At 68.2% G+C, this 56,430-nt stretch carries 52 protein-coding genes and 2 tRNA genes (2 of these 54 running past the window's edge); 41 read left to right on the top strand and 13 right to left on the bottom strand.

What is annotated here, in order from left to right:
* The 5 genes in view from folC to PO78_RS20895 are tightly spaced (at most 33 nt apart) and all read left to right on the top strand, a layout consistent with a single transcriptional unit that may run on beyond the window.
* Window positions 1–1,302: the 3' portion of a bifunctional tetrahydrofolate synthase/dihydrofolate synthase gene (gene folC / locus PO78_RS20915; protein WP_004323345.1), read on the top strand. Its footprint begins 12 nt before the window's first position; only the last 1,302 of its 1,314 coding nucleotides appear in the window; the start codon falls outside the window, past its left edge; its stop codon occupies window positions 1,300–1,302.
* A 9-nt stretch (window positions 1,303–1,311) separates the two neighbouring features.
* Window positions 1,312–2,004 (top strand): SPOR domain-containing protein, encoded by a 693-nt coding sequence (locus PO78_RS20910; RefSeq protein WP_043746976.1) that lies wholly within the window; start codon window positions 1,312–1,314, stop codon window positions 2,002–2,004.
* A gap of 11 nt (window positions 2,005–2,015) precedes the next feature.
* A complete protein-coding gene (locus tag PO78_RS20905) occupies window positions 2,016–2,507 on the top strand; it encodes a CvpA family protein (protein WP_004322207.1) in 492 nt (163 codons plus the stop codon).
* Window positions 2,508–2,517: 10 nt separating this feature from the next.
* A complete protein-coding gene (gene purF / locus PO78_RS20900) occupies window positions 2,518–4,053 on the top strand; it encodes an amidophosphoribosyltransferase (protein ID WP_004322209.1) in 1,536 nt (511 codons plus the stop codon).
* Between the two features lie 33 nt (window positions 4,054–4,086).
* On the top strand, window positions 4,087–5,271 hold the full coding sequence (locus PO78_RS20895; RefSeq protein WP_043746636.1) for an O-succinylhomoserine sulfhydrylase: 1,185 nt from the start codon (window positions 4,087–4,089) through the stop codon (window positions 5,269–5,271).
* A 312-nt stretch (window positions 5,272–5,583) separates the two neighbouring features.
* On the opposite strand, the gene PO78_RS20890 is transcribed toward PO78_RS20895, so the two are convergent.
* Complete coding sequence (locus tag PO78_RS20890) at window positions 5,584–6,153, bottom strand: Uma2 family endonuclease (RefSeq protein ID WP_043746633.1); 570 nt, start codon at window positions 6,151–6,153, stop codon at window positions 5,584–5,586.
* A gap of 151 nt (window positions 6,154–6,304) precedes the next feature.
* Here PO78_RS20890 and PO78_RS20885 point away from each other — a divergent pair, with 151 nt between their 5' ends.
* Together PO78_RS20885 and PO78_RS20880 are read left to right on the top strand one after the other, a co-directional pair.
* Window positions 6,305–7,024 (top strand): aspartate/glutamate racemase family protein, encoded by a 720-nt coding sequence (locus PO78_RS20885; RefSeq protein WP_043746630.1) that lies wholly within the window; start codon window positions 6,305–6,307, stop codon window positions 7,022–7,024.
* A gap of 276 nt (window positions 7,025–7,300) precedes the next feature.
* Complete coding sequence (locus tag PO78_RS20880) at window positions 7,301–10,300, top strand: KAP family NTPase (RefSeq protein ID WP_043746627.1); 3,000 nt, start codon at window positions 7,301–7,303, stop codon at window positions 10,298–10,300.
* Between the two features lie 368 nt (window positions 10,301–10,668).
* Here PO78_RS20880 and PO78_RS20875 read toward each other — a convergent pair whose 3' ends face one another.
* From PO78_RS20875 to PO78_RS20860, 4 genes are all read right to left on the bottom strand, one after another.
* A complete protein-coding gene (locus PO78_RS20875; protein WP_043746624.1) occupies window positions 10,669–11,079 on the bottom strand; it encodes a DUF4332 domain-containing protein in 411 nt (136 codons plus the stop codon).
* Between the two features lie 119 nt (window positions 11,080–11,198).
* Window positions 11,199–11,984 (bottom strand): UDP-2,3-diacylglucosamine diphosphatase, encoded by a 786-nt coding sequence (locus tag PO78_RS20870; protein ID WP_043746974.1) that lies wholly within the window; start codon window positions 11,982–11,984, stop codon window positions 11,199–11,201.
* 68 nt (window positions 11,985–12,052) lie between these two features.
* Complete coding sequence (locus PO78_RS20865) at window positions 12,053–12,547, bottom strand: peptidylprolyl isomerase (protein ID WP_043746621.1); 495 nt, start codon at window positions 12,545–12,547, stop codon at window positions 12,053–12,055.
* Between the two features lie 81 nt (window positions 12,548–12,628).
* The gene (locus PO78_RS20860; RefSeq protein ID WP_004322221.1) at window positions 12,629–13,216 is read right to left on the bottom strand and encodes a peptidylprolyl isomerase; all 588 of its coding nucleotides are present in this window, start codon (window positions 13,214–13,216) and stop codon (window positions 12,629–12,631) included.
* 291 nt (window positions 13,217–13,507) lie between these two features.
* Between PO78_RS20860 and cysS the strand changes: the two genes are divergently transcribed.
* Together cysS and PO78_RS20850 are read left to right on the top strand one after the other, a co-directional pair.
* Entirely contained in the window at window positions 13,508–14,893 is a 1,386-nt protein-coding gene (gene cysS / locus PO78_RS20855) for a cysteine--tRNA ligase (RefSeq protein ID WP_012585797.1), read from the top strand.
* Between the two features lie 141 nt (window positions 14,894–15,034).
* Window positions 15,035–15,460, top strand: coding sequence for a hypothetical protein (locus PO78_RS20850; RefSeq protein ID WP_004328313.1), 426 nt, complete (start codon window positions 15,035–15,037; stop codon window positions 15,458–15,460).
* A gap of 402 nt (window positions 15,461–15,862) precedes the next feature.
* Here the strand turns inward: PO78_RS20850 and dnaJ are convergent, their stop codons facing one another.
* From dnaJ to grpE, 3 genes are all read right to left on the bottom strand, one after another.
* Complete coding sequence (gene dnaJ / locus PO78_RS20845; protein WP_004298989.1) at window positions 15,863–16,987, bottom strand: molecular chaperone DnaJ; 1,125 nt, start codon at window positions 16,985–16,987, stop codon at window positions 15,863–15,865.
* 96 nt (window positions 16,988–17,083) lie between these two features.
* Window positions 17,084–19,030: a molecular chaperone DnaK gene (gene dnaK / locus PO78_RS20840; protein WP_043746618.1), complete on the bottom strand. Its 1,947-nt coding sequence runs from the start codon at window positions 19,028–19,030 to the stop codon at window positions 17,084–17,086.
* 116 nt (window positions 19,031–19,146) lie between these two features.
* Complete coding sequence (grpE, locus tag PO78_RS20835) at window positions 19,147–19,770, bottom strand: nucleotide exchange factor GrpE (RefSeq protein WP_004298995.1); 624 nt, start codon at window positions 19,768–19,770, stop codon at window positions 19,147–19,149.
* A 191-nt stretch (window positions 19,771–19,961) separates the two neighbouring features.
* Here grpE and gyrA point away from each other — a divergent pair, with 191 nt between their 5' ends.
* From gyrA to rpoS, 30 genes are all read left to right on the top strand, one after another.
* Complete coding sequence (gene gyrA, locus PO78_RS20830; protein ID WP_004299030.1) at window positions 19,962–22,613, top strand: DNA gyrase subunit A; 2,652 nt, start codon at window positions 19,962–19,964, stop codon at window positions 22,611–22,613.
* Complete coding sequence (gene serC, locus PO78_RS20825; RefSeq protein ID WP_043746612.1) at window positions 22,613–23,710, top strand: 3-phosphoserine/phosphohydroxythreonine transaminase; 1,098 nt, start codon at window positions 22,613–22,615, stop codon at window positions 23,708–23,710. The genes gyrA and serC overlap by 1 nt, the downstream gene beginning before the upstream one ends.
* Before the next feature lie 79 nt (window positions 23,711–23,789).
* Window positions 23,790–24,857, top strand: a complete 1,068-nt coding sequence (pheA, locus tag PO78_RS20820; RefSeq protein ID WP_012585794.1) for a prephenate dehydratase — start codon at window positions 23,790–23,792, stop codon at window positions 24,855–24,857.
* A 62-nt stretch (window positions 24,858–24,919) separates the two neighbouring features.
* Window positions 24,920–26,017 carry a histidinol-phosphate transaminase gene (gene hisC / locus PO78_RS20815; RefSeq protein WP_004299041.1) on the top strand — a complete coding sequence of 366 codons (1,098 nt, stop codon included), beginning with the start codon at window positions 24,920–24,922 and terminating at the stop codon, window positions 26,015–26,017.
* A 14-nt stretch (window positions 26,018–26,031) separates the two neighbouring features.
* Window positions 26,032–26,919: a prephenate dehydrogenase gene (locus tag PO78_RS20810; RefSeq protein ID WP_043746609.1), complete on the top strand. Its 888-nt coding sequence runs from the start codon at window positions 26,032–26,034 to the stop codon at window positions 26,917–26,919.
* 51 nt (window positions 26,920–26,970) lie between these two features.
* The gene (locus PO78_RS20805) at window positions 26,971–28,932 is read left to right on the top strand and encodes a bifunctional 3-phosphoshikimate 1-carboxyvinyltransferase/cytidylate kinase (protein ID WP_043746606.1); all 1,962 of its coding nucleotides are present in this window, start codon (window positions 26,971–26,973) and stop codon (window positions 28,930–28,932) included.
* A gap of 90 nt (window positions 28,933–29,022) precedes the next feature.
* On the top strand, window positions 29,023–30,726 hold the full coding sequence (gene rpsA, locus PO78_RS20800; RefSeq protein WP_004299050.1) for a 30S ribosomal protein S1: 1,704 nt from the start codon (window positions 29,023–29,025) through the stop codon (window positions 30,724–30,726).
* An 11-nt stretch (window positions 30,727–30,737) separates the two neighbouring features.
* Window positions 30,738–31,025: an integration host factor subunit beta gene (locus PO78_RS20795; protein ID WP_004299053.1), complete on the top strand. Its 288-nt coding sequence runs from the start codon at window positions 30,738–30,740 to the stop codon at window positions 31,023–31,025.
* Between the two features lie 76 nt (window positions 31,026–31,101).
* The gene (locus tag PO78_RS20790) at window positions 31,102–31,419 is read left to right on the top strand and encodes a LapA family protein (protein WP_004299057.1); all 318 of its coding nucleotides are present in this window, start codon (window positions 31,102–31,104) and stop codon (window positions 31,417–31,419) included.
* A gap of 6 nt (window positions 31,420–31,425) precedes the next feature.
* Window positions 31,426–32,601, top strand: coding sequence for a lipopolysaccharide assembly protein LapB (lapB, locus tag PO78_RS20785; RefSeq protein ID WP_004299059.1), 1,176 nt, complete (start codon window positions 31,426–31,428; stop codon window positions 32,599–32,601).
* A gap of 80 nt (window positions 32,602–32,681) precedes the next feature.
* Window positions 32,682–33,572 (top strand): cysteine synthase CysM, encoded by an 891-nt coding sequence (cysM, locus tag PO78_RS20780; protein ID WP_004299063.1) that lies wholly within the window; start codon window positions 32,682–32,684, stop codon window positions 33,570–33,572.
* Between the two features lie 100 nt (window positions 33,573–33,672).
* The gene (locus PO78_RS20775; RefSeq protein WP_231570780.1) at window positions 33,673–35,754 is read left to right on the top strand and encodes a hypothetical protein; all 2,082 of its coding nucleotides are present in this window, start codon (window positions 33,673–33,675) and stop codon (window positions 35,752–35,754) included.
* A 24-nt stretch (window positions 35,755–35,778) separates the two neighbouring features.
* A complete protein-coding gene (locus PO78_RS20770; RefSeq protein ID WP_043746603.1) occupies window positions 35,779–35,973 on the top strand; it encodes a hypothetical protein in 195 nt (64 codons plus the stop codon).
* Window positions 35,970–36,410 (top strand): DUF1318 domain-containing protein, encoded by a 441-nt coding sequence (locus PO78_RS20765; protein WP_004299072.1) that lies wholly within the window; start codon window positions 35,970–35,972, stop codon window positions 36,408–36,410. The genes PO78_RS20770 and PO78_RS20765 overlap by 4 nt, the downstream gene beginning before the upstream one ends.
* The gene (locus PO78_RS20760) at window positions 36,407–37,198 is read left to right on the top strand and encodes a 3'-5' exonuclease (protein WP_041589681.1); all 792 of its coding nucleotides are present in this window, start codon (window positions 36,407–36,409) and stop codon (window positions 37,196–37,198) included. Before PO78_RS20765 ends, PO78_RS20760 begins: the two co-directional genes overlap by 4 nt.
* Window positions 37,199–37,244: 46 nt before the next feature.
* Window positions 37,245–37,487 (top strand): GlsB/YeaQ/YmgE family stress response membrane protein, encoded by a 243-nt coding sequence (locus tag PO78_RS20755; RefSeq protein WP_012585789.1) that lies wholly within the window; start codon window positions 37,245–37,247, stop codon window positions 37,485–37,487.
* A 69-nt stretch (window positions 37,488–37,556) separates the two neighbouring features.
* Window positions 37,557–37,633: transfer RNA gene (locus PO78_RS20750), tRNA-Val, on the top strand.
* A 186-nt stretch (window positions 37,634–37,819) separates the two neighbouring features.
* A complete protein-coding gene (gene thrS, locus PO78_RS20745) occupies window positions 37,820–39,736 on the top strand; it encodes a threonine--tRNA ligase (RefSeq protein ID WP_043746600.1) in 1,917 nt (638 codons plus the stop codon).
* A 26-nt stretch (window positions 39,737–39,762) separates the two neighbouring features.
* A complete protein-coding gene (gene infC, locus PO78_RS20740; RefSeq protein ID WP_082047932.1) occupies window positions 39,763–40,284 on the top strand; it encodes a translation initiation factor IF-3 in 522 nt (173 codons plus the stop codon).
* A 145-nt stretch (window positions 40,285–40,429) separates the two neighbouring features.
* On the top strand, window positions 40,430–40,627 hold the full coding sequence (gene rpmI, locus PO78_RS20735) for a 50S ribosomal protein L35 (protein WP_004299086.1): 198 nt from the start codon (window positions 40,430–40,432) through the stop codon (window positions 40,625–40,627).
* A 12-nt stretch (window positions 40,628–40,639) separates the two neighbouring features.
* The gene (gene rplT, locus PO78_RS20730; RefSeq protein ID WP_004299089.1) at window positions 40,640–40,999 is read left to right on the top strand and encodes a 50S ribosomal protein L20; all 360 of its coding nucleotides are present in this window, start codon (window positions 40,640–40,642) and stop codon (window positions 40,997–40,999) included.
* Between the two features lie 155 nt (window positions 41,000–41,154).
* Window positions 41,155–42,186: a phenylalanine--tRNA ligase subunit alpha gene (gene pheS / locus PO78_RS20725; protein ID WP_004299092.1), complete on the top strand. Its 1,032-nt coding sequence runs from the start codon at window positions 41,155–41,157 to the stop codon at window positions 42,184–42,186.
* 49 nt (window positions 42,187–42,235) lie between these two features.
* A complete protein-coding gene (gene pheT, locus PO78_RS20720) occupies window positions 42,236–44,626 on the top strand; it encodes a phenylalanine--tRNA ligase subunit beta (RefSeq protein ID WP_043746596.1) in 2,391 nt (796 codons plus the stop codon).
* A 1-nt stretch (window position 44,627) separates the two neighbouring features.
* Window positions 44,628–44,933 carry an integration host factor subunit alpha gene (locus PO78_RS20715; RefSeq protein ID WP_004299096.1) on the top strand — a complete coding sequence of 102 codons (306 nt, stop codon included), beginning with the start codon at window positions 44,628–44,630 and terminating at the stop codon, window positions 44,931–44,933.
* Entirely contained in the window at window positions 44,914–45,294 is a 381-nt protein-coding gene (locus PO78_RS20710) for a MerR family transcriptional regulator (RefSeq protein ID WP_004299098.1), read from the top strand. The genes PO78_RS20715 and PO78_RS20710 overlap by 20 nt, the downstream gene beginning before the upstream one ends.
* An 84-nt stretch (window positions 45,295–45,378) precedes the next feature.
* Window positions 45,379–45,455, top strand: a tRNA-Pro gene (locus tag PO78_RS20705).
* A 151-nt stretch (window positions 45,456–45,606) separates the two neighbouring features.
* Window positions 45,607–46,350, top strand: coding sequence for a 5'/3'-nucleotidase SurE (gene surE / locus PO78_RS20700; protein WP_004299100.1), 744 nt, complete (start codon window positions 45,607–45,609; stop codon window positions 46,348–46,350).
* Entirely contained in the window at window positions 46,347–47,000 is a 654-nt protein-coding gene (locus tag PO78_RS20695) for a protein-L-isoaspartate(D-aspartate) O-methyltransferase (RefSeq protein ID WP_004299102.1), read from the top strand. The genes surE and PO78_RS20695 overlap by 4 nt, the downstream gene beginning before the upstream one ends.
* Window positions 47,001–47,016: 16 nt before the next feature.
* Window positions 47,017–47,841: a peptidoglycan DD-metalloendopeptidase family protein gene (locus PO78_RS20690; RefSeq protein ID WP_043746593.1), complete on the top strand. Its 825-nt coding sequence runs from the start codon at window positions 47,017–47,019 to the stop codon at window positions 47,839–47,841.
* A gap of 11 nt (window positions 47,842–47,852) precedes the next feature.
* A complete protein-coding gene (gene rpoS, locus PO78_RS20685) occupies window positions 47,853–48,791 on the top strand; it encodes an RNA polymerase sigma factor RpoS (RefSeq protein WP_043746590.1) in 939 nt (312 codons plus the stop codon).
* A gap of 34 nt (window positions 48,792–48,825) precedes the next feature.
* Here the strand turns inward: rpoS and PO78_RS20680 are convergent, their stop codons facing one another.
* The 5 genes from PO78_RS20680 to PO78_RS20660 are packed head-to-tail and all read right to left on the bottom strand — an operon-like array spanning window position 48,826 to window position 54,635.
* On the bottom strand, window positions 48,826–49,611 hold the full coding sequence (locus tag PO78_RS20680) for a DUF2189 domain-containing protein (RefSeq protein ID WP_004299109.1): 786 nt from the start codon (window positions 49,609–49,611) through the stop codon (window positions 48,826–48,828).
* A gap of 11 nt (window positions 49,612–49,622) precedes the next feature.
* Window positions 49,623–50,705 (bottom strand): lytic murein transglycosylase B, encoded by a 1,083-nt coding sequence (gene mltB, locus PO78_RS20675; RefSeq protein ID WP_082047930.1) that lies wholly within the window; start codon window positions 50,703–50,705, stop codon window positions 49,623–49,625.
* On the bottom strand, window positions 50,702–52,720 hold the full coding sequence (locus PO78_RS20670; protein ID WP_082047928.1) for a transglutaminase family protein: 2,019 nt from the start codon (window positions 52,718–52,720) through the stop codon (window positions 50,702–50,704). The genes mltB and PO78_RS20670 overlap by 4 nt, the downstream gene beginning before the upstream one ends.
* Window positions 52,717–53,718 (bottom strand): DUF58 domain-containing protein, encoded by a 1,002-nt coding sequence (locus PO78_RS20665; protein ID WP_043746587.1) that lies wholly within the window; start codon window positions 53,716–53,718, stop codon window positions 52,717–52,719. Before PO78_RS20665 ends, PO78_RS20670 begins: the two co-directional genes overlap by 4 nt.
* Window positions 53,718–54,635, bottom strand: coding sequence for an AAA family ATPase (locus PO78_RS20660; RefSeq protein WP_043746961.1), 918 nt, complete (start codon window positions 54,633–54,635; stop codon window positions 53,718–53,720). Before PO78_RS20660 ends, PO78_RS20665 begins: the two co-directional genes overlap by 1 nt.
* 153 nt (window positions 54,636–54,788) lie before the next feature.
* Here PO78_RS20660 and PO78_RS20655 point away from each other — a divergent pair, with 153 nt between their 5' ends.
* Both PO78_RS20655 and dapA read left to right on the top strand, forming a co-directional pair.
* Window positions 54,789–55,715 carry a histone deacetylase family protein gene (locus PO78_RS20655; RefSeq protein WP_043746584.1) on the top strand — a complete coding sequence of 309 codons (927 nt, stop codon included), beginning with the start codon at window positions 54,789–54,791 and terminating at the stop codon, window positions 55,713–55,715.
* Between the two features lie 142 nt (window positions 55,716–55,857).
* Window positions 55,858–56,430 carry the 5' portion of a 4-hydroxy-tetrahydrodipicolinate synthase gene (gene dapA / locus PO78_RS20650; protein WP_043746581.1) on the top strand. It continues 306 nt past the right edge of the window, so 573 of the gene's 879 nt are visible here — the first part of the coding sequence; its start codon is at window positions 55,858–55,860; the stop codon falls past the right edge of the window.

Below are 56,430 nucleotides of genomic sequence, written 5' to 3'. Positions count from 1 at the left end.
GCCGCATCGCCCGCCAGCCTGGACGGCTGGCTCGCCCTGCTGGAGCAGCGCCACGGCCAGCGCGTCGAGCTCGGGCTCGAGCGCGTCGCCGCGGTGCGTGCGCGCATGCAGGCCGAGTCGGACGCCGTGGTGATCACCGTCGGCGGCACCAACGGCAAGGGCTCGTGCTGCGCCATGCTCGAAGGCATCCTGCTCGCCTCGGGCTACCGCGTGGGCTGCTACACCTCGCCCCACCTGCTGCGCTACAACGAGCGCGTGCGCATCGACGGCAGGGACGCCGACGACGCGGCCCTGGTGGCCGGATTCGCCGCCGTCGAGGCCGCCCGCGGCGACACCGCGCTGACCTATTTCGAGCACGGCACCCTGGCGGCCTGGCAGGTCTTCGCCGCGGCAGGGCTGGACGTGATCATCCTCGAGGTCGGCCTCGGCGGCCGGCTCGACGCGGTCAACGTGTTCGAGCCCGACTGCGCGCTGGTGACCAGCGTGGCCATGGACCACATGGACTACCTCGGCGACACGCGCGAGGCGATCGGCTTCGAGAAGGCGGGCATTTTCCGCGCCGGCCGTCCGGCCGTGTGCGGCGATCCGCAGCCGCCCGCGACCCTGGTCGAGCACGCCGCGGCGATCGGCGCGCAGCTGTGGATCAGCGGGCGCGACTTCGGCTTTGGCGGCGACCGTCAGCAGTGGGGCTACTGGCGCTACGCCCAGCCTGCGCGCGAGGGTGCGCTGGTGCGCCGTGGCGGGCTCGCCTATCCGGCGCTGCGCGGCGCCAACCAGCTGCTCAACGCCGCGGCGGTGATCACCGTGCTCGAGTGCCTGCGCGAGCGCATCCCGGTGTCGATGCAGCACGTGCGCCAGGGCCTCATGCTGGTCGAGCTGCCTGGCCGCTTCCAGGTGCAGCCGGGGCGCCCCTCGGTGGTGCTCGACGTCGCGCACAACCCGCAGGCCGCCGGCGTGCTCGCCGACAACCTCGGCAACATGGGCTTCTACCCCGAGACCTGGGCGGTGCTGGGCATGCTCGCCGACAAGGACGTGGCGGGCGTGGTGGGGCTCATGGCCGGCCGCGTCGACCACTGGCTGCTCGCCGACCTCCCCGGGCCGCGTGGCCTTTCCGCCGAAGCGCTCGCCGCGCAGGTGCGTGCGGTGAAGGAGGGCGCCGACATCCGCTGCTTCGCCACGCCGGCCGAGGCCTATGCTGCGGCGCAAAAGTTGGTCGCCGAGGATGATAGAATCGTCGTTTTCGGTTCTTTCCTGACGGTTTCGGATGTGCTCGCCGCGATCAAGGCGGCACGGCGCGGATGAGGTTTGGCGGTGACTGAGGCAGATTCCCTCGAGATCAAGAAGCGCGCGCGCCGTCGGCTGGTCGGCGCGATCGCGCTTGCCCTGCTGGCCGCGATCGTGCTGCCGATGATGATGGAAGAGGAGCCGAACCCCTCGATCGAGGACATCCGGGTCTCGATCCCCGATCGCGACAAGGCGGCCAGTCCGCGCCGCGGCGGCGCGCCCGAGAATGCGAGCGCGCCGGTCGCCGTCGCGGTGCCGGAGGACGACGAGGTGGTCGCGGCCGAGAAGCCTGCGACCGAGAAGGCACCGGCGGCGGGGGACAAGCCCGCTCCTGCCGCTTCCTCCGCGCCCGCAAAGCCCGCCACGCCACCCACGCAGCCCGCCGCGGCGATGCCGCAGCGCCCGCCTGCGCCGGTGGCGACCCCCGAGCCGCGCCGCCCCTCCGCCGACGAAGAGGCCCGCCTGCGCGCGCTCATCGAGGGCAAGGCCTCGCCCGCGCGTGGAGACAGCTACGTGCTGCAGATCGGTGCCTTCAGCGACGCCGTCAAGGCCGCCAGGCTGGTCGATGATCTGCGCGCGCGCGGCTTCCCGGCCTACACCGAGCGCGCCGGCAACGTGATGCGGGTGCGTGTCGGTCCGGTGGCCGGTCGCGCCGAGGCGGACGCCACCGCGGCCCGCCTCAAGGCCGCCGGACACCCGGCGGTCCTGCAGCCGCGCTGACTTCCCGGATCATGACCGTCTTCGACTACGTCTTTCTCGGCCTGCTCGCCTTCTCCGCGCTCATCGGCATGTGGCGCGGCCTGGTCAGCGAGGTCATGGCGGTGCTCGCGTGGGCGGCAGCGCTCTTCGCCGCGTGGCGCTATAACGAAGAAGCGGCCGGGGTCTTCACCGGCATGATCGTCGAGCCGATGTGGCGCCAGGTCGCGGGTGGTGCGCTGGTCGTGGTCGGGGTGCTGATCCTCGCCGCGTTGCTGCGTTACCTGTTGCGCGAGTTGCTGCGCGCCGCCGGGCTGGGCGCCACCGACCGCTTCTTCGGCGCGCTCTTCGGCATCGCGCGCGGGCTGGCGGTCGCCTTCGTGGTGGTGCTGATCGGCGGGCTCGCCGGCGTTTCCAAGGAGCCGTGGTGGCGCGACGCGCTGTTCGCGGCGCCGCTGGAGTCGGCGGTGATCGCCGCCAAACCCTGGCTGCCTGCAGAGGTAGCCGACAAGATTCGATTCAGATAGGCCTCAATCCATGTGCGGAATTCTCGGTGTCGTCGCCACCTCCCCGGTCAACCAACTGCTCTATGACGGCCTCCAGGTGTTGCAGCACCGCGGCCAGGACGCGGCGGGCATCGCCACCTCGGAGGGCGGGCGTTTCCACATGCACAAGGGCTCCGGCCTCGTGCGCGACGTGTTCCGCACGCGCAACATGCGCAATCTCCAGGGCAACTGGGGTATCGGCCATGTGCGCTACCCGACCGCGGGCTCGGCCTACAACGCCGCCGAGGCGCAGCCCTTCTACGTCAACTCGCCCTTCGGCCTGTTGCTGGCGCACAACGGCAACCTGACCAACTCGGAAGCGCTCAAGCGCGAGATGTTCCTGTCCGACCTGCGCCACATCAACACCAGCAGCGACTCCGAGGTGCTGCTCAACGTCTTCGCACACGAGCTGCAGGCTGCCTGCAAGGGGCTCAAGATCGACGAGGAGGCCATCTTCACCGCGGTCGCCGGCGTGCATCGGCGCTGCCGCGGCGCCTACGCGGTGGTGGTGATGATCGCCGGCTACGGTCTGCTCGCCTTCCGCGACCCTTACGGCATCCGCCCCCTGGTGATCGGCCGCAACGACTGCGAGGCCGGCACCGAGTGGCTGGTGGCCTCGGAGTCGGTGGCGGTGGACGTGCTCGGCTTCCGCCTGCTGCGCGACGTCGCGCCGGGCGAGGCGGTGCTGGTCGATACCGCCGGCCGCTTCCACAGCCGCCAGTGCGCCGCGCGCACGGTGCATGCGCCGTGCATGTTCGAGTTCGTCTACCTGGCACGGCCGGATTCGATCATCGATGGCGTGTCGGTGTACGAGTCGCGCATGAAGATGGGCGAGTTCCTCGCCGACAAGATGCGCCGCACCATGCCCAACGTGCACATCGACGTGGTGATCCCGATCCCCGACTCCAGCCGCCCCTCGGCGATGCAGATGGCCGACCGGCTCGACTTGCCCTTCCGCGAGGGCTTCGTCAAGAACCGCTACATCGGCCGCACCTTCATCATGCCCGGCCAGGCCACGCGCCGGAAGTCGGTACGCCAGAAGCTCAACACCATCCACCAGGAGTTCAAGGGCAAGAGCGTGCTGCTGGTCGACGACTCCATCGTGCGCGGCACGACCAGCAAGGAGATCGTCAACATGGCGCGCGAGGCGGGGGCCACCAAGGTCTATCTCGCCTCGGCCGCGCCGCCGGTGCGCTACGCCAACGTCTACGGCATCGACATGCCCACGCGCGGCGAGCTGATCGCCTCCGACCGCAGTGAAGAGGAGATCTGCCGCGAGATCGGCGCCGACGGCCTCATCTACCAGGACCTCGACGACCTCAAGGCCTCGGTGCGTGCGCTCAATCCCTCGCTGCAGTTCTTCGAGACCTCGTGTTTCGACGGCCACTACATCACCGGCGACATCACCGTCGAGTACCTCAACGGCGTCGAGAACCAGCGCAGCGAAGCCAAGCCGGGCAAGAACGACCAGGATGACGGGGACGATGGCCAGCTCGACCTGAACCTCGCCTCCGACGCCGAGCACTGAGCCGCCCCCAAGACGAAACCAAGCACGACCACGATGAACCGCCCCCTTCCGCCCGAGCTTCACCCCGACACCCTGGCCGTGCGCGCCGGCACCGAGCGCACGCAGTTCCGCGAGCACGGCGAGGCGATGTACCTCACCTCGAGCTTCGTCTTCGACAGCGCCGCGCAGGCCGCCGCCTGCTTCTCGGGCGAGGAGGAGGGCTACGTCTACGCGCGCTTCTCCAATCCCACCGTGACCGCGATGCAGAACCGGCTCGCCGCGCTCGAAGGCGGCGAGGCCTGCATCGCCACCGCGTCCGGCATGTCCGCGATCCTGTCGCTGGCGATGGCGACCATGCAGGCGGGCGACCACGTGGTGGCCTCCAACGGGCTGTTCGGCGCCACCCAGCAGCTCTTCGGCGGCATCCTGTCGAAGTTCGGCATCACCACCAGCTTCGTGCCGGCCACCGAGCTCGACGCCTGGCGCGCCGCGATCACGCCGCGCACCAGGCTCTTCTTCACCGAGACGCCCTCCAACCCGCTCACCGAGGTGATCGACATTGCCGGCGTGGCGGCGATCGCGCGCGCGGCGGGGGTGATCTTCGCGGTCGACAACTGCTTCTGCACGCCGGCGCTGCAGCGCCCGCTGGAGCTCGGCGCCGACGTCGTCGTGCATTCGGCCACCAAGTATCTCGACGGCCAGGGCAGGGTGCTCGGCGGCGCGGTGGTCGGCAGCAAGGCGATCACCGACGAAGTGTTCAAGTTCCTGCGCACCGCCGGGCCGACCCTGTCGCCGTTCAACGCCTGGGTGATCCTCAAGGGCCTGGAGACGCTGCGCATCCGCATGGAGGCGCAGTCGGCGAGTGCGCTCGAGCTGGCGCGCTGGCTCGAGGCCCAGCCGGGCGTGGCGCGGGTGTACTACCCCGGGCTGGAATCCCACCCCCAGCACGCGCTGGCCATGCGCCAGCAAAAGAGCGGCGGCGCCATCGTCAGCTTCGACGTGAAGGGCGGCCGCGAGGCGGCGTGGAAGGTGGTCGACGCCACCCGCCTGATCTCGATCACCGCCAATCTTGGCGACACCAAGAGCACCATCACCCACCCCGCGACCACCACCCACGGCCGCATCAGCGCCGAGGCGCGCGCCACCGCCGGCATCGGCGACGGCCTGCTGCGCATCGCCGTCGGTCTGGAAGACGTCGACGACCTCAAGGCCGACCTCGCCCGCGGCCTGGCGGGCTGACGCGCGTCCGTCGCAGATATCACACCGGCCTCTGCCCGAAGCGTTCGAGCCTCCTGCAGGCGCGACGCAAGTCGTATGGGTTCCTGTAGGAGCGACGCAAGTCGCGATGCGCGGCGCCGATGCGGATCGCCGTCATTTCAGCGCCCGATCGCGACTTGCGTCGCTCCCACGGAAAACCCGCCACAGCCCGGGCCTGTATGTAGGAGCGACGCAAGTCGCGATCCAGCGCGCATCCAAGCAAGACATCGCGCCGGAAAACGCCACCGGAACCATCCCTGGCCTGCCGCACTCGCGACCAAGCCTGCGTCGCCTTCAGGCCTCGCCGTCCAGATCCTCGAACGCCTCCGCCGGCGACAGCGTCATGTCCACGCTCTCCAGGCGCAGGGCGGGCCCGTCGCCTTCGCTCTCGAGCAGGATCCAGTGCCCGGCGTCGCGGCGGTACAGCTCCAGGCGGCGCGGCTCGACGTCGACCAGCAGATATTCCTGCAGATCCGCCAGCTTTCGATAAGCGGCGAACTTGATCCCGCGGTCGTAGGCGGCGGTGGAGTCCGACAACACCTCGACCACCAGCCGCGGATGCTCGATCGCGAGCTCGGCACGGCGGTCGCGCTCATCGCAGGTGACCATCACGTCCGGGTAGAAACAGGCGTCGGCATCGGCGACGAAGAGCTTCATGTCGGAAACGAAGGTGTCGCAGCGCGAGCCCTTGAGGTGCGCGCGCAGCTTGGCGTAGATGGCGCCCGCGGCCAGCGCATGCCCTCGCCTCACCCCCACCATCGCGAACACTTCGCCGGCCAGATACTCGTGCTTGTCCGGCTGCGCGGCCTCCCAGTCGAGGTAGGCCTGCCGATTCAGTGTCGCGGCTTCCTGTGCGGGTCCCATTGCGAAGCTCCCGTCGATGTCCCGCCATTGTGGGCGCGGAGGGCGGCGGCTTCAACGCCGCACGCGTGCAAGGCCGCGGATCTCCGGCCGCCGGTCGCCCCCGATCCCCATGGCATCATGTCTGCCCCACATCGTCCCGGACCCGCACCCCATGAAGACCATCGGCCTCCTCGGCGGCATGAGCTGGGAATCCACCGTGCCCTACTACCGCCAGATCAACGAAGCGGTGAAGGCCCGCCTTGGCGGCCTGCACTCGGCCAGGATCGTGCTGTACAGCGTCGACTTCGCCGAGATCGAGCGCCTGCAGCACGCCGGCGACTGGGACGCCGCCGGCGCCGTGCTCGCCGCGGCCGCGCAGGCGCTGGAGCGCGCCGGTGCCGACTTCATCGTGCTGTGCACCAACACCATGCACAAGGTGGCCCCCGCCATCGAGGCCGCGACGAACATCCCGCTGCTCCACATCGCCGACCCGACCGCCGCGGCCATCCGCCACGCCGGCCTGTCCCGCGTCGGCCTGCTCGGCACGCGCTTCACCATGGAGCAGGCCTTCTACCGCGGCCGGCTGGAGGAGCGCCACGGCATCGCGGTGCTCGTCCCCGCAGCGGACGACCGCGAGCGCGTGCATCGCGTGATCTACGAGGAGCTCTGTCTCGGCCGCGTCGAAGACGCCTCGCGCGCCGCCTACCGCACGGTGATGCGCCGCCTGGTCGAACGCGGCGCGCAAGGCATCATCCTCGGCTGCACCGAGATCTCGATGCTGGTGTCCGCGCAGGACGCGAACGTGCCGCTGTTCGACACCACCGCGATCCATGCGGCGGCGGCGGTGGAACTGGCGCTCGGGGAGCGGCAGGAGGGGGGCGCCGTGTCTTAGAGCTGGCGAACCCTGGGCGGTAGGGCGTGCGAGCAATGCGCACCGTGGCAATGGCGCGGGATTCGGCAGAACCGGAAACCTGTGGCTGGGTTCGGTTCGGCGTAGGGCTACTTATCGGCCAATCCTGCCTCTGGCGCCGACTCAGAGGAGCGGCCGGAGCCGCGCAGGTAGCCGACGTTAAGACGGTATGCCAGTTGCCTCGTGTAGAGTGTTGCCGTCGGCTGCAATGTCGTCGAATGCGCGAGGAAATCGCGCCGCACCACGGAGAAGAAATCGATGACCGCGACCAATCCAGCCATGAAAATGCCCGAGTTACTTGTTTTCGCCAGGTTGCTCGCCAGTGGCTTCGTAGGAGCCGAAGTTTGGCGGGTCGCCTTTTACCTAGGTGCGAATTTCGCACCGACATTGTCTGAAGTAGCCCCCTGGGCGCAGATTGTCGGGATACTGCTCGGGGTACTGTTATGTCTGACCTATGCAGTCAAGCGGAGCGCACACGTCGCCGCTGTGCAAATAGGTCGCAGTCTCCGCATCGATCTGCTGATTGCGGTCGGTATCGGCATCTGGACGAACGAGTTGGCCTCGCCCTGGCTAGCACGAGCACACGCGGCACTCAAGAATGCGGATCCTCATTGGGCGCCAGCGGTCTTCCTTCTTCTCTGCGCCGTGCTGTTGTCGCCACTGGTTCAACAATACTGGCCGAGGCCCAAAAGAACGCCTCCCCAGCTGTACTTCATTGCAGATGAGGAAATCGGAGACGAGAAAGAAGATTTGCTTGCGAGCAAGGCGCAAGCCAAGTCGTTCGCGGAGACTGTTCTCGCAAGCGGCGCCCATCCGGGGCTTGTTTTTGGGGTCGATGGACCGTGGGGGGTCGGCAAGACAAGCTTTATCAACCTCGCGGAGCGTTACTGGGCATGCGCAGAAGACAGGGCTATTGTTTGTCGATTCGAACCCCTTCGGTATGTATCAGAACCTGACCTTGCGGACCGCTTGATTCGCGACTTGTCCGCCGCAATTCAACGAAAGGTCTTCGCACCAGAGTTTCGGCCAGCGGCATCGCGGTACTCCCGACTGATAAAGGGAAAGGCCGACGTGTCGTTCCTTGGCTTCAAACTCTCTTTGGAACCGTCACAGGAGACCGTTGATGAACTGCTTGACGATATCGACGAGGTCCTCAGGCGGATCGGCCGTCGCGTGATCATCGTTATTGACGATCTGGATCGATTGGACGCGAAGACTACCAACAACGTTCTGTTCGCAACGCGACAGACGTTCAAGCTCTCTCAGGCTACCTACGTCCTCTGCTACGACACCGAGATACTTGCTGGAAACAAGGATGAGGGTTCGAGGGCGCGGGAGTTCCTTGAGAAGTTTGTGACAGTCAAGCTGAGCTTGTTTGTCGACAGCTCCAGCATTCGGGACTTCTTACGAAGGGACTGGCAACGCGCAGAAAGCCAACTGGGCTCGATTCCTTCCGACACCATGGTGAAGCTGGGCGCCGTACTCAACGAGTTGGCGGAAATTCTCGACGGTGACTTGGCGGCGAAGTACTTGCCCCTCGTGGGCGACCTGCGGAAGGTAAAGCGCTTCGTCAACGCCATGCTGCTCATGCAAATCGAGAAGAGCGACTTAGGCCGGACGGACTTCAACAAGCGCGACCTCATCAACCTCATGCTTTTGCATCTGCACTTCCCTGGATTGTTCAGGCGCATCTACGCCGAAGAGACCGAGGGACGTTGCGGGACCTTCTCGGTGCGTCGCGAATACGAAGAGCGGGGGTTCAAGTTCAAGAACTCGACTGAGTTCTCAACGCTGAAAGAACAACAACAGGGAGTTGCATGGTTCCTTTTGACACAGCTCTTTGACGTAACAACGCTGGAGCTCGGTGATCGAAACGATGTAGATGAGGCGGTCTGGGCGTCACGTGCTTGCTTCAACCAGGACTCCTTCAGGAATCTGGAGGGATACCTCAAGCTCATTGTTCGGTTCGCCACGCCTGAGCCGCAGGAGACATTTGTTCTGTACCAGGAAGCCGTGGAACGAGTTCGGAAGGGAGCGTTCATTGGCTCAGTTCTGACTTCGCCTGAATTTCGATTGGAACTAGGGGAGCACGCGCATGACCAGTTCTGGAGGGTGCTCGTCAATCAGTCTCATGATTTCACTCGCGCTGTCGCGGAGGATGCCATCGACACGCTTGTCGACTATCTGCCGCGTTACTCGGCGATCGAGAATGACGATCGGGGATTGCGGCAGAGGTCGATCTACTCCCTGCTGCGACTCTTGGATCGAGCTGGTTGGGGGAGGACATCGGGTCGTCGCCTCCCAAATACCGCAGAGAATGTCATAGAGATTGCATGGCGAATCTTCGGTGAACGTTCCTACGAAGGCAAAGGCTTACTTCAACGCCTTGCCGGCGACGATCGCGGCCCCCTCGGCTGGAACGATCTCATGTTATTCAGGCTCCAATGCTCCGCAGATCGTCAGGGACAGTTGCATAACCTGCATTCAGCGCTCATCGTCCATCAGGATAGCAGTGCTGCGACAAATGGTTTGGTCAGTAATCTCGCATTGATGGGAATGAGAAAACTGTCTCAGGAAGTCTTCGCACTGTTCAAGCGGACCTACATTGATCCTGAGCGTAACTTTTTTGCGGAAGTCAGTGATGCCCCAATTGAAGCGTTTCTCGGCAAAGTTTCATCTCAACTTTATCAGCAGGCCTCAAAGGACGATCCATCTGACCAAGGTGCCGCTTCGTATGCTCAGCGCGTTTCCTCGGCGCGCTCTGTCATCAAGTCCTTCGTGATCTTTCAGTTGAGCAATCAACTGCCTCCAAATGGGTCAGGTGTGGGCTGCGGGCATTACGACGAGAGTGGTGCTGGTGATGGAGGCGGCATAGCAAAGCTGATGAACGAATACGCGTTTGGCGTCTGCTTCAATCCCGACATTCACGAGAACAACGTCTTTCATTTCATTGACCACTGCCTGTCGCATTTGAGTAACTCTCTGTTTTCGGGCGGAGATGAAGAGGGCTTCTTTGCGTCCAAGGTTGAACTTTCGAGAGGTCTTGATCCGAAAGCGATGGGACGGTACTGGAGTCAGCACCAAGAGCTCATTCGCCAACGAGTCCTGCAAGTCGAAGAGCGGTACGTAGTCACACCCAACTACATAGCTTCGTATCGCGACGATCTGGCTGGAGTCTTCGCCGTACTTGATGGATTAGCCGGCGAAGCAACAGCGGTTGAGGCGGCGTCCGATCAGCTACCGATGGTTTCATCATAAGAAGGGTCGAACGGGCGCTGATCCCACATCACTGACTCGGAACGGATGGCGACAATGCGCCAACTTGCTGCCGTTCGATCGGAAAGTATTGGGTGACCGTTCAGGCCGATGAGTTCTCATTCAGCCCCCGCTCTTTTTGCCCGCTGTACCCGGAGCCCCGCCGAACCTCGGACGATCGATCCGCAATCCCGGATGAGTTCGCGCCACCAGTCCAGCCCGCCAACCATCCTGACAACGCAAGAGCCGACCCCGCCGTCCGCCGTGCGGTGGCGCGCAGCCGACACGCGCAGAAACGCAGTGCCGGCCTGAAGAAGCCCCGCTCGAGCAAGGGGCGGCCCGTCTCCGACGCCGCCCCCATCGAACCCTGATCAATACTCGAGCACGCGCGGCAGTTCCTTCGCCTGTTCGATCCACTTGGCGACGTCGGCCTCGGGCGGGACGCGGCGGGTGAGCTTCTTCTCCTCGTTGACCTGCGCGAGCGTCGCGGCCAGGTTGGCCGGGGCGCGGCGGGCGAGGGCGGGGACGGTGTCTACGCCGGCGGCCTCGAGGAGCTGGGCGTAGTCGGAGCCGACGCCGTGGATGCGGTAGAGGTCGGCCATGTTGGCGAACTTCAGTACCTGGGCGGCGGAGAGGCCGGTGGCTTCGGCCAGCCTGGCGCGTGCCGAGGGCGTGGTGCTCGCGGCGAGCAGGGCGTCGGTGTCCTTCACGCCGGCGTCGCGGAACTTCTTGCCAGTGACTTCGCCGATGCCTTCGATGTCTTCGATCTGGTAATTCGCCATCCTGCAGCCTCCTGTGGGCGTTGAACGAGTGGCCGGATCGCGGCGCCGGGGCGCTTCAAGGAGCGCCCGGCGCCGGTCCTGGCGATTCGATCTTAAGCCCGGAGTGCTGCAGCGGCGCGTTAAATCCGGACGGCATCGCCCGATTCGGGCGTGAAGTCGCGGCCGTCCCAGCGCAGCCAGCAGGCCTGGCCGCGCCAGTCGGGCAGCACGCGGCGGATGCAGTCGTGGCCGTCCACCCGGATGCGGTGGGTGTCGGGGCGGTGGGTGTGGCCGTGCACCAGCGTGGGGTAGCCGTGTTCGCGCAGCAGCGCGGCGACCGCGTCGGCGTTGACGTCCATGATCTCCATGGCTTTTTCGGCCTTGGCGGCCTCGCTCTTCTGGCGCAGGCCGGCGATGAAGGCCTTGCGCGCGGCCAGCGGCTGGGCGAGGAAGCCGGCCTGCCATGCGGGGTCGCGCACCTGGCGGCGGAAGGCCTGGTAGGCGAGGTCGTCGGTGCATAGCGCGTCGCCGTGGGCGAGCAGCAGGACGGGGGCGTCGGTAGCGTCTGCGTCGTCGCGATCGCCGCAGCGCACGCGCGCCGGGTCCTCGAGCAGGGTCGCGCCGATCGCCGCGGCGAAGGTCGGGCCGGCGAGCAGGTCGCGGTTGCCGGTCATGAAGAAGACCGCGGTGCCGGCGTCGGCGAGCTGACGGATCGCCGCGGCGATGCGGGCGTTGAAGGGGGTCTCGAGGTCGTCGTCGCCGGCCCAGTATTCGAACAGGTCGCCGAGGATGAAGAGGCTCGCGGCCGCGCGCGCCGGGCCGTGCAGGAAGTCGAGGAAGGCGGCGGCGTTGGCGGGCTCGTCCTCGGTCAGGTGGAGGTCGGAAATGAACAATGCCGGAAGCGCCGCGCGGGCGGCTTCCGGCATCGTGGCGGCGGCCCCGCCCGGCCGGGCCGGGGCGGAGGCGACTTGCGAAGGGTCGCGCGCGGGCACGATCAGACGACTTCGGCGCGCTCGATGATCACGTCTTCCTTCGGCACGTCCTGGTGGAAGCCGCTGGAGCCGGTCTTGACCTTGCGGATCGCGTCCACGACGTCCATGCCCTCGCTGACCTTGCCGAACACACAGTAGCCCCAGCCCTGCAGGTCGGGCGAGGTGTGGTTGAGGAAGGCGTTGTCGGCGACGTTGATGAAGAACTGCGCGGTGGCCGAGTGCGGGGCCTGGGTGCGCGCCATGGCGATGGTGCCGCGGTCGTTCTTGAGGCCGTTGTCGGCCTCGTTCTTGATCTGCTCGCCAGTGGCCTTCTGCTTCATGCCGGGCTCGAAGCCGCCGCCCTGGATCATGAAGCCGTCGATGACGCGGTGGAAGACGGTGTTGTCGTAGTGGCCGGCCTCGACGTAGGCGAGGAAGTTGGCCACGGTGACGGGGGCCTTCTCGGCGTCGAGTTCGAGGGTGATGACGCCGTGGTTGGTGTGCAGCTTGACTGCCATGGGGGTTCTCCTGGGGTGGGTCCGGTGTGGGCCCGGCAGCGTGGTCGCCGGGCAGGGGGGGTGTGGGTTCGCTTCGCGGGCTTACTTCGCAGGCTTCTTCGCCGGCGCGGCGGTGCCGACCACGCGCGCGCTCTCGACGACGATCGCCTCGACCGGGACGTTCTGGTGGAAGCCGCGGTTGGCGGTGGGCAGCTTGGCGATCTTGTCGACGACCTCCATGCCCTTGACGACCTTGCCGAACACCGCGTAGCCCCAGCCGTCGCGCGACGGGTAGTCGAGGAAGGTGTTGGGGACGAGGTTGATGAAGAACTGCGCGCTCGCCGAGTGCGGGTCGGAGGTGCGCGCCATCGCCAGGGTGCCGCGCTCGTTCTTGAGGCCGTTCTTGGCCTCGTTCTCGATCGGGGCGCGCGTGGCCTTCTGGTTCATGCTTGCGTCGAAGCCGCCGCCCTGCACCATGAAGCCGTCGATCACGCGGTGGAACACGGTGCCGTCGTAGAAGCCGTCCTTCACATACTGCACGAAGTTCTCGGCGGACTTGGGCGCCTTGTCGGCGAAGACCTCGACGACGATATCGCCCTGGCTGGTCTTGAGCTCGACCGTCGGGTTGGCGGCGAGCACCGGGAAGGCTAGGCTGGCCGCGGTGGCGAAGGCAAGCAGGTGTCGTTTCATGGGGACTCCTGGAATGGGGCGGAAGGATGGCCGCCGGGATGGCTGGAGAGCTGGCAGGACGCGGGCGCTCCGGGCAAGCCCGATGCGCGTGCCGCATGCGCTCCCGATGCACGCCGGGCGGCCGGGCCCGGGGAAGGGGGCGGAGGCTGCGTGCTATACTCGCGCGCTTGCGTGGGCCTGCCGAAGTCCGCCTCGAGCGCCGGATTCTAGCAACAAGCCCCCCCCCTCACAATCGAGCCGCCGCCCGCGTTCCGCCTGCGGCCGGCCTCCAGCAACGACCCGCCCGCACCGATGCTCTCCATCTACAACACCCTGTCGCGCAGCAAGGAAGCCTTCACGCCCATCGAACCCGGCAAGGTCCGCATGTACGTCTGCGGCATGACGGTGTACGACTTCTGCCACCTCGGCCATGCGCGCGTGATGGTGGTGTTCGACATGGTGGCGCGCTGGCTGCGCGCGAGCGGGCTGGACGTGACCTACGTGCGCAACATCACCGACATCGACGACAAGATCATCCGCCGCGCGCAGGAGAACGGCGAGAGCATCCGCCAGCTCACCGACCGCTTCATCGCCGCGATGCACGAGGACGCCGACGCGCTCGGCGTGCTGCGCCCCGACCACGAGCCGCGCGCCACCGACTACGTCGCGCAGATGCAGTCGCTGATCTCGCGCCTGGAGCAGAAGGGCCTGGCTTACGTGGCCGGCAACCGCGACGTGTGCTACGCGGTGCGCAAGTTCGACGGCTACGGCAAGCTGTCGGGCAAGTCGCTCGACGAGTTGCGCGCCGGCGAGCGTGTGGATGTAGCGCAGGACAAGAACGACCCGCTCGACTTCGTGTTGTGGAAGCACGCCAAGGTCGAGGAGCCGGGCGAGGTGAAGTGGGCCTCGCCCTGGGGCGAGGGCCGGCCGGGCTGGCACATCGAATGCTCGGCGATGAGCTCGGACCTGCTCGGCGACCACTTCGACATCCACGGCGGCGGCATGGACCTGCAGTTTCCGCACCACGAGAACGAGATCGCCCAGTCCGAAGGCGCGCACGGCCACGCCTTCGTCAACTATTGGATGCACAACGGCTTCGTGCGCGTCGACGACGAGAAGATGTCGAAGTCGCTCGGCAACTTCTTCACCATCCGCGAGGTGCTGCAGAAGTACGATCCGGAGGTGGTGCGCTTCTTCATCCTGCGCGCGCACTACCGCAGCGCGCTCAACTACTCCGACGCCCACCTCGAGGACGCCCGCAACGCGCTCACCCGCCTGTACACCGCGCTCAAGAACGTGCCGGTGGCCGGTGAGCCGGTGGTCGACTGGAGCGAGCCCTTCGCGCAGCGCCTGCGCGCGGCGATGGACGACGACTTCAACACCGCCGAAGCGGTGGCGGTACTGTTCGAGCTCGCCAACGAGGTCAACCGCAGCGCCGCGCCGGCGCTCGCCGCGCAACTGAAGGCGCTCGGCGGCGTGCTCGGCCTGTTGGGACGCGAACCGCAGGCCTTCCTGCAGGCGGGTGCGCCCGACGCGGACGGGCTGGACGCCGACGCGATCGAGGCGAAGATCGCCGAGCGCGCGGCCGCCAAGAAGGCGAAGAACTTCGCCGAGGCCGACCGCATCCGCGCAGAGCTGACCGAGGCCGGCGTGATCCTCGAGGACGGCCCCGGCGGCACCACCTGGCGCCGCGCCTGAGCCTGCAGCGGCCAGCGGGGCGACTGCGCTGGTCGGCATCAGCGCTGTGCTGTGGCGCAGGTCACCGCGGTATCGCCAGGCGCTGCCGTGGCTGGCCGAGTTGAATCCAAACGATCCGAACCCGTACAAGGAACCCCGCACATGATCATCACCGGCTTCCAGAGCCTGCTCGACGCCGCGCGCCAGCAACCCGAACCGCAGCGCCTGCTGCTCGTCTTCACCCGCGCCGAGCTGCCGGAGAAGGCCACCGCCGAGCAGCGCGCCAAGTTCGAGCAGGGCGAGGGCGGGGCGCTGGTTCCGGTGATGTATGTGGACAAGAAGCCCGACGAGCTGCAGAGCTTCGAGGAACTGGTCGAGGAGTCGCGCCACACCGGGCAGAGCTGGGACATGATGTTCGTCGGTTGCCTGAGCGGGCAGGGCGGGCGCGAGCCGAGCGACGATACGGTGCAGAAGGCGCTCGAGACCATGATCATGTCGATCCAGGGCGGCATCGTCGCCCACCTGCTGGCCTACCGCCCGAACGGCGAGCAGGTCTGGCTGCCCGACCAGGCCGAAGGGCTGGCCTGAGCCTCTCAGTCGCGCGGCGGTCGTTGGGCGGCTGAAATCGCGACTTGCGTCGCTCCTACGGGGGACGCATCGGGCGTTGGCCGGCGTGACGGTTTCTGTGGGAGCGACGCAAGTCGCGATCGACGTTGCGAGCCGCGACGTGCGGCGGCGGGCGTGACGGTTTCCGTGGGAGCGACGCAAGTCGCGATCGACGTCGCGAGCCGCGACGCGCGGCGGCGGGCGTGACGGTTTCCGTGGGAGCGACGCAAGTCGCGATCGACGTCGCGAGCCGCGACGCGCGGCGGCGGGCGTGACGGTTTCCGTGGGAGCGACGCAAGTCGCGATCGACGTTACGAGCCGCGACGCGCGGCGGCGGGCGCGAGGCGGCTGAAACCGGGCCCGCCCCGCGCCCGCGAACAGGTGTCAGCCGCCGAAGAAGTCCCGCACCTTGTCCATCCACCCCTGCGCCTTGGGGTTGTGGCGGGTGGCGTTGCCGCTGGCGCTCTCCTCGAACTCGCGCAGCAACTCCTTCTGACGCTCGGTCAGGTTCACCGGGGTCTCGACCACCACGTGGCACATCAGGTCGCCGTGCACGTGGCTGCGCACGTTCTTGATGCCCTTGCCGCGCAGCCGGAAGACCTTGCCGCTCTGCGTCTCCGCGGGGATCTTCAGCCGCGCCATGCCTTCCAGCGTCGGGATCTCGATCTCGCCGCCGAGCGCCGCGGTGGTGATGCTGATCGGCATCTCGCAGTGCAGGTCGTCGTGGTCGCGCTCGAACACCGCGTGCTTGCGGATGTGGATCTCGACGTAGAGGTCGCCCGGCGGGCCGCCGTTGAGGCCGGGCTCGCCGTGGCCGGCGTGGCGCAGGCGCATGCCGTCGTCGATGCCGGCGGGGATCTTCACCTCGAGCGTCTTCTGCTTCTTGGTGCGGCCGGCGCCGCCGCAGTCGCGGCACGGGTCGGGGATGATCTTGCCGCTGCCGTGGCACTTCGGGCAGGTCTGCTGGATCGAGAAGAAGCCTTGCTGCACGCGCACCTGGCCGTGGCCCTGGCAGGTGGGGCAGGGCTTGGGATGGGTGCCGGGCTTGGCGCCGCTGCCGTGGCAGGTGCCGCACTCCTCGACGGTGGGGATGCGGATCGTCTTCTCGGCGCCGCGCGCGGCCTCTTCCAGGGTGATCTCGAGGTTGTAGCGCAGGTCGGCGCCGCGATAGACGTTCGAGCGCCCGCCGCGTCCGCCGCCCCCGAAGAGGTCGCCGAAGATGTCGCCGAAGGCGTCGGCGAAGCCGTCGAAGCCCTGCGCGCCGGGGCCCGCGCCCATCGACGGATCGACGCCGGCGTGGCCGTAGCGGTCGTAGGCAGCCTTCTTCTGCGGGTCGGAGAGCATCTCGTAGGCCTCCTTGGCCTCCTTGAACTTCTCCTCGGCTTCCTTGTTGTCCGGATTGCGGTCCGGATGAAACTTCATGGCCAGCTTGCGGTAGGCCTTCTTGATCTCGTCGTCGCCAGCGTCGCGGTTGACGCCCAGGACTTCGTAGTAATCGCGTTTGGACATGGTGCTGCGCTCAGTCTGGTCTCAAGCAAAGGCCGAGCCGGCACCGGAGCAGGGCTCCGGCGGGGCTCGGCCGCGAAGGATTCGCCAGAACGACGATTACTTCTTGTCCTTCACTTCGGTGAATTCGGCATCCACCACGTCGGCGTCGTCGGCCTTGCCGCCGGCCTGCTGGCCGCCCGCTCCCGCACTCGCGCCGGCACCTGGCTGGGCGCCGCCTTCGGCCTGGGCCTGGGCGTACATGTGCTCGCCGAGCTTCTGCGCGGCCATCGCCAGGGCCTGGCTCTTGGCTTCGATGCTGTCCTTGTCGCCGCTCTTGATGGCCTCTTCGGCCTCCTTCATCGCGGCTTCGATCTTGGACTTCTCGTCGTCGGAGAGCTTGTCGCCGTACTCGGTCAGTGCCTTCTTGGTCGAGTGGATCAGCGCGTCGCACTGGTTGCGCGCGTCGACCAGCTCGTGGGCCTTCTTGTCTTCCTCGGCGTGCGCCTCGGCGTCGCGCACCATGCGCTGGACTTCCTCGTCCGACAGGCCGGAGTTGGCCTGGATCTTGATCTTGTTCTCCTTGCCGGTGGCCTTGTCCTTGGCCGACACGTGCAGGATGCCGTTGGCGTCGATGTCGAAGGTGACCTCGATCTGCGGCATGCCGCGCGGCGCCGGCGGGATGTCCGACAGATTGAACTGGCCCAGGCTCTTGTTGCCCGAGGCCATCTCGCGCTCGCCCTGCAGGACGTGGATGGTCACGGCCGACTGGTTGTCGTCGGCGGTCGAGAAGACCTGGCTGGCCTTGGTCGGGATCGTGGTGTTCTTCTGGATCAGCTTGGTCATCACGCCGCCCAGGGTCTCGATGCCGAGCGACAGCGGGGTGACGTCGAGCAGCAGCACGTCCTTGACCTCGCCCTGCAGCACGCCGCCCTGGATGGAGGCGCCCACCGCCACGGCCTCGTCCGGGTTGACGTCACGGCGCGGCTCCTTGGCGAAGAACTCCTTCACGCGGTCGATGACCTTGGGCATGCGGGTCTGGCCGCCGACCAGGATCACGTCGTCGATGTCCGAGACCTTGAGGCCGGCGTCCTTGAGCGCGATGCGGCAGGGCTCGATCGAGCGCTCGATCAGGTCTTCCACCAGCGACTCGAACTTGGCGCGGGTGATCTTGATCGCGAGGTGCTTTGGGCCCGAGGCGTCGGCGGTGATGTAGGGCAGGTTGATCTCGGTCTGCTGGCCGGAGGACAGCTCGATCTTGGCCTTCTCGGCGGCTTCCTTCAGGCGCTGCAGTGCGAGCACGTCGTTCTTGAGATCGACGCCCTGTTCCTTTTTGAACTCGGTGACGATGTAGTCGATGATGCGCTGGTCGAAGTCCTCGCCACCCAGGAAGGTGTCGCCGTTGGTCGCCAGCACCTCGAACTGGTGCTCGCCGTCGAGGTCGGCGATCTCGATGATCGAGATGTCGAAGGTGCCGCCGCCGAGGTCATACACCGCGATCTTGGAGTCGCCCGGCTTCTTGTCCATGCCGAAGGCGAGCGCGGCCGCGGTGGGCTCGTTGATGATGCGCTTGACTTCCAGGCCGGCGATGCGGCCGGCGTCCTTGGTGGCCTGACGCTGGCTGTCGTTGAAGTAGGCCGGCACGGTGATGACCGCTTCGGTGACTTCCTCGCCGAGGTAGTCCTCGGCGGTCTTCTTCATCTTGCGCAGGATCTCGGCGGAGACCTGCGGCGGCGCGATCTTCTTGCCGCGCACTTCCACCCAGGCGTCGCCGTTGTCGGCCTTGGTGATGGTGAAGGGCATCAGGTCGATGTCCTTCTGCACTTCCTTCTCCTGGAAGCGACGGCCGATCAGGCGCTTGATCGCGAACAGGGTGTTCTTGGCGTTGGTGACCGCCTGGCGCTTGGCCGGCGCGCCGACCAGGATCTCGCCGTCTTCGGCGTAGGCGACCACCGAGGGGGTGGTGCGCGCGCCTTCGGAGTTCTCGATGACCTTCGGCTTGCCGCCTTCCATCACGGAGACGCAGCTGTTGGTGGTGCCGAGGTCGATACCGATGATCTTGCCCATGAGAGTTCCTTTTTCGTCTGGATTCGGGTGGCGCGGCCTGTGGCGCGCCGGTCTGGTTCGAATATGGGGCGGGCGGACGCGCTTTCAAGCGCGCCGCGCGAATTTGCCTGCGGGGGTTACTGGGCCTTGCCCTTGGAGACCATCACCATCGCCGGGCGGATGACGCGCTCGCTGAGCAGGTAGCCCTTCTGCAGCACGGTGACGACGGTGTTGGGCTCGGCATCGGCCTCGACCATGCTGATCGCCTGGTGCTTGTTGGGGTCGAACTTCTGCCCGAGCGGGTTCTCCTCGGCGAGCTTGGCGCCCTCGAACGCGGAGATCAGCTGCCGGAGGGTGAGCTCCACGCCCTCGCGCATCTTCTCGACGGTCTGGTTCTCGGTGGCGAGCGCGGCCTCCAGGCTGTCCTTGACCGGCAGCATCGCGGTGGCGAACTTCTCGGCGGCGAATTTGGAGGCCTTGGCGATGTCGTCCTGCGCGCGTCGGCGCAGGTTTTCGGTCTCGGCCTTGGCGCGCAGCCAGGCGTCGTGGTGCTCGGCGGCCTTCAGCTCGGCCTGGCGCAGCGCCTCCTCGAGGCTCGGCATGCTGTCGATGCCGTTCTCCGGCGCGGTGTCCGCCGCCGCAGCGGCGGCCTGGAGGTCGAGCTCCGGGCCTCGCTGCGCGGGCTGCTGCGCGCCGCCCTGCGCGGCCTGTTCCGCCGGCTGGTCGGTGGGGTTCTGGCTGGCCTGGTTCGGGTCCTGCATGTCGGTTGGCTCCGTGTTGGAATGCGAAACAGCCGGGTACTTGGGGACGGTCTGCGCGAGTTCAAGAGGCGCGGCGGAAAAATGTCCGACGGGCTAGCATCGTCCGCGGCATGCGCCCGCGAACGAAGGCCGGCGATGGTGGCATGGTAAGATCACATGTTTTGGTTTTCGCGGCTCGCCCGCCTTGAAGCATGACCCAGTTCGCCAAGGAAACCCTGCCGATCAGCCTCGAAGAGGAGATGCGCCACTCCTACCTCGATTACGCGATGAGCGTGATCGTGGGGCGGGCGCTCCCCGATGCGCGCGACGGCCTCAAGCCGGTGCATCGGCGCGTGCTGTTCGCGATGCACGAACTGTCCAACGACTGGAACCGCGCCTACAAGAAGTCGGCGCGTATCGTCGGCGACGTCATCGGCAAGTACCACCCGCACGGCGACACCGCGGTGTACGACACCATCGTGCGCATGGCGCAGGACTTCTCGCTGCGCTACATGCTGGTCGATGGCCAGGGCAACTTCGGCTCGGTCGACGGCGACAACGCGGCGGCGATGCGATACACCGAGATCCGCATGGCGCGCATCGGCCATGAGCTGCTGGCCGACATCGACAAGGAGACGGTGGACTTCGGGCCGAACTACGACGGCTCGGAGAAGGAGCCGCTGGTCCTGCCCGCGCGCATCCCCAACCTGCTGATCAACGGCTCGGCCGGCATCGCGGTGGGCATGGCGACCAACATCCCGCCGCACAACCTGGGCGAGATCGTCGACGCCTGCCTGAAGCTGCTCGCCGAGCCCGACACCGACATCGAGGCCCTGATCGACATCGTGCAGGCGCCCGACTTCCCCACCGCCGGCCTGATCTACGGCCTGGCCGGCGTGCGCGAGGGCTACCGCACCGGCCGCGGCCGCGTGATCATGCGCGCGCGCACGCACTTCGAGCCGATCGGCAAGACCGATCGCCAGGCCATCATCGTCGACGAGCTGCCCTACCAGGTGAACAAGCGCACCCTGCAGGAGCGCATGGCCGAGCTGGTCAACGAGAAGAAGATCGAGGGCATCAGCGAGATCCGCGACGAGTCGGACAAGTCGGGCATGCGCCTGGTGATCGAGCTCAAGCGCGGCGAGATGCCCGAGGTGGTGCTGAACAAGCTGTTCAAGCACACCCAGCTGCAGGACAGCTTCGGCATGAACATGGTGGCGCTGGTCGACGGCAAGCCGCGCCTGCTCAACCTCAAGCAGATGCTGGTGTGCTTCCTCGAGCACCGCCGCGAGGTCGTCACCCGCCGCACCATCTTCGAGCTGCGCAAGGCGCGCGATCGTGGCCACATCCTCGAAGGCCTGGCGGTGGCGCTGTCCAACGTCGACGAGATCATCGCGCTGATCAAGGCCGCGCCCACGCCGGCCGATGCCAAGCGCGAGCTGATGGCGCGCGAGTGGCGCTCGGCGCTGGTCGAGGAGATGCTGGCGCGCGCACTGGCCGACAGCTACCGGCCGGAAGGGCTGGATCCGCAGTACGGGCTGCAGGCGCAGGGTTACCGGCTGTCCGAAGCCCAGGCCCAGGCCATCCTCGAATTGCGCCTGCAGCGTCTGACCGGGCTGGAGCAGGACAAGATCGTCGGCGAATACCGCGAGGTCATGGACGTCATCACCGACCTGCTCGACATCCTCGCCCGCCCCGAGCGCATCACCGCGATCATCGTCGAGGAGCTCGGCGCGATCCGCAACCAGTTCGGCGATCCGCGCCGCTCCGAGCTGGTGATGAACACCGCCGAGATCAACATCGAGGACCTGATCACGCCGGAAGACATGGTCGTGACCCTGTCGCACACCGGCTACTTCAAGCGCCAGCCGCTCGCCGACTACCGCGCCCAGCGCCGCGGTGGCCGCGGCAAGCAGGCGACCTCGATGAAGGACGAGGACTTCATCGACCACCTCTTCGTCGCCAACACTCACGACACGGTGCTGTGCTTCTCCAACCGCGGGCGCTGCTACTGGCTCAAGGTGTACGAGGTCCCCGAGGGCACGCGCAACTCGCGCGGCAAGCCGATCGTGAACCTCTTCCCGCTGGTGGAAGGCGAGAAGATCACCGCGGTGCTGCCGATCAAGGAGTTCGACGAGGAGCACTTCGTGTTCATGGCGACCTCGGAAGGCACGGTCAAGAAGACCGCGCTCACCGCGTTCTCCAATCCGCGCAAGGCCGGCATCATCGCGGTCAACCTGGACGACGGCGACCACCTGATCGGGGTGGCGATCACCGACGGCCAGTGCGACGTGATGCTGTTCTCCGACGCCGGCAAGGCGGTGCGCTTCGCCGAGACCGACGTGCGCCCGATGGGGCGCGACGCGCGCGGCGTGCGCGGCATGACGCTGGAGGACGGTCAGGCGGTGATCGCGATGCTGGTGGCCAAGGACGAGTCGCAGTCGGTGCTGACCGCGACCGAGAACGGCTACGGCAAGCGCACCCCGGTGGCGGAATACACCCGCCACGGCCGCGGCACCAAGGGCATGATCGCGATCCAGACCAGCGACCGCAACGGCAGGCTGGTGGGCGCGGTGCTGGTCGAGCCGAGCGACGAGGTGATGCTGATCTCCACCGGCGGCGTGCTGATCCGCACCAGCGTCGAGAGCATCCGCGAGATGGGCCGCTCGACCCAGGGCGTGACCCTGATCAACCTGGACGAGGGCACCTTCCTCGCCAGCATCGAGAAGGTGGCCGAGTCCGAGTCGGACGAGAGCATGCGTGCCAGCGGCGAGGGCGCCGAGGGCGGCGAGGCCGAAGGCGGCGCACAAGCCGCGCCGGGCGAGGGCGAGGCCCCCGCTGCGGACGAGGAAGGAGAGGCCTGATGAGTCGCGTGTGGAACTTCAGCGCCGGTCCCGCGGTGCTGCCCGAAGAGGTGCTGCGCCAGGCCGCCGACGAGATGCTCGACTGGCACGGCAGCGGCATGGGCGTCATGGAGATGAGCCATCGCGGCAAGGAATTCACCGCGATCGCCGCCCAGGCCGAGGCCGACCTGCGCGAGCTGCTCGCGGTGCCGGCCGGCTACCGCGTCCTCTTCATGCAGGGCGGGGCCATCGCCGAGAACGCGATCATCCCGATGAACCTGATGGGCGACAGGCGTGTGGCCGACTACGTGGTCACCGGTTCGTGGTCGCAGAAGTCGCAGAAGGAAGCGCGCAAGTACGCCGAGGTGAACATCGCCGCCTCGTCCGAGGCGGGCGGCTTCACCACCGTGCCGGCGATGGCGGACTGGAGGCTGTCGGCCGACCCGGCCTACGTGTTCACCTGCACCAACGAGACCATCGGCGGCCTCGAGTACCCCTTCGAGCCCGACCTCGCGCAGATCGGCCGCGGCGAGGTGCCGGTGGTGGCCGACATGTCCTCGCACATCCTGTCGCGTGTGATCGACGTCTCGAAGTACGGCCTCATCTTCGGCGGCGCGCAGAAGAACATCGGCCCGGCGGGTCTCACCATCGTGATCGTGCGCGAGGACCTGCTCGGGCGCGCGATGCCGCACTGCCCCACCGCCTTCGACTTCAAGACCGTGGCCGACAACGGCTCGATGTACAACACGCCGCCCACCTACGGCATCTACATCGCCGGGCTGGTCTTCCAGTGGCTCAAGCGCCAGGGCGGGGTGGCGGCGATCGAGGCGCAGAACGTCGCCAAGGCGAAGCTGCTGTACGACTTCCTCGACGCCAGCGATTTCTACGAGAATCGCATCGACCCGGCCTGCCGTTCGCGCATGAACGTGCCCTTCTTCCTCAAGGACGAGACCTTGAACGACGCCTTCCTCGCCGAGGCCAAGGCCGCCGGGCTGGTGCAGCTGAAGGGTCACAAGTCGGTCGGCGGCATGCGCGCGTCGATCTACAACGCGATGCCGCTCGCGGGCGTGCAGGCGCTGGTCGACTTCATGCGCGACTTCGCCGCCCGCCGCGGCTGAGGCCGCGCGGGGCAGGGCAAGGCGGGACGGAAACACGGGACAACATCAGGACGCAAGCCGGAGGGGCCACGGGCCGAGCATGAGCGACGAACTGCTGAAACTGCGCAACGAGATCGACCGCATCGACGAGGAAATCCTCGCCCGCCTCGCCGAGCGCGCGCGCTGCGCGCAGCGCGTGGGCGAGATCAAGCGCGGGGTGATGTATTACCGCCCCGAGCGCGAGGCGCAGGTGCTGCGCCGGCTGGCCGAGCTCAACCCCGGCCCGCTGTCTTCCGATGCGGTGAAGACCATCTTCCGCGAGGTGATGTCGGCCTGCCTCGGGCTGGAGCAGCCGCTGCGCGTGGCCTACCTCGGCCCCGCCGGCACCTTCTCCGAGAGCGCCAGCCGCAAGCACTTCGGTTCCGCGCCCAACTTCCTGGCGATGGCGGCGATCGACGACGTCTTCCGCGCGGTGGAAGCCGGCAATGCCGACTACGGCGTGGTGCCGGTGGAGAACTCCACCGAGGGCGCGGTCGGCGGCACGCTCGATCTGCTGCTGGCCAACCCGCTCAAGGTCTGCGGCGAGGTGCGCCTGCGCATCCACCAGCAGCTGATGTCGCGCGCCGAGGGCATCGGCGCCGCCCGCCGCATCTACTCGCACGCGCAGTCGCTGGCGCAGTGCCACGAGTGGCTCAACCGCAACCTCCCGCACCTGCCGCGCATCCCGGTGGCGAGCAACGCCGAGGCCGCGCGCATGGCCTCCGAGGATCCCGAGTCCTGCGCCATCGCCGGCGACGCCGCGGCGCAGCTCTACGGGCTCAACATCCTCGCGCCCAACATCGAGGACGATCCCAACAACACGACGCGCTTCCTGGTCATCGCCGACCACGACGCCGGGCCCTCGGGCAAGGACCGCACCTCGCTGGTGTTCTCCGCGCCCAACCGGCCGGGGGCGATCCACAGCCTGCTCGAGCCGATGGCCCGCCACGGCGTGGACATGACCAAGCTGCAGTCGCGCCCGGCGCGCTCCGGGCTGTGGGAGTACGTGTTCTACGCCGACATCAACGGCCACCGCGAAGACCCCGAGGTGGCGGCCGCGCTGCGCGAGCTCGACGAGCGCGCCGCCTTCGTGAAGATCATCGGTTCCTATCCGGTCGCGGCGATCTGAGCGCGGCCCCGATTGCACACCAGGCCCGCGCGGGGAGTGCGGGCCGCAGCAGGAGACGACCCATGAGCATTGCCAGCCTTGCCCCCGACTACATCCGCGCGATCATGGCCTACCAGCCGGGCAAGCCGATCTCGGAGCTCGCCCGCGAGATGGGAATCCCCGAGGAGAGCATCGTCAAGCTCGCCTCCAACGAGAACCCGCTCGGCATGAGCGCGCGCGCGCGCGATGCCGCGATCGCCGCGATCGGCGAGGTCTCGCGCTATCCGGACGGCGGCGCGTTCGCGCTCAAGAAGGCCTTGTGCGAACGCTTCGGCGTCAAGCCCGAGCAGCTCGTGATCGGCAACGGCTCGAACGACATCCTCGAGCTGGCCTCGCAGGCCTTCCTCGCGCCGGGGCTGTCGGCGGTGTATTCGCGTCACGCCTTCGCGGTCTATCCGCTCGCCACCAACGCGCGCGGCGCGCGCGGCATCGAGGTGGCGGCGAAGAACTTCGGCCACGACCTCGACGCCATGGCGGCGGCGATCGAGCCGCAGACCCGTGTCGTCTTCATCGCCAACCCGAACAACCCCACCGGCACCTTCGTCCCGGGCGCCGAGCTCGAGGCCTTCCTCGCCAAGGTCCCGCGCCACGTGCTGGTGGTGCTCGACGAGGCCTACACCGAATACCTCGCCCCCGAGCAGCGCTACGACTCAATCGCCTGGCTGGCGCGCTTCCCCAACCTGCTGGTGTCGCGCACCTTCTCCAAGGCCTACGGCCTGGCCGGCCTGCGCGTGGGCTACGGCATCGCCCACCCCGAGGTGGCCGACCTGATGAACCGGGTGCGCCAGCCATTCAACGTGTCCTCGGTGGCGCTCGCCGCGGCCGAGGCGGCGCTCGGCGACGACGAATTCCTCGCCCGCAGCGCCGAGCTCAACCGCCGCGGCATGACGCAGCTCGTCGCCGCTTTCCGCGAACTTGGCCTCGAATGGATCCCCTCGGCCGGCAACTTCGTCACCTTCAAGGTGGGCGACGCGATCGGGGTGAACCAGGCGCTGCTGCGCCAGGGCGTGATCGTGCGTCCGATCGCCGCCTACGGCATGCCGCACTGGCTGCGCGTGTCGATCGGTCTGCCCGAGGAAAACGCGCGCTTCATCGAGGCGCTGCGCCAGGCGCTCGCCTGAGCAGGGGGCGGACGATGGCGCACATCGGCAAGCTGGTCGTCTGCGGGGTCGGGCTGATCGGCGGCTCCTTCGCGCTCGCGCTGCGGCGCGCGGGCGCGGTCGAGCGCATCGTCGGCATCGGCCGCCGGCGCGAAGTGCTCGAGCGCGCGTGCGCGCTCGGCGTGATCGACGAGATCGCCGAGGGCTGGGCGGATGCGCTCGACGGCGCCGACCTGGTGCTGCTCGCCGCGCCGGTGGGGCAGACCGACGCGATCCTCGCCGCGATGGCGCCGCACCTGCGCCCGGGCACCATCGTCACCGACGCCGGCAGCACCAAACGCGACGTGGTCGCCGCGTTGCGCACTCATCTGGGTGGCGCGCTCGCCGACGTGGTGCCGGCGCACCCGATCGCCGGCGCCGAGAAGAGCGGGGTCGAGGCCGCCTTCGCCGAGCTCTACATGGGCCGCAAGGTGGTGCTGACGCCGCTGCCCGAGAGTCGCCCCGAGGCCGTCCAGAAGGTGCGCGACGCGTGGGAGGCCTGCGGTGCCAACGTGGTCGGCATGACACCGCAGGAGCACGACCGCGTCTTCGCCGCGGTGAGCCACCTGCCGCACCTGCTCGCCTTCGGCCTGGTCGACGACCTCGCCGGGCGCAGCAACGCGCCGCTGCTGTTCTCGCATGCGGCGAGCGGTTTCCGCGACTTCACCCGCATCGCCGGCAGTCATCCCGAGATGTGGCGCGACATCTGCGTCGCCAACCGGGTCGCGCTGCTCGAGGAACTCGATGCCTACCTCGGCGAACTCGCGCGCCTGCGCATGATGCTGGTCGAGGGCGATGGCGACGGCCTGGAGGCGGTGTTCGAGCGCGCCCGGCGCGCGCGCAACGCCTGGGCCGAGGGGCTGCCGATCCGTACCGCCGAGTGAGCCTGCGCTTTTTCCTGTTTCGCGGGGACGGCCCCGTTTTCTGAGGTCATGATGGAATTTCTCGATCTGCCCCCGATGCTGGGCGCCGCCGGCAGCGTCCGCCTGCCCGGCTCGAAGAGCATCTCCAACCGCGTGCTGCTGCTGGCCGCGCTCGCCGAGGGCGAGACCGACATCCGCGACCTGCTGCTGTCGGACGACGTCGAACGCATGCTCGAGGCCCTGCGCGCGCTCGGCGTCGATTGGCGGCGCGAGGGCGACAGCCTGGATTACCGTGTATGCGGCGTCGGCGGCCCCTTCCCGGTCAAGACCGGCGATCTCTTCCTCGGCAACGCCGGCACCGCCTTCCGGCCGCTCACCGCGGCGCTCGCGCTGTCGGGCGGCGAGTACCGCCTGTCGGGCGTACCGCGCATGCACGAGCGCCCGATCGGCGACCTCGTCGACGCGCTGCGCCAGCTCGGCGCCGACATCACCTGCACCGCCAACGAGGGCTACCCTCCGCTGCATCTCAAGCCCGCCACGATCCGTCCCGGTGGCGTGGTGCGCGTGCGTGGCGATGTCTCCAGCCAGTTCCTCACCGCGCTGCTGATGGCGCTGCCGCTGACCGGAGTGGAGACCACGATCGAGGTGGTGGGCGAGCTCATCTCCAAGCCCTACATCCGCATCACCCTCGAGCTGATGGCGCGCTTCGGCGTGCAGGTCGGGCAGCAGGGCTGGGAGCGCTTCGTGGTGCCGGGCGGCGCGCGCTACCGCAGCCCGGGCACGGTGTTCGTCGAGGGCGACGCCTCTTCGGCATCCTATTTCCTCGCCGCCGGGGCGATCGGTGGTGGGCCGGTGCGGGTGGAAGGCGTGGGGCGGACCAGCATCCAGGGCGACGTGCGCTTCGCCGAGGCGCTGGAGCAACTCGGCGCGCGCATCACCCTGGGCGACAACTGGATCGAGGCCGCGGCGCCCGCCGGCGGCGTGCTGAAGGCCTTCGACCTCGACCTCAACCACATCCCCGACGCGGCGATGACGCTGGCGGTGGCGGCGCTGTTCGCCGACGGGCCGTGCCGGCTGCGCAACATCGCGAGCTGGCGGGTCAAGGAGACCGACCGCATCGCCGCGATGGCGACCGAGCTGCGCAAGCTCGGCGCCGAGGTGGAGGAGGGCGCCGACTACCTGGTGGTGCAGCGCCCGCCGCGCCTGCAGCCGGCGGCGATCGACACCTACGACGACCACCGCATGGCGATGTGCTTCTCGCTGGCGAGCCTGGGGGGCTGCCGCGTGCGCATCAACGACCCGAAGTGCGTGAACAAGACCTTCCCCGGCTATTTCGAGGCCTTTGCGCAGGTGGCGCGGCCGGTGCCGGTGCTGGCCATCGATGGTCCCTCGGCCTCGGGCAAGGGCACGGTGGCGGCACGCGTCGCCGAGGCGCTGGGCTGGCACTACCTCGACAGCGGCTCGCTCTACCGCCTGGTGGCGCTGGCCGCGATGCGCGCGGGAGTGGCCTTCGACGACGAGGCCGGTGTGGCCGCGCTCGCCGCGGGTCTGCCGGCGCGCTTCGAGGGCGGGCGGGTGCTGTTGGGAGAGGGCGCGGACCGCGACGTCACCGACGAGATCCGCTCCGAGGCCTGCTCGGTCGGCGCCTCGAAGGTCGCCGTGCTGCCGGCGGTGCGTGCGGCCCTGCTCGACCGCCAGCGCGACTACCGCGCGGCCCCCGGCCTGGTGGCCGAAGGCCGCGACATGGGCTCGGTGATCTTCCCCGATGCAGGGCTCAAGGTCTTCCTCACCGCCTCGGCCGAGGCGCGCGCCGAACGCCGCCATAAGCAGTTGATCGAAAAGGGTTTGGCTGCTAACATGGAAAGTCTTCTGAAAGACCTTCAGGAACGGGATGCGCGCGATGCCGCCCGGCCTGTGGCGCCACTCGTGAAGCTGCCGGATGCGGCCCTGCTCGACACCACTCAACGGGACGTCGACGAGGCCGTCGCCTTCGTTCTCGATCTCGTCGGGCGGGGGGGCAAGTCGTCCGGTTGAACGCAATCGCGCGGGAGCGTGGGCTCCGGCGCGTTTTTTCTTGAACCAGCCATGTTTGCCGTCCCACGGCGGTGCCGGAATCCACCTTTTATGTCCAACGCCACCCCTGCCTTCGAAGAAAGCTTTGCCGCCCTCTTCGAGGAAAGCCTCGCCCTCCAGGAAATGCGCGCCGGTGAAGTCATCACCGCCGAAGTCGTGCGCATCGACCAGAACTTCGTCGTCGTCAACGCCGGCCTGAAGTCCGAAAGCTACGTGCCCATCGAGGAGTTCCGCAACGACCGCGGCGAACTCGAAGCCAACATCGGCGACTTCGTCCACGTCGCCATCGACGCCCTCGAAGACGGCTACGGCGAGACCCGCCTGTCGCGCGACAAGGCCAAGCGCATCGCCGCCTGGAACGACCTCGAGAAGGCGCTCAACGAAGGCACCCTGGTCAAGGGCGTCATCACCGGCCGCGTCAAGGGTGGCCTGACCGTCATGACCAACAGCATCCGCGCCTTCCTGCCGGGCTCGCTGGTCGACATGCGTCCGGTCAAGGACACCACGCCGTACGAAGGCAAGGAATACGAGTTCAAGGTCATCAAGCTCGACCGCAAGCGCAACAACGTCGTGGTCTCGCGTCGCGCCGTGCTGGAAGAGTCGATGGGCGAAGAGCGCGAGAAGCTGCTCGCCAACCTCAAGGAAGGCACCGTCATCAAGGGCGTGGTCAAGAACATCACCGACTACGGTGCGTTCGTGGACCTCGGCGGCATCGACGGCCTGCTGCACATCACCGACCTGGCCTGGCGCCGCGTCCGTCACCCGTCCGAAGTGCTGTCGGTCGGCGACGAGATCGAAGCCAAGGTGCTCAAGTTCGACCAGGAAAAGAACCGCGTCTCGCTCGGCCTCAAGCAGCTCGGCGAAGACCCGTGGGTGGGCATCTCGCGCCGCTACCCGCAGGGCACCCGCCTGTTCGGCAAGGTCACCAACATCACCGACTACGGCGCCTTCGTCGAGGTCGAGCAGGGCATCGAGGGCCTGGTCCACGTGTCCGAGATGGACTGGACCAACAAGAACATCCACCCGACCAAGGTCGTGCAGCTGGGCGACGAGGTCGAGGTCATGATCCTCGAGATCGACGAAGACCGTCGCCGCATCTCGCTGGGCATGAAGCAGTGCATGTCCAACCCGTGGGACGATTTCGCCATCAACCACAAGAAGGGCGACAAGGTCCGTGGCCAGATCAAGTCGATCACCGACTTCGGCGTGTTCATCGGCCTGGAAGGCGGCATCGACGGCCTGGTGCACCTGTCCGACCTGTCGTGGAGCGAGTCGGGCGAGGATGCCGTGCGCCGCTTCAAGAAGGGCGACGAGGTCGAGGCCGTGGTGCTGGCGATCGACGTCGAGCGCGAGCGCATTTCGCTCGGCATCAAGCAGCTCGAGGGCGACCCCTACACCAACTTCATCGCCACCCACGAGAAGAACAGCCTCGTGCGCGGCACCGTGAAGTCGGTCGAGGCCCGTGGCGCGGTGATCTCGCTGGGTGACGACGTCGAAGGCTACCTGCGCGCGTCCGAGGCCGCTCCGCACCGTGTCGACGACCTCACCACCATGTTCAAGGAAGGGGATGAGGTCGAGGCGCTGGTGATCAACGTGGATCGCAAGACCCGCTCGATCAGCCTGTCGATTCGTGCCAAGGACCAGGTCGAGCAGTCCGAAGCCATGAGCAAGCTGGCTTCCGAGAGCTCCGCTTCCGCCGGTACCACCAACCTGGGTGCCCTGCTCAAGGCCAAGCTGAACGAGCAGAAGCAGTAATCTGTCCGATCATGACCAAATCGGAGCTGATCGCCCAGCTGGCGGAGCGTTTTCCCCAGCTGGTCGCAAAGGACGCCGATTACGCGGTCAAGATGATTCTCGATGCGATGACCGACGCGCTCGCGCGCGGTGATCGCATCGAGATCCGCGGGTTTGGCAGCTTTGCGCTGAACTACCGTCCGCCCCGTACCGGGCGCAATCCCAAGTCCGGCGAGAAGGTGCTGGTGCCGGAAAAATACGTCCCGCATTTCAAGGCGGGCAAGGAATTGCGCGAAAGGGTGGATCTCGGCGGAAGTTGACCGCGCGGCGATCGGTTTACAGGCAATAATGGAGGGCGACTGCGGTCGCCTTCTTTTTGTTCATCGTTCGGGAATCATGCCGGTCATGCGTGCAATCATCTGGATCATCCGCCTGCTGCTGTTCTTCCTCTTGTTCGGCTTCGCGATCAAGAACGACCATCTGGTCACGCTGAACTTCTTTTTCGGCATCCAGTGGCAACTTCCGCTGGTGTTCGTGATCCTGGTCACCTTCGCCGCCGGCGCCCTGATCGGCGTCACCGCGACGCTTGCCTCGATGATGCGCCAGCGCCGCGAGATCTCGCGCCTGCGCCGCCAGGTCGAGCTCGTCGAGCGCGAGAAGGCCTCGACCGAGACCGCGCTCGCCGCGGCAGAGTCCCGCTTGCCGATGCCCTGATCCCCGATGGAAATCGAATACTGGTGGCTGCTCGCGCTGCCGCTGTTCTTTGCGCTCGGCTGGCTGGCCGCGCGCATCGACATCCGCCAGGTGGTGCAGGAGTCGCGCGCGCTTCCGCGCTCCTACCTGAGCGGGCTCAATTTCCTGCTCAACGAGCAGCCCGACAAGGCGATCGACGCCTTCGTCGAGGCGGTGCGCATCGACCCGCAGACCGTCGAGCTGCACTTCGCGCTCGGCAGCCTTTTTCGCCGTCGCGGCGAGACCGACCGCGCGATCCGCATCCACCAGCTGCTCGTCGACCGCGAGGACATCAGTGACGAGCATCGCCTGCAGGCGCTCGGCGAGCTTGGCCAGGATTTTCTCAAGGCCGGCCTGCTGGACCGCGCGGAGGCTGCCTTTCTGCGCCTGCGCGGCACGCGCGCCAACGATGTCGCGCTGCGCTATCTGCTCGAGATCTACCAGCAGGAGAAGGACTGGGCCAAGGCGATCGAGGTCGCCGAGGCGCTGCCTGGCCATGAAGGCGTGATGTGGCACACCGAGGTCGCCAACTTCCATTGCGAGCTCGCTGCCACGGCGCTCGCGAACTCGCGCCACGACGAGGCGCGGGGCCATCTCGATCGTGCCTTCGAGGTCAATCGCCGCTGCGTGCGCGCGAGCCTGCTGCTCGGCGACCTGCATGCCGCCCAGGGCCGTGACGAGGAAGCGCTGGAAGCCTGGCAGCGCATCGAAAACCAGGACCCCAATTACCTCGCCCTCGTCGCCGAGCGCGTCATGGACGCCTGCGGGCGCCTCGGTCGCGTGGCTCAGGGGCACCAGCTGCTGCGTGCCTGGCTCGCCGGGCACGCCTCGCTCGACCTGCTCGACGAGCTATTCCACTGGGAGCTCGAGCGCGAGGGGCCCAAGGCGGCCTACGAGATGGTGCGCGAGGAGCTGCGCCGCAACCCCACGCTGCTCGGGCTCGACAAGCTGCTCGAGGCGGCGGCGCTCAACGCGCCGGCCGAACAGCGCGCCGACATCGACCTCATCAAGCAGCTCATCCACGGTCACACCCGACGCGTCGCACGCTATCGCTGCAACACCTGCGGCTTCAAGGCGCGCCAGTTCCACTGGCGCTGCCCGGCCTGCGGCGGCTGGGAGACCTATCCACCGCGGCGCACCGAAGAGTTCGACCTGACGCCCTGAAGCGCGGCGAACCCGGCGGGCCGGTCGGGAGTCCACCTCCCGACGAACCCTCCCGAAGAACCCCACTCCACAGGGTAGAAATGGAATTCAGGACGCTGGAAGACTACGTCGGCCGCACGCCGCTGGTGCGCCTCAAGCGCATCGACGCCGGCCGCAACAACGTGATCCTCGCCAAGCTCGAGGGCAACAACCCGGCCGGCTCGGTCAAGGATCGCCCGGCGCTGTCGATGGTGATGCGCGCCGAGGCGCGCGGCCAGATCAAGCCGGGCGACACCCTGATCGAGGCCACCAGCGGCAACACCGGGATCGCACTCGCGATGGCCGCGGCGATCCGCGGCTACCGCATGATCCTGGTGATGCCGGAGAACCAGAGCGTCGAGCGCCGTCAGACCATGCGCGCGTTCGGCGCCGAGCTCGTGTTGGTGCCGAGTTCGGGCGGCATGGAGATGGCGCGCGACATCGCCGAGAAGATGCGCGACGAGGGCCGCGGCATCATCCTCGACCAGTTCGCCAACCCGGACAACCCGGTGGCGCACTACGAGGGTACCGGCCCCGAGCTGTGGGAGCAGACTGGCGGCCGCATCACCCACTTTGTCAGCTCGATGGGCACCACCGGCACCATCATGGGCACCTCGCGCTTCCTCAAGGAGCGCAATCCCGACATCTGCATCGTCGGCTGCGAGCCGGAGGAGGGCTCGTCCATCCCCGGCATCCGCAAGTGGCCCGAAGCGTACTTGCCGAAGATCTTCGAGCGCCCGCGGGTCGATCGCTTCGAGCGCGTCAGCCAGGCTGACGCCGAGGAGATGACCCGACGGCTCGCGCGCGAGGAGGGCATCTTCGCGGGCATCTCCTCGGGTGGCGCGATGCATGTCGCGCTGCGCATCGCCGCGCAGGTCGAGAACGCGGTGATTGTCTCCATCGTCTGCGACCGCGGCGACCGTTACCTGTCGACGGGTGTGTTCCCGGCCTGAGCGCCTTCGGTTGGACGGGCCGCGGGTGACGCGGCGATCGCGTCGCGTGGAGGCTGCAGGTGCCGAACGGGAGTCGTCCCGCCGCGGTCGCGGCTTGCGCGTGGCGTCCTGCGCCCTCTTGCTGCTGATGCTGGCGACCGCCGTTCCGCTTGCGGGCGCAACGGTGTTTCGGGTGCTCGCCCTCCAGATCGCCGAGATCACCCGTCCCGGCCTTGCTGCGGAGGAGCTGAGCGTGCGCTTCGACGCGCATGCGCAAAGCGGGGAGATCGCGGTCGGCCGCCTGCGGGTCGGTGCGCGCGAGTGGCGCGCGCTCTCGCTGCGTTGCGGTCGCCTGCATCTCGACGACGGCGTGCTCGGGTGCAGCGTGGCACGGTTGGAGCTGCGCGGGCGGAGATTGCCCTTCGAGGCCGACATCGAGGCGACGCTCGGCCCCGGGGCGGCGCGGATCGTGCTGCGCCTGGCCGAAGGCGGCCGCATCGAGGCTGCCATTCAAGCGGATGGCCGCTTGCGCGCCCGTCTGCACCGGATCCGCCCTGCGGCGACCGCGGCCCTGCTGGAGCCCTGGCTCGCCGAGCTCGCCGCGCGCCTGCGCGAGCTCGAGGCCGTCGGCGTGCTCGATGCCGAGCTCGATTACCGGCCCGCGGGTGTGGGCGACGCATCCGCAACCCTGCGCGGCCGGATCGCGGGCGGCGGCTTCGGAAGTGGCGACGGTCTGCGTGCAGCCGAGGGCGTGGAGGCCGGTTTCACGCTCGATGCACGTGGGACGGGCGCGGCGTGGTCCTGGGCGGCGCAGCTCGACTGGGACGCGGGCGCGGCCTATGTGCATCCGCTGCTCTTCGAGGCCGGCCCGCGGCTGCGCGCGCACGGGCGCTTCGACGGCCGCCGGATCGTGCTCGAGCGCGGCGAGCTGGCGCTCGATGGGGTTGCAGCCGCCTCCGCGCGCGGCGTGTTCGACACCTTCGCCGGCACGCTGGACACCCTCGCGGTCGAGCTCACCGATGTCGATCTCGTCCGCATCGGCCCGCGCTGGCTGGCGCCGCTGCTGGCGCCGGCGAGTGCGCAGCGGTTGCGCCTCGAGGGGCGGGCGGACCTGCGTGCCGAATTGCGCCGGGATCGGCTGGAGACGGTCGACGTGGAACTGCATGGGGCGGGCTTCGGTCTCGCGTCGCCGCAGGGCGAGGGAATCGCCGCAGGCGGCGTAGCGGAGGAGGCGCGCGCCGAGGTGCTCGCCTTCGGCCCCGTGGATGGGCGCGTGCGCTGGTCCTCGCGCGGCCGGGGCGAGGCCGCCCTGCAGGTTGGCGGAGGGCGCTGGGAGAAGCTCGCGCTCGGGGCCTTCGCGCTCGACGCGGTGCTCGGGCCCGCCGGGCTGCGCCTGCCGGGCGCGCGCATCCCCTTGCTCGACGGTGCGCTGGTGCTCCGGGATCTCACCCTCGGTTGGTCCGTCGCAGGCTGGGAGGGGAGCGCTGGCGCGGTCCTCGAGCCGGTGTCGATGCCCTTGCTCACCGAGGCGCTCGGTCTGCCGCGCATGGCGGGGGTGATGTCGGCCGCGGTGCCGGGCTTGCGCCTGCGTCCGGGCGAGCTCGTGCTCGACGGCACGCTCGCGGTGTCCGTCTTTGGCGGGTGGGTGCAGGCGAGCGGACTGCGCGTGCACGAACCCTTCGGCGTCGCTTCGCACCTGACGGGCGAGATCGAGGCGCGCCACATCGATCTCGCCCAGCTTACCGAGGCCTTCAGCTTCGGCAGCATCACCGGTCATATCGACGCCGATGTGCGCGGCCTGGAGCTGTCGAGCTGGCGGCCCACGGCCTTCGACGCCCGCATCGCCAGCATCGCCGGCGACGAGCGCCGCCGCATCAGCCAGCGCGCGGTGCAGAACCTCGGCGCGCTCGGCGGCGGGGGCGCGCTCGCGGCGGTGCAGCGCAGCGTGCTGCGCCTGTTCGAGACTTTCGGCTATCGCGAGCTCGGCCTGCGCTGCCGGCTTGCCAAGGGCGTATGCGAGATGGACGGGCTGGATGCGGCGCCGGACGGCGCCGCGCGCGCCGATGGCGGCTTCACCATCGTGCGTGGCGGAGGCGTCCCGGCACTCGACGTCATCGGCTACAATCGGCGCGTCGATTGGAACGAACTGGTGGCCCGCCTGCAGCGCGTGGTGGCCGAGGGCGTCTCTCCCACGATCGATTGAATCTGCATATCCCGCGAGGACGGCATGAACCCTGTTGCGCGCTGGCTGTTCGCGGCTGCGCTGGTTGCGAGCACCGCGGCCTGCGTCACGATCAACATCTATTTCCCGGCCGCGGCGGCCGAGAAGGCCGCCGACCGGATCATCGACGAGGTCTGGCAGCTGCGCGAGGGTGCGGGCAGCGCGCCTGTCACGCCGCCGGCCGCGGGAGACGCGAAATGAAATCCGCTTCGATGCCGTCCGGCTCCTGGGCGGGCCGCCTGGCGGCCCTGTTCGTCGGCCTCGCGCTCGCCTTCCCGGTGCATGCGCAGGGCAACCTCGAGATCGACACCCCGGCGATCTCCGCGCTGCGCAAGACGATGCAGCAGCGCCACGCGCAGCTCGCGCCGCTGTATGCGTCGGGTGCGGTGGGCATCGCCGCAGACGGTACCGTGAGCCTGCGCGACGCCGCGGCGGTGCCGCTCGCGCAGCGCGCCCAGGCCAACGCCGCGGTTGCCGCCGAAAATGCCGACCGTGCCGCGCTCTACCGCGAGATCGCGCGCGCCAACGGTCACCCCGAGTGGGAGGCCGAGGTGCGCCGCACCTTCGCGCAGCGTTGGCTCGAGCGCGCGCAGCCGGGCTGGTGGGTGCAGCAGGGCGCTGCGTGGTCGAGGAAATGATGCCGGTCCTCGTCTTCGACATCGAAACCATTCCCGACGTCGCCGGCATCCGCGCGATCGAGAACCTGCCCGCGGGCCTGTCCGACTACGAGGTCGCGGAGTGGGCGTTCCAGCAGCGCCGCGCCAGCCACGGCAACGACTTCCTGCCGCACCATCTGCAGCGCGTGGTGGCGATCTCCTGCGTGCTGCGCGACGCGCAGCATTTCCGGGTGTTCTCGCTCTCCGAGCCCGAGAGCGGCGAGGGCGAGATCATCCAGCGCTTCTTCGACGGCATCGAGCGCTACTCGCCGCAGATCGTGTCGTGGAACGGCGGCGGCTTCGACCTGCCGGTGCTGCACTACCGCGGCATGCTGCACGGCGTTGCAGCACCGCGCTACTGGGACCAGGGCGAGGGCGACTACCACGACTCGCGCGACTTCAAGTGGAACAACTACATCAGCCGCTACCATAGTCGTCATCTGGATCTGATGGACTTGCTGGCGCTCTACCAGCCGCGCGCGAGCGCGCCGCTCGACGACCTCGCCAAGCTCATGGGCTATCCCGGCAAGCTCGGCATGGACGGTTCGGCGGTCTGGCAGGCCTGGCAGGAGGGCCGGATCGCCGAGATCCGCGACTACTGCGAGACCGACGTCGTCAACACCTACCTCGTCTACCTGCGCTTCGAGCGCATGCGCGGGCATCTCGACGCCGCCGCGTGGGCGGCGGAGGTGGAGACGGTGCGCGAGGCGCTCGGCCGCATCGACGCACCGCACTGGAAGCAGTTCCTCGCCGCCTGGCCGCAAGGCTGAGCGGCGCGGCGCCGGCTCCATCCCCCATCCTCTTACGGAGAGCATCATGGGCATCATCGGAACCATCCTCATCGGCCTGATCGTCGGCTTCGTCGCGCGCCTGCTGCACCCCGGCAAGGACGGCCTCGGGGTCATCATGACCTCGCTGCTCGGCATCGCCGGCTCGCTGGTCGCCACCTACGGCGGCCAGGCGCTCGGCATCTATCACGCCGGCGAGGGCGCGGGTTTCCTCGGTGCGGTCATCGGCGCGGTGGTGATCCTTTTCGTGGTGACCCGCCTCAAGAAATGATCCCGTTCCGCGACACTGCAAAAAAACTTTGACAAGTTCTTCGCAGTGTCTATAATGCGGGACTTCAGCAGGCGCGTAGCTCAGTTGGTTAGAGCACCACCTTGACATGGTGGGGGTCGTTGGTTCGAGTCCAATCGCGCCTACCAGGATTCTGGAGTCGAAAAGTCATGTTCCGAACTACCACTCAGGCCGGAAACTGAACAGGTCGGCTCCGCTTGTCTGCTAAGAGAAAAAAGCGCGCCCAAACCGCGCTTTTTTTTCGTCCACGTTTTTCCCGATTTCCCCTGTACGTCCTGCGCCTCGCGGGGCGACAACAGCCCGAGGCTACAGCCATGCCCAACATCACGCTTCCCGACGGTTCCGTGCGCAGCTTCGATCACCCGGTGACCGTCGCCGAGGTTGCGGCTTCGATCGGTGCCGGTCTCGCCAAGGCGGCGATCGCCGGTCGCACCGACGGGAAGCTGGTCGATCTCTCGCACCGCTTCGAGGCCGACGCCGATCTGGCCATCGTGACCGACAAGAACGCCGAAGGCCTCGAGATCATCCGCCACTCCACGGCCCACCTGCTCGCGCACGCGGTGAAGGAGCTCTTCCCCGACGCCCAGGTGACGATCGGGCCGGTGATCGACAACGGCTTCTACTACGACTTCTCGTACAAGCGTCCCTTCACCCCCGAGGACCTGCAGGCCATCGAGCAGCGCATGGCCGAGATCGCCAAGCGCGAGATCCCCGTGCATCGCGAGGTGTGGCCGCGCGACAAGGCGGTGGACTTCTTCAAGGGCATCGGCGAGCACTACAAGGCCGAGATCATCGCCTCGATCCCGGCGGGCGAGGACGTGTCGCTGTACCGTCAGGGAGATTTCATCGACCTGTGCCGCGGCCCGCACGTGCCCTCGACCGGCAAGCTCAAGGTCTTCAAGCTGATGAAGCTGGCCGGTGCGTACTGGCGCGGCGACTCGAAGAACGAGATGCTGCAGCGCGTGTATGGCACGGCGTGGACGAAGAAGGACGAGCTCGACGCCTACCTGCACATGATCGAGGAGGCCGAGAAGCGCGACCACCGCAAGCTCGGCCGCCAGCTCGACCTCTTCCACATCCAGGACGAGGCGCCCGGCATGGTGTTCTGGCACGCCAAGGGCTGGACGCTGTGGCAGCAGGTCGAGCAGTACCTGCGCCGCACGATCGGCGAGCATGGCTACCAGGAAGTGAAGACGCCGCAGATCGTCGACCGCTCGCTGTGGGAGAAGTCCGGTCACTGGGGCATGTACTCCGACCTGATGTTCACCACGCAGTCCGAGAAGCGCGACTACGCGGTCAAGCCGATGAACTGCCCCTGCCACATCCAGATCTTCAACCAGGGCCTCAAGAGCTACCGTGACCTGCCGCTGCGCATGGCCGAGTTCGGCTCCTGCCACCGCAACGAACCTTCCGGCTCGCTGCACGGCATCATGCGCGTGCGCAACTTCGTGCAGGACGACGCGCACATCTTCTGTGCCGAGAGCCAGGTGCAGGCCGAATCCGCCGAGTTCATCCGCCTGCTGCAGCAGGTGTACCAGGACTTCGGCTTCACCGACGTGCAGGTGAAGCTGTCGACCCGCCCCGAGAAGCGCGTCGGTACCGACGAGCAGTGGGATGCCGCCGAGGCCGCGCTTGCCGCCGCGCTCGACGCGCAGGGTCTGCAGTACGAGCTGCAGCCGGGCGAGGGCGCCTTCTACGGACCCAAGATCGAGTTCTCTCTGAAGGATTGCCTGGGCCGCGTGTGGCAGTGCGGCACGCTGCAGCTCGACTTCAATCTGCCGGTGCGCCTCGGTGCCGAGTATGTCGACGAGGACAACACCAAGAAGATCCCGGTGATGCTGCACCGTGCCATCCTCGGTTCGCTGGAGCGCTTCATCGGCATCCTGATCGAGCATCACGCCGGCGCCATGCCGCTGTGGCTCGCCCCGGTGCAGGCGGTGGTGATGAACATCTCCGAGGGCCAGGCCGAATATGCCGAAGAGGCGGTGGCGAGGCTGAAGAAGGCCGGCTTCCGCGTCGAGGCGGATTTGCGCAACGAGAAGATTAACTATAAAATTCGCGAACATAGCGTGCAGAAGCTGCCGTACCAGATCGTCATCGGCGAGAAGGAGAAGGCGGCAGGCCTGGTGGCCGTACGTGCCCGGGGTGGCCAGGATCTTGGCCAAATGTCCCTCGATTCGCTGATCGAACGCTGGCTTCGCGAAGTTGAAGCGAAAGCCGGATCGGTCTGATATTGGTTTTCGTGGAGAGTTGAACCATCGCACAAGAAAAAAAGCAGCGCGTAAATCGGGAGATCACTGCGCCTGAGGTCCGGCTGGTCGGCGAGGAGGGCGAGCAGCTCGGTATCGTCTCCCTGAACGCATCCCTCAGCATGGCCGAAGAGGCCGGGCTGGATCTGGTCGAAATCGCACCGATGGCCGTGCCGCCCGTGTGCAAGCTGATGGATTTCGGCAAGTTCAAGTATCAGGAACAGAAGAAGGCCCACGAAGCCCGACTCAAGCAGAAGCAGGTGCAGGTCAAGGAGGTCAAGCTCCGCCCCGGCACCGACGAGAACGACTACCAGATCAAGCTGCGCAACCTCAAGCGCTTCCTGGAAGAAGGCGACAAGTGCAAGGTGACCTTGCGCTTCCGCGGCCGCGAGATGGCGCACCAGGAGTTCGGCCTGCGCCAGCTCGAGCGCGTGAAGGCGGACCTCGAGGAACTCGGCCAGGTCGAGCAGATGCCCAAGATGGAAGGGCGCCAGATGATCATGATCATCGCGCCGAAGAAGAAGCACTGAGCTTCTTCCCGAAGAAATCGCCTCGCGAGGGGCGAGACCGCGGGAAGGAATTTCCCTCCGGCGGAAAACAAGTGGTGCCGGGTAACAAAACGCGCCGGGCTTTTCGGTGCTACCTGGTGTCATCCAAAAACATGGAGTCTCAGCAATGCCCAAGATGAAGACCAAGAGCGGAGCGAAGAAGCGCTTCAAGGTCCGCTCCAGCGGCGGGATCAAGCGGTCCCAGGCGTTCAAGCGCCACATCCTGACCAAGAAGACGACGAAGGTGAAGCGTCACCTGCGCGGCATGACCGAAGTGCATGCGGCAGATGAAAAGCTGATCCGCGCCATGCTTCCGTACGCCTGATAGGAGACCGCAATGCCCCGAGTCAAACGTGGTGTAACCGCCCGCGCCCGTCACAAGAAAGTCCTCTCCCAGGCCAAGGGTTACCGTGGCCGTCGCAAGAACGTCTATCGCATCGCCAAGCAGGCGGTGATGAAGGCGGGTCAGTACGCCTACCGCGACCGTCGTCAGCGCAAGCGTCAGTTCCGCACCCTGTGGATCGCGCGTATCAACGCCGCCGCGCGCGAGCTGGGCCTGACCTACAGCGTGTTCATGAACGGTCTCAAGAAGGCCGCGATCGAGATCGACCGCAAGGTGCTGGCCGATCTGGCCGTGTTCGACAAGCCGGCGTTCGCCGCGATTGCCGAGCAGGCCCGGGCCAAACTCGCTGCGTAATCGCGCGCAGCCAAAAAAAAGGAGGCCTGGCCTCCTTTTTTTTTCTGGATTCCCGGCGCCCGGCGGGCGCCGCGACCGGACTCCCCCGAATTCCCGATGAGCGGTGCGCTCCGCAGCGCTCATCCCGCAACACTGCATTCCGCCAGGGCAGGGACATGGAACAGCTCGATCAACTGGTACAACAGGCCGCCGCCGAATTCGCCGCCGCGGTCGACGGCGCGCAGCTCGAACAGGCCAAGGCGCGCTACCTCGGCAAGTCCGGCGCGCTCACCGAGCGCCTGAAGGCGCTCGGCAAGCTCGAGCCCGAGGCGCGCCGCGAGGCGGGCGCCGCGATCAACGCCGCCAAGACCGCGATCGAGGCCGCGCTCGAAGGCCGCCGCAACGCGCTGCGCGAAGCCGCGCTGCTCGCCCAGCTCGCCGCCGAGGCGCTCGACGTCACCCTGCCCGGGCGCGGTGGCGTGCAGGGCGGACTGCATCCGGTGAGCCGCACCCTCGAGCGCGTCGAGCGCCTGTTCGGCTCGATCGGCTTCGTGGTCGCCGACGGTCCCGAGATCGAGACCGACTGGCACAACTTCACCGCGCTCAACACGCCCGAGAACCACCCGGCGCGCTCGATGCACGACACCTTCTATCTCGAGGGCCACGACGACGTGCTGCTGCGCACCCACACCAGCCCGGTGCAGATCCGCGCCATGCAGGCCCACGTCGCGCGCCACCGTGACGCCGATGCCATGCCCGACCTGCGCATCATCGCGCCCGGCCGTGTCTTCCGCGTGGACTCCGATGCCACCCACTCGCCGATGTTCCACCAGGTCGAGGGCCTGTGGGTGGGCGAGACGGTGAGCTTCGCCGACCTCAAGGGCGTGATCGCCGACTTCCTGCGCCGCTTCTTCGAGACCGACGACCTGCAGGTGCGCTTCCGCCCGTCCTTCTTCCCCTTCACCGAGCCTTCGGCCGAGATCGACGTCGCCTTCATGAGCGGCGCGCTCGAGGGGCGCTGGCTGGAGATCGCCGGCTGCGGCGTGGTGCACCCCAACGTGCTGCGCTTCGGCGGCATCGACCCCGAGCGCTACACCGGCTTCGCCTTCGGCATGGGGCCGGACCGCCTCACCATGCTGCGCTACGGCGTGAACGACCTGCGCCTGTTCTTCGAGGGCGACCTGCGCTTCCTCGGCCAGTTCCGCTGAGCGGCTTCGCACAAGCTGCGCCCTACCACGCAATCCGGGTAATCGAATCATGCAATTCTCAGAACAGTGGCTGCGGACCTTCGTCGATCCGCAACTGGACAGCGCCGGACTCGGCCATCTGCTGACCATGGCCGGCCTCGAGGTCGAGGAGGCCGAACCCGCCGCGCCCGCCTTCCGCGGCGTCGTGGTGGCCAGGATCGTCGAGGCCGAGAAGCACCCCAACGCCGACAAGCTCAAGCTGTGCAAGGTCGACGCCGGCACCGGCGAATTGCTGCAGATCGTCTGCGGCGCGCCCAACGCTGCCGCCGGCATGAAGGTGCCATGCGCGGTGGTCGGCGCGGTCCTGCCCGGCGAGTTCGAGATCAAGAAGGCCAAGCTGCGCGGCGTCGAGTCCTTCGGCATGCTGTGCTCTGCGCGCGAGCTCGGGTTCTCCGAGGATCACTCCGGCCTCTACGCGCTGCCCGAGGATGCCCCGGTGGGCACCGACATCCGCGCCTACCTCGGCCTGGACGACACCTTGTTCACCATCAAGCTGACCCCCAACCGCGCCGACTGCCTGAGCCTGACCGGCGTGGCGCGCGAGGTCGCGGCGATCACCGGCGGCGAGTTCCGTCCGCTCGCGATCGACCCGGTCGCGCCCGCGATCGAGGCCCGCCGCGACATCGTGCTCGATGCGCCGCAAGCCTGTCCGCGTTACTGCGGCCGCATCCTGCGCGGCGTGGACGCGCGCGCCGCGACGCCCGACTGGATGGTGCGCCGCCTGGTGCGCAGCGGCATCCGCTCGATCAGCGCGCTGGTCGACATCACCAACTACGTCATGCTCGAGCTCGGCCAGCCCCTGCATGCCTTCGACAACGCCAAGCTGCAGGGCGCCATCCATGTGCGCCTGCCGCGTGCGGGCGAGCAGGTGCTGCTGCTCAACGAGCAGACGGTGACCCCGGCTGCGGACACCTTGCTGATCGCCGACGAGGCGCGCGCGCTCGCGCTCGCGGGCATCATGGGCGGCGAGGACAGCGGGATCACCCTCGACACCACCGAAGTCTTCCTCGAGAGCGCCTTTTTCGCGCCCGATGCGATCGCGGGCCGCGCGCGCGCCTACGGTTTCGGCTCTGATGCCTCGCACCGCTTCGAGCGTGGTGTCGATCCGGAGCTTGCGCGCGGCGCCCTCGAGCGTGCCACCCGTCTGGTGATCGAGCTGTGCGGCGGCGAGGCCGGTCCGGTGGTCGAGGCCGTCGCCACCGACGCGCTGCCCGCGCGCGCGCCGGTGCGTTTGCGTCCGGCGCGTGCGCGCCGAGTGCTCGGCATCGTGCTTGCCGACGCGGACATGCTCGCGCTGCTGCGTCGCGTCCACCTGCAGGTCGAGCGCACAGGTGACGACTTCCTCGTCACGCCGCCGTCGTGGCGCTTCGACATCGAGATCGAGGAAGACCTGATCGAGGAGATCGCCCGCCTGCACGGCTACGACAACATCCCGGCGATCGCCCCGCAGGGCAGCCTGATGATGCTGCCGAGCAGCGAGAACGGACGCCCGGTGTGGGCGCTGCGTCACCTGCTCGCCGCGCGCGGCTACCAGGAGGTGGTCAACTTCGCCTTCGTCGAGGAGGCCTGGGAGCGCGACTTCTGCGCCAACGAGAACCCGATCCGCCTGGCCAACCCGATCGCCAGCCACCTCAGCGTGATGCGCTCCAGCCTGATTCCGGGCCTGGTCGGCACGCTCGCCGCCAATCGCAAGCGCCAGATCGACCGCGTGCGCGTTTTCGAGGTGGCACGCGTGTTCGAGCGCAAGGCCGATGGCGAGCCGGTGCGCGGCTTCCATCAGGTGATGAACATCGCCGCGCTGGCGGCCGGCCAGGTGGTGCCCGAGCAGTGGGGCGAGCGCGCGCGCAGCGTCGACTTTTACGACGTGAAGGGCGATCTCGAGGCGCTGTTCGCGCCGCGCGAGCTGCAGTTCGCCCCGCTCTCGCATCCCGCCCTGCATCCGGGGCGCGCGGCCGCGGTGCGCCTGGACGGGCACATGATCGGCGTGCTCGGTGAACTGCATCCGGTGTGGGTGCAGCGCTACGAGCTCGGCACCGCGCCGGTGGTGTTCGAGGTTGCGCTCGATGCTGCGCTCGCCGCCCGCGTGCCGGCCTATGCCGAGATCTCGCGCATGCAGGCGGTGCGCCGCGATCTTGCGCTGGTGGTGGGCAACGAGGTTCCGGTCGAGCGCGTGCTCGAGGTGCTGCGCGAGGCCGCACCCGCGCTCGTACGCGAGATCGCGCTGTTCGACCTTTACCAGGGCAAGGGCATCGATCATGACAAGAAGAGCCTTGCCTTCAAGGTATCGATGCAAGATACTCGACGCACCCTCGAAGACGCCGAAGTGGATGCGGCCATCGCGCTGCTCGTGACGCATGCCGAAACCGTGCTGGGTGCGCGCCTGCGAGGCGCGGGAGCCTGACATGACCCTCACCAAGGCCGAGCTCGCCGACCTGCTGTTCGAGCAGGTCGGGCTCAACAAGCGTGAAGCCAAGGACATGGTGGAGGGCTTCTTCGAGGAGATCCGGACGGCGCTGGAGCGCGGCGACAGCGTCAAGCTCTCCGGCTTCGGCAACTTCCAGTTGCGCGACAAGCCGCAGCGTCCGGGTCGCAACCCCAAGACCGGCGAGGAAATCCCGATCACCGCCCGGCGCGTGGTCACCTTCCATGCCAGCCAGAAACTGAAGGCCGCGGTGGAGCAACTCAGCGATGCAAGCAAGCAGCCCTGAAACCGGTGGCGAGCAACTGCCGCCGATTCCTGCGAAGCGCTATTTCACGATCGGCGAGGTGAGCGAGCTGTGCTGCGTGAAGCCGCACGTGCTGCGCTACTGGGAGCAGGAGTTCACCCAGCTGAAACCGGTCAAGCGCGGTGGCAACCGGCGCTATTACCAGCACCACGAGGTCATGCTGATCCGGCGCATCCGCCAGCTGCTGTATCAGGAGGGGTTCACCATCTCCGGTGCGCGCAACCGCCTTGGGGAGTCGGCGATCCAGGAGCAGGAGAACGGCGTGGAACTCGAGCAATGCAGGTCCACGCTGCGGCAACTGCGCGCCGAGATTGCGGCCACGCTGCAGGAACTGCGCGCCTGATCCGCGGCACGATTCGCGGGCTGATCATCGCGCAGCAAAAGTACTGGTATTTCTGAAAACCGCTGCTATAATGGCGGCTTGTGTCGGGGCGTAGCGCAGCCTGGTAGCGCACTTGCATGGGGTGCAAGGGGTCGCGAGTTCGAATCCCGCCGCCCCGACCAATCAAACTAACCGGCCCAGGCCGGTTTTTTTGTTTGTGCCGTTCGCCAGGCGTGCGGCCTGGTACGCCATGCTAATATCTCCGCTCCCGCCGGTTCGCGGCGCCCCTTGCAGGCCCTTGCAATCCCTCGCAGCCACCCGCACGGAATCAAGATGCGCATCCTGGTCAGCAACGACGACGGTTACTTCGCCCCCGGCATCGCGGCGCTCGCCGAGGCGCTCGGCACGATCGGCCAGGTGACCGTGGTCGCTCCCGAGCGCGACCGCAGCGGCGCGAGCAACTCGCTGACGCTCGACCGTCCGCTCTCGCTTCGCCAGACCTCCAACGGCTTCTATCACGTCAATGGCACCCCCACCGACTGCGTCCATCTCGCGGTCACCGGGATGCTCGACCACCTTCCCGACATGGTTGTCTCCGGTGTCAATCACGGCGCCAACATGGGGGACGACACGGTGTATTCGGGCACGGTCGCGGCCGCCACCGAGGGCTTTCTGCTTGGCGTGCCCTCGATCGCGGTCTCACTGGTGAGCAAGTCGGCCACCGATTTCACCGCCGCCGCACGCGTCGCTCGCGACCTCGCCGAGCGCTTCATGCGCAACCCCTTTCCGCGTCCGGTGCTGCTCAACGTCAACGTGCCCGATGTCGCCTACGAGCGCCTGCAAGGCATCCGCGTCACCCGCCTGGGCAAGCGCCACAAGGCCGAGCCGGTGGTGCGCAGCGAGACGCCGCGCGGCGAGACGGTCTATTGGGTCGGTGCCGCGGGCGGTGCCGCCGACGCGGGAGAAGGCACCGACTTCCATGCGGTGGCCAACGGCTTCGTGTCGGTCACGCCGCTGCAGATCGACCTCACCCATACCGGCCTGATCGCTCCGGTCTTCGACTGGTTGCAGCGGTGAGCGTGCGCGCATCCGACCCGGGGCAGGCCTCGCGCGCACGCGCGCGCATGGTCGAGCGCCTGCGCGCCCAAGGCATCCGCGACGAGCGCGTGCTCGCGGCGATGCAGGCGGTGCCTCGCCACGCCTTCGTGGACGAGGGGCTGGCATTCAGCGCCTACGACGACACGCCGCTGCCGATCGGCTTCCAGCAGACCATCTCGCAGCCCTTCGTGGTGGCGCGCATGCTCGAACTGCTGCGCAACGGGCGCGAGCTCGGGCGCACGCTCGAGGTCGGCGCGGGCTGCGGTTATCAGGCGGCGGTGCTGTCGCTGCTCGCCACCGAGGTCTATGCCGTAGAGCGCATCCGCGGCCTGCTCGATCGCGCGCGCGCGAACCTGCGCCCCTTGCGCCTGCCCAACGTGCGGCTGAAACTTGCCGACGGTAGTCTTGGTCTCCCCGAGGCCGCTCCCTTCGACAGCATCGTCGTCGCCGCAGCGGCGGTCGGGCTGCCGCCGGCATTGAAGGAGCAGCTCGCCTCGGGCGGGCGGCTGATCATTCCGGTCGGTGGAGCGGAGCAGCGCCTGTTGCTGATCGAGCGCCAGGGCAATACCTTCCGCGAGACCTGGTGCGAGGCGGTGCGCTTCGTTCCCCTGATCGCGGGTACTGACTGAATCACGGTATTTTCGGATGCACAAGAACACTTCTCATCTCATCGCCCTCGTCGCCGCCGCGCTGCTTGCCGGCTGCGCCTCGCAGGGGACGGCGCCGGTGCGCGACGGTAGCGGGGTTTCGCCCGCACCGGCCGCTGCGGTCGCGCCGGCCTCGGGTTATCACACCGTCCGTCCGGGCGACACCCTGCTCGGCATCGCACGCCAATATGGCGTCACCCTGCCCGATCTGGTGTCGTGGAACCGGATCACCGACCCCGACCAGATCCACGTCGGCCAGAGCCTGCGCGTGTCGCCGTCGGCCTCGACGGGCTCGATCGCGGGGGCTGGGGGGGCCATCGCGACGCCGATCCCTTCGACCGGCTCCGCTACGGTCCCGACCGTGCGGGAACCGGTCGGCGGCCGTGCGCCGGTGACCGAGCCCGCTGCGGTCGAGAGTCCGCCGCCCGCCGCGGCGGAGGCGCCGCCCTCGACGATGAGCGGCCAATGGCGCTGGCCGGCCTCCGGCAGCGTGATCGCCGGTTTCAACGAGGCTTCCAACAAGGGGCTCGACATCGGTGGCGCGGTCGGCGAGCCGGTGTATGCGGCGGCGGCCGGCAAGGTGGTCTACGCAGGCAGCGGCCTGCGGGGTTATGGCAAATTGATCGTGATCAAGCATAATCAGGAGTACAACTCCGTGTATGCTCACAACGACAAGCTCCTGGTCAAGGAAGACGACCAGGTCGCACAGGGCCAGAAGATCGCCGAGCTCGGCAGTTCGGAAGCCGATCGGCCCAAGCTTCATTTCGAGATCCGCAAGCAGGGCAAGGCGGTCGATCCGGCCGGGTATCTGCCTGCGCGCTGAGGAGGGCGAGGATGGAAGAACCGGTCAATCTTGATGAACTGGAAAGTCAGCAGGAACCGGATCTTCCCCCTGAGGTGGAGGTGTTCTCGTTCCAGGCGCCGCCGGTTGTCGAGAACGAGTTCTTCAGTGACGTCACCCAGCTCTACCTCAACGAGATCGGCGCCAATCCGCTGCTGACCGCCGAGGAGGAGTTGGTGATCGCCCGCCGCGTGCGGATGGGCGACTTCGATGCCCGGCAGACGATGATCGAGCGCAACCTGCGCCTGGTCGTCAATATCGCCAAGCACTACCTCAATCGCGGTATTCCCTTGCTCGATCTGGTCGAGGAGGGCAACCTCGGCCTCATGCACGCGCTCGAGAAGTTCGACCCCGAGCGTGGCTTCCGCTTCTCGACTTACGCGACGTGGTGGATCCGGCAGAACATCGAGCGTGCGATCATGAACCAGTCGCGCACGATCCGCCTGCCCGTCCACGTGGTGAAGGAACTCAACCAGGTCCTGCGCGCGCAGCGCCACATCGAGGCCGATTGCAACGGCGAGTCCTCGCTCGAGCAGATCGCCAATCGGCTAGGCAAGACGATCGAGGAGGTGCGCAGCATCCTCGCGCTCGGCGAGCACACCGCCTCGCTCGACGCGCCGCTCGATATCGACCCCTCCTTGTCGATCGGCGAGTCGCTCGCGGACGAGCAGCAGATCTCCGCCGACCTTCGCATACAGTGCTCGGAAGTCGAGCAACTCGTGCGCGAATGGCTCGCGATCCTCAACGACAAGCAGCGCATGGTGATTCGTCACCGCTATGGCATCGACGAGTGCGAGTTGCTCACGCTCGAAGAACTCGCCGAACGCCTCGAACTCACCCGCGAGCGCGTGCGCCAGATCCAGCTCGAGGCGCTGGGCCAGCTGCGCCGGATCCTGCGCCGGCGCGGAATCTCGCGCGACGCGCTGCTCTAGGCAAGCACAACCGCGGGTGCGCGCAGGAGTCCCGTCATGTCGCGGGCGCGGCAGGGGGAAAGGTGCGGAAGTAGAGTTCCCGGCTCGCGTAGGCCATCACCGGCAGGCTGACCAGCAGCAGCGGCAGGGCCATGACGCTGCCCATGATCACCGCGGCGAGCAGGAAGGCCCAGCACATCATCACGCCGAAGCGACCGAACACCGCACGCACGCTCGCCACCACGCCCGACACCAGCGTCGCGCGGCCATCGTAGATCAGCGGGATCGAGAACGCCGACACGGCGAACAGGATGAAGGCCAGCACTCCACCCATGATCGCGCTGTAACCGGCGTAGTCCATCACGACCTGCTCGATTCGCAGCAGGCGCACGAAGCCGATCGGCTCGCGGCCCACCATGAAGCCGTAGAGGATGCCGGCGTCGGTGATCCAGATCAGGAACAGCAGCCCGCAAACGAAGGACACCACCCAGCCGCCGCGCGGCATCTGCCGAAAACCGCTCCAGATGTCGCCGAAGCTCGGCTGGCGGCCCTTGCGCAGCTTGTCGGAGACACCGAAGAAGCCGGCCAGCAGTACCGGACCCACGAGCATGAAGCCCCCGGCTAGCGACAGGCTCATCGGCGCGATCGCGCCGAACTCGAGAATGCCGAAGAGCAGGGCTCCGATCACCACGAAGAGTAGTGCGAAGGCCATGCTCAGGAGCGGAATGGCCCGGAACTGCGTGATGCCGAAACGCAGCGCGCCGCCGAGGTCGGCGAGGCCGAGCGGCGCTGGACGGAGGGAGGAGGGGTCGGAGGACGACGGCGGGGCGCTTGCGGGCATGGGCGGATCCTTCAGCGGCGTTCGGCGCGGATCTCCTCCACCAGCCGGCCCAGGCGCAGCGCCTCGGCGAGCTCGAACACCGACATCGCGTAGAAACTGCTTCGATTGTAGCGCGTGATGACGTAGAAGTTCCGGTAGCCGAGCCAGTACTCGGTGTCGGCGCCTGGCGTCTCCAGGTCCACCAGGGTCGCCGCGGCGGCGACAGGGCGGCCGTCGGCGGTGGTGATGCCGTTGTCGGCGAGCAGCGCGGGCGCGAGCGTCGGCTCGATGCCGGCCGCCACCAGGCCGGCAGCATCGGTCGCGGGCGACAGGCGAGCGCGCTCTGCGACCGGTGCGCCTGCCTGCCAGCCATGCGCGCGCAGGTAGTTGGCCACGCTGCCGATCGCGTCCACCGGGTCACCGTCGAAGTCGATGGCGCCGTTGCGGTCGAAGTCCACCGCATAGGCGCGCATGCTGCTCGGCAGGAACTGCGGGTAGCCGAGCGCGCCGGCGAAGGAGCCGTAATAGCTCGCCGGGTCGCGTCCCTGTTCGCGCGCGAGCAGGAACAGGGCCTCGAGTTCGCGGCGGAAGAGTTCGGCGCGCGGCGGGTAGTCGAAGGCCAGCGTGGCGAGCGTGGAGAGGGTCTCGAAGTTGCCGGTGTTGCGCCCGTAGATCGTCTCCACCCCGATGATCGCGACGATGACCTCGGCGGGGACGCCGGTCTCGCGCTCGGCGCGTTCCAGGGTATCGGCGTGCTCATGCCAGAAACGCATCCCGCCGTCGATGCGGGTGCGGTCGAGGAAACGCGCGCGATAGGACCGCCAGGAACGCACGCCCTTGCGCGAGGGGGGCGTGATCAGGCGGATCACCTCCGGATCGTGGCGGGCGCCGGCGAGCGCGCGCTCGATCTCGCCGGCGTCGAGTGCATGGCGGCTGGCGATTTCCGCGGCGAAGGCGCGCGCGTCCTCGCGCTCGGCGTAGGACGCATGCGCGAGCGCGGGCGTGCACAGCGCGATCGCGAAGGCGGCGAGGAGCCCGCCGAGCTTGCGCTGCCGGTACGGCGGCCGCTGCGTGGGCGAGGAAGGGCGGGCGGGGAGGGACGGGGTCGGGATCATTTCAGGCGCAGTGAGGCGATGCGGTTGTGCAGAATCCGGAGTTGCTGCTCCGGGGCGGGCGGTCCATAGCGCAGGCGGGCGTAGAGCATGCAGATGCCGCGTAGTTCCATGGCATGCGCCGGGAAGTGCGTGGCCAGTTCTTCGGCATAGTCCTGCGGCCCCTGCCAGGCTGGGCGGGCCGCGCCAGCGGCGGCCATCTTCGCGCAGAAGCGCTCCCAGGTGCGCGCGAGCGGGTCGCGCACGCGCGTGGCGCGCAGGCTCCAGGCATAGAGGGCGGCGAACAGCAGTACCGCTGCGCCGGCGAGCACGCCCAGGGTCTGCGCCAGTCTGTCCGCGCCGAGGCCGATGCGCGCGAGGAGTTCGCGCTGGCGCTCGGGATTGTAGCCAAGGACATGCTGGTTCCACAGGTTCGCGACAGCTTCCCAGCGGTGGCGCAGGCCGCGCAGCCAGGCCATGTCGGCGCGCAACATCAGCGGCAACTCGCCCGCGTCGGCCAGCGCCGCGGCCAGCCCGCCGTCGATGCGCTCGGGGGCGGCGAGCGCGGTCGGGTCCACCCGCAGCCAGCCGCGTCCCTGCAGCCAGACCTCGGTCCAGGCGTGGGCGTCGGACTGGCGCACCACCAGCTGACCGTCGATCGGGTTGATCTCGCCTCCCTGATAGCCGGTCACGATCCGGGTCGGCACGCCTGCGGCGCGCATCAGCACGGCGAAGGCGGAGGCGAAGTGCTCGCAGAAGCCGCGCCGGGCGTCGAAGAGGAACTCGTCTGCCGCGTGGCGGCCGAGCAGCGGCGGGCGCAGCGTGTAGGCCAGGCGCAGGGCGCGCAGTCGGGCGAGCACGCGCTCGAGGATCTCGGCGTGGTCGCGCGCGCCAGCGGCGAGTTCGGCGGCGAGGCGGCGGCTGCGCGGGTTGCTGTCGGCGGGCAGGGTGGTGGCCGAGGCAAGCACCGCGGGCGATTCGGCCACGCCGACTGGCGTGTGCGGATACGCGCCGAGGGCGAAGCGCGCCCGTGCCCGCAGGGGTTCGGCGGCGAGCGCGCGCAGGTCGCCGGTATAGCGGATCGGCGGCCGCGCCGGCCCCGGATGTTCGAGCGCGATCAGCCAGCGCCGCTGGTGCGGCTCGATGGTAAGCAGGTAGTCGATGCGCTCGCCCTGCGGCGTGTAGCGGGGCGAGGCGGATTCGGCGGCCGGCTCGGCGTGCCATTCGCGACCATCGAAGCGGGTGAGCACCGGGCCGCGCCAGTAGCGCTGCGCCGGTGGAGGCGGCGGACCGGAGAAGGCGGCGCGCAGGGCGATCTCGTCGGATTCGCCGAGTGCGCTGATCGAGCCCGGGCGCATCGTGTCCGACAGCCCGGTGCGCGCCGAGAACGCATCCGCCGGCAGGCCCCACAGCGGGCCCTGGATGCGCGGGAAGAGCACGAACAGTGCGAGCATGAAGGGCAGGCCCTGAGCGAGCAGGGTAGCCGCGGTGAGCAGGCGTTCGCGCTCGCCCCCGTCCGGGTCGGCGAGCGCCACCAGGGCGCCGAGTGCGGGCAGGGTGCCGGCGAGCACGAGCGCGGCCACGGGCAGGGACTGATCCTCGAAGAAGAGCGCCAACTGCAGGAACAGGCACAGCAGCACCCCGGCGCGGATGTCGCGCGCCGCGCGCGTCTCGAGCAGCTTGAGGCCGAGCAGCAGGACCAGCACCGCGACGCCCGGCTCGCGGCCGAAGAAGTGGCCGAACTCCAGACGTACCCCTGCGGCGACTGCGAGCGCGAGCGCGAACAGCAGGGTGCCCGGCGGCGGCCGGCGGCCGCGCCACAGCAGCAGCGCACGCCACCCGAGCAGGCCGAGGCCGAGCGCCCCGATCCACCCCGGCAGCCAGCCCGCATGAGGTGCGATCGCCATCGCGGCGGCGGCGAGCAGCCAGGCGCCCTGGTCGCGCCGCAGCGCAGGCGCCGGGGGGCCGGTGCGTGTGCCACCCAGCCGGCCGCCGCGGCGGCGGAGGCCGATCAGCCGCCGTGCGCGAGCCACGCTCATGCGCCATCCTCCGCTGTCGGATCGGGAAGGCCATGGAGCGCGAGCAGGCGCAGGCAGCGCTCGCGATGGGCGCGGCCAGTTGCTGCCGCGATGCGGATGCCGGGCAGGGCGAGCGCGTAGCGGCGTCCTTCACTCTCGGCGGCGAGTACCCAGGCGGTGAGCCGCGACAGTCGGCGCTCGGCGTCGAGTCCGGCGGGCAGGCGGTCCCAGTCGAGCAGCAGCTCGCGCCCCTCTCCTGCGGCGAACTCCTTGGTCAGCATCGGGCCGCCGCGTGCCACGGCCTTCCATGCGACGTGGCGGGGCGAGTCCGCGCTACGGTGCGCGCGCAAGCCGGCGAAGTCCTCGTCACCCGTGCGCGCGTCGCGGCTGGCGCCGGTCGCGTCGCCACCTGCGGGGGGCAGGGGCGGCGGATCGGGTTCCGGCGTGGGTAGCACCAGGCAGTCGGCCTTGGGGACGAACACGCTCCACGCCCGGATGAGGCCGAGCGGCCAGCGCGTCTCGAGCACGCTGCGCCCGAGCGCGAGCCGGCCGCGCCGGAGCGCGGGGCAGGCCAGGGCGACGGCGGTCTCTTCCGCGGCGGGGAGATCGAACGCGCTCCATTGTCCCTGCGCGCCCAGGCGTAAGGCGGGGCGCCGTCGGCTGGCCGGGTTGTCGATGAGGAGGGAGAACACGGCGGTCTCGCCCGCGAACACCGGCGCGCAGCGCCCCGGGCGGATCGACAGACCGTACAGGTTGCGGAAGGCGTGCAGTATGCTCGCCGCGGCGCTGCCGCCGAGGGTGAACACGAGCGCGTAGCCGAGGCTCAGGTTGTAGTTGATCGCCGCGAGCAGCATCACCAGCAGGGCGAGGGCGAAGCCGACACCTGCCGCGCTCGGCAGCACGTAGATGCGGCGCTGGCCGAGGCGGATCGGAGCAGGCTCCGGGGCGCCGATGCGGAACAGCCAGCGCTCGCCGGCGTGGCGCAGCCGCGTGGCGAGCGATGCGGCGGTGCGCGCCATCAGCCCACGGCGACGGTCTGCAGCAGCCGCACCAGCGTCGCCGCCGGCGCCGGGCGGCCGTCGCCGGCGAGGTGCAGGCGGTGCGCGGCGACGTGCGGGAAGAGGGTCTGCACGTCCTCCGGCAGCACGTGGTCGCGGCCGTCGAGCAGTGCCCATGCACGCGCCACGGCGAGCAGCCCGAGACCGGCACGCGGACTCAGTCCGCCGGCGAGTTCCGCACTGTTGCGGGTTGCGGCGAGCAGGGTCTGGACGTAGGCGACGAGGGCCTCGGCGACATGCAGGCCTTGCGCCGCCAGCTGCATGTCGAGCAGTTCGCCCGGGCCGATGACGGCCGGCTGGCGCTCGAGCAGCCCGCGCCGGTCCTCGCCCATCAGCAGCGCGCGCTCGGCCTGCGGGTCCGGGTAGCCGAGGCGGATGCGCAGCAGGAAGCGGTCCAGCTGGCTCTCGGGCAGCGGAAAGGTGCCGATCTGGTGGGCGGGGTTCTGCGTGGCAATCACGAAGAAGGGTTCGGGCAACGCGCAGGTCTGACCGTCGGCGGTGACCTGGCGCTCCTCCATGGCTTCCAGCAGCGCGCTCTGCGTCTTCGGCGTGGCGCGGTTGATCTCGTCGGCGAGGATGAGTTGGGCGAACACCGGCCCGGGGTGGAAGCGGAAGGCGGCGGTGTTGCGGTCGAAGATGGAGACCCCGAGGATGTCCGCGGGCAGCAGGTCGCTGGTGAACTGGATGCGCTGGAACTGCAGCCCCATCAGGCGGGCGAGCGCGTGTGCGAGCGTGGTCTTGCCGACGCCGGGCACGTCCTCGATCAGCAGGTGGCCGCGCGCGATCAGGCAGGCGAGCGCGAGGCGCAGCTCGCGCTCCTTGCCGAGGATGATGCGGGAGGCGGCTTCGAGCAGACGATTCGCATGGTGCAGGGTCATCGTGCGCACTGTGAAATTGGCCTGGAAGCGGTGATAATAGACGACAAAGGCAAGCGGCCCGACGATCGGACGCAACACGGTCGGCGGCCGCCAGAGTCGGAAGGGGGTGTCTGGTGCCCCGTGTCCGTCGTCCGCGAGGCGAGAGGGAGGAGCATGACCACGACAGCATTCATTACTCACCGTGACTGCTGGCTGCACGACATGGGTGCGATGCATCCCGAGTGTCCCGACCGGCTGTCGGCGATCAACGATCGCCTGATCGCCTCGGGGCTCGATATGTATGTGTCCTTTTTCGATGCACCGTTGGCCGAGCGCGAGCACATCCTGCGCGTGCATCCGGCCGAGCATCTCGACAACCTGATCGAGAGCGTGCCGGAGCACGGCATCCGCCACCTCGATCCCGACACCGCGATGAGTCCGGGCACGATGAAGGCGGCGCTGCGTTCCGCCGGTGCGGGGGTCTACGCCACCGACCTCGTGATGAAGGGGGAGATCGAGAACGCCTTCTGTGCCGTGCGTCCGCCGGGCCACCACGCCGAACGCGCCAAGGCGATGGGGTTCTGCTTCATGAACAACGTCGCCATCGCCGCCCGCCATGCGCTCGAAGCCCACGGGCTGGAGCGCGTCGCGGTGGTCGACTTCGACGTGCACCACGGCAACGGCACCGAGGACATCTTCCGCAACGACCCGCGGGTCATGATGGCAGGGATCTTCCAACATCCCTTCTACCCGTATTGCGGTACCGAGAACCCCCCTGCGCACATGTGCAACGTGCCGCTGCCGGCGGGTACGCGGGGCGATGCCTTCCGCCAGGTCTTCGGCGACATCGTCGTGCCCGCGCTGCGCAGCCATAGTCCGCAGATGATCTTCATCTCCGCCGGATTCGACGCGCACTACGAGGACGACATGGGCTCGCTCGGGCTGCTCGAGGCCGACTACATCTGGGCGACCCAGCAGATCAAGGGAGTCGCCGAGTCCTGCGGCCACAAGCGCATCGTCTCGATACTCGAAGGCGGCTATTCGCTGTCCTCGCTGGCGCGCTCGGTAGTGGCCCACATCAAGACGCTGGCCGATCTCTGAGTCCCGCTCGCCGGGCCGCCTGCGTTGCCGCCGGCCGGCGCGCCCGCATACGGGGCACGCCGGCCGCGTCCTGTAACAGAGGCAGGCTCGACCGTGCGCGGCGATCGGTTAGAATCCCAGCTTTAATTCACTGTCGGACGCCATGATTACCGGATCGCTTGTCGCCATCGTCACGCCCATGCACGACGACGGCAGCCTGGACTTCCCCCGCCTGCGCAGCCTCATCGACTGGCACATCGCCGAAGGTACCGACGGCATCGTGATCGTCGGCACGACCGGCGAGTCGCCCACGGTCACCGTGGACGAACATTGCGAGCTGATCCGCGTGGCCGTCGAGCACTGCGCGGGGCGCGTGCCGGTGATCGCCGGCACCGGTGCAAACTCCACCGCCGAAGCGGTGGAACTCGCGCGCTTCGCCGCACAGGCCGGTGCGAACGCGCATCTTTCGGTGGTGCCTTACTACAACCGGCCCACCCAGGAAGGCCTCTACCGCCACTTCCGTACCATCGCCGAGGCGGTCGAACTGCCGCTGATCCTCTACAACGTTCCCGGCCGTACCGTCGCCGACCTCGCCAACGACACCGTGCTGCGCCTTGCCGAGGTGCCCAACATCGTCGGTCTCAAGGACGCCACCGGCAACCTCGACCGCGCCTGCGACCTTGTCGAGCGCGCGCCGGCGGAGTTCGCGCTGTACAGCGGCGACGACATGACTTCG

The sequence above is a fragment of the Thauera sp. SWB20 genome (assembly GCF_000831325.1).
In the GTDB taxonomy this organism is placed as follows: Bacteria; Pseudomonadota; Gammaproteobacteria; order Burkholderiales; family Rhodocyclaceae; genus Thauera; species Thauera aminoaromatica.
Note: the sequence above shows the minus strand (reverse complement) of the source record. Positions and strands in the feature narration are given on the sequence as shown.

Bases quoted from the DNA above. Each gene is read 5' to 3' on its own strand.
- PO78_RS20755 (WP_012585789.1), top strand. From the start codon at position 37,245: ATGGGCATCATCGGAACCATCCTCATCGGCCTGATCGTCGGCTTCGTC.
- mltB (WP_082047930.1), bottom strand. From the start codon at position 50,705: ATGATCCCGACCCCGTCCCTCCCCGCCCGCCCTTCCTCGCCCACGCAG.
- PO78_RS20795 (WP_004299053.1), top strand. From the start codon at position 30,738: ATGACCAAATCGGAGCTGATCGCCCAGCTGGCGGAGCGTTTTCCCCAG.
- pheS (WP_004299092.1), top strand. From the start codon at position 41,155: ATGGAACAGCTCGATCAACTGGTACAACAGGCCGCCGCCGAATTCGCC.
- gyrA (WP_004299030.1), top strand. From the start codon at position 19,962: ATGACCCAGTTCGCCAAGGAAACCCTGCCGATCAGCCTCGAAGAGGAG.
- rpoS (WP_043746590.1), top strand. From the start codon at position 47,853: ATGGAAGAACCGGTCAATCTTGATGAACTGGAAAGTCAGCAGGAACCG.
- PO78_RS20805 (WP_043746606.1), top strand. From the start codon at position 26,971: ATGGAATTTCTCGATCTGCCCCCGATGCTGGGCGCCGCCGGCAGCGTC.
- purF (WP_004322209.1), top strand. From the start codon at position 2,518: ATGTGCGGAATTCTCGGTGTCGTCGCCACCTCCCCGGTCAACCAACTG.
- serC (WP_043746612.1), top strand. From the start codon at position 22,613: ATGAGTCGCGTGTGGAACTTCAGCGCCGGTCCCGCGGTGCTGCCCGAA.
- PO78_RS20860 (WP_004322221.1), bottom strand. From the start codon at position 13,216: ATGAAACGACACCTGCTTGCCTTCGCCACCGCGGCCAGCCTAGCCTTC.
- cysS (WP_012585797.1), top strand. From the start codon at position 13,508: ATGCTCTCCATCTACAACACCCTGTCGCGCAGCAAGGAAGCCTTCACG.
- pheT (WP_043746596.1), top strand. From the start codon at position 42,236: ATGCAATTCTCAGAACAGTGGCTGCGGACCTTCGTCGATCCGCAACTG.
- PO78_RS20870 (WP_043746974.1), bottom strand. From the start codon at position 11,984: ATGCCGGAAGCCGCCCGCGCGGCGCTTCCGGCATTGTTCATTTCCGAC.
- PO78_RS20670 (WP_082047928.1), bottom strand. From the start codon at position 52,720: ATGAGCGTGGCTCGCGCACGGCGGCTGATCGGCCTCCGCCGCCGCGGC.
- dnaJ (WP_004298989.1), bottom strand. From the start codon at position 16,987: ATGTCCAAACGCGATTACTACGAAGTCCTGGGCGTCAACCGCGACGCT.
- dnaK (WP_043746618.1), bottom strand. From the start codon at position 19,030: ATGGGCAAGATCATCGGTATCGACCTCGGCACCACCAACAGCTGCGTC.
- thrS (WP_043746600.1), top strand. From the start codon at position 37,820: ATGCCCAACATCACGCTTCCCGACGGTTCCGTGCGCAGCTTCGATCAC.
- PO78_RS20665 (WP_043746587.1), bottom strand. From the start codon at position 53,718: ATGGCGCGCACCGCCGCATCGCTCGCCACGCGGCTGCGCCACGCCGGC.
- rpsA (WP_004299050.1), top strand. From the start codon at position 29,023: ATGTCCAACGCCACCCCTGCCTTCGAAGAAAGCTTTGCCGCCCTCTTC.
- cysM (WP_004299063.1), top strand. From the start codon at position 32,682: ATGGAATTCAGGACGCTGGAAGACTACGTCGGCCGCACGCCGCTGGTG.
- PO78_RS20790 (WP_004299057.1), top strand. From the start codon at position 31,102: ATGCCGGTCATGCGTGCAATCATCTGGATCATCCGCCTGCTGCTGTTC.
- lapB (WP_004299059.1), top strand. From the start codon at position 31,426: ATGGAAATCGAATACTGGTGGCTGCTCGCGCTGCCGCTGTTCTTTGCG.
- PO78_RS20760 (WP_041589681.1), top strand. From the start codon at position 36,407: ATGATGCCGGTCCTCGTCTTCGACATCGAAACCATTCCCGACGTCGCC.
- PO78_RS20715 (WP_004299096.1), top strand. From the start codon at position 44,628: ATGACCCTCACCAAGGCCGAGCTCGCCGACCTGCTGTTCGAGCAGGTC.
- pheA (WP_012585794.1), top strand. From the start codon at position 23,790: ATGAGCGACGAACTGCTGAAACTGCGCAACGAGATCGACCGCATCGAC.
- PO78_RS20895 (WP_043746636.1), top strand. From the start codon at position 4,087: ATGAACCGCCCCCTTCCGCCCGAGCTTCACCCCGACACCCTGGCCGTG.
- PO78_RS20850 (WP_004328313.1), top strand. From the start codon at position 15,035: ATGATCATCACCGGCTTCCAGAGCCTGCTCGACGCCGCGCGCCAGCAA.
- PO78_RS20905 (WP_004322207.1), top strand. From the start codon at position 2,016: ATGACCGTCTTCGACTACGTCTTTCTCGGCCTGCTCGCCTTCTCCGCG.
- rplT (WP_004299089.1), top strand. From the start codon at position 40,640: ATGCCCCGAGTCAAACGTGGTGTAACCGCCCGCGCCCGTCACAAGAAA.
- PO78_RS20875 (WP_043746624.1), bottom strand. From the start codon at position 11,079: ATGGCGAATTACCAGATCGAAGACATCGAAGGCATCGGCGAAGTCACT.
- grpE (WP_004298995.1), bottom strand. From the start codon at position 19,770: ATGCAGGACCCGAACCAGGCCAGCCAGAACCCCACCGACCAGCCGGCG.
- rpmI (WP_004299086.1), top strand. From the start codon at position 40,430: ATGCCCAAGATGAAGACCAAGAGCGGAGCGAAGAAGCGCTTCAAGGTC.
- PO78_RS20890 (WP_043746633.1), bottom strand. From the start codon at position 6,153: ATGGGACCCGCACAGGAAGCCGCGACACTGAATCGGCAGGCCTACCTC.
- PO78_RS20680 (WP_004299109.1), bottom strand. From the start codon at position 49,611: ATGCCCGCAAGCGCCCCGCCGTCGTCCTCCGACCCCTCCTCCCTCCGT.
- PO78_RS20710 (WP_004299098.1), top strand. From the start codon at position 44,914: ATGCAAGCAAGCAGCCCTGAAACCGGTGGCGAGCAACTGCCGCCGATT.
- PO78_RS20770 (WP_043746603.1), top strand. From the start codon at position 35,779: ATGAACCCTGTTGCGCGCTGGCTGTTCGCGGCTGCGCTGGTTGCGAGC.
- PO78_RS20865 (WP_043746621.1), bottom strand. From the start codon at position 12,547: ATGGCAGTCAAGCTGCACACCAACCACGGCGTCATCACCCTCGAACTC.
- PO78_RS20810 (WP_043746609.1), top strand. From the start codon at position 26,032: ATGGCGCACATCGGCAAGCTGGTCGTCTGCGGGGTCGGGCTGATCGGC.
- PO78_RS20885 (WP_043746630.1), top strand. From the start codon at position 6,305: ATGAAGACCATCGGCCTCCTCGGCGGCATGAGCTGGGAATCCACCGTG.
- PO78_RS20880 (WP_043746627.1), top strand. From the start codon at position 7,301: ATGACCGCGACCAATCCAGCCATGAAAATGCCCGAGTTACTTGTTTTC.
- surE (WP_004299100.1), top strand. From the start codon at position 45,607: ATGCGCATCCTGGTCAGCAACGACGACGGTTACTTCGCCCCCGGCATC.
- PO78_RS20660 (WP_043746961.1), bottom strand. From the start codon at position 54,635: ATGACCCTGCACCATGCGAATCGTCTGCTCGAAGCCGCCTCCCGCATC.
- PO78_RS20655 (WP_043746584.1), top strand. From the start codon at position 54,789: ATGACCACGACAGCATTCATTACTCACCGTGACTGCTGGCTGCACGAC.
- PO78_RS20690 (WP_043746593.1), top strand. From the start codon at position 47,017: ATGCACAAGAACACTTCTCATCTCATCGCCCTCGTCGCCGCCGCGCTG.
- hisC (WP_004299041.1), top strand. From the start codon at position 24,920: ATGAGCATTGCCAGCCTTGCCCCCGACTACATCCGCGCGATCATGGCC.
- PO78_RS20765 (WP_004299072.1), top strand. From the start codon at position 35,970: ATGAAATCCGCTTCGATGCCGTCCGGCTCCTGGGCGGGCCGCCTGGCG.